Here is a 57,671-nt window from a genome sequence, read left to right on the forward strand (position 1 = left end):
ATTTTTATGACTGTAAAGCGAAAAATTAAAAAAGTTGTCTAAGTGCCGAGATTTCAATCAAATAGACTGTTTAGCACGTATAAGAGATGTTTTTATATTCACCTGACACCATTTTCATCTGAAACTACTTGAAAATGGGAACTAAAACCCATACAACATACACTAAATAATTGTGTACCATTTTGGTCATATCATAAGTCCTGTTGGAGGAAACAATGGATCAACGTTCGATGTATTCAAGTGCATCTCAACCATCGGTATTGCAGACGAACAAGGTTCTACGCAACACCTATATGCTGCTTGCGATGACACTGGCGTTTAGTGCGGTTTGTGCTGGCATAGCAATGGCGGTAGGCATTTCTCCTATGATGTCTCTTGTTATGACTATCGGCGCTTTTATTACGTTATTTGTAGTTCAGAAAAAAGCTGATTCAGCATCTGGTATCTACTGGGTGTTCGCATTCACAGGTTTAATGGGGGCATCACTAGGTTATACGCTTAATTTCTACTTAGGCGTCGCGGGTCCAGGCTTGATCATGGAAGCGCTAGGTGCAACAGCCCTTGTATTCTTCGCGCTGTCTGGCTACGCGTTAACCACTAAGAAAGACTTCTCGTTCATGGGCGGCTTCTTGGTTGTAGGCTTAGTTGTAGTGCTTGTTGCGGCAATTGCGAACTTATTTTTCGCAGTTCCAGCGGTAAGCTTAGCAATCAGTGCAGCGATTGTGTTTATTATGTCAGGTTTCATCTTGTTTGATACAAGTCGTATCATCCACGGTGGCGAAACAAACTACATTCGTGCAACAGTTTCGCTATACTTGAACATATACAACTTGTTCACGTCTATCCTTCACCTTTTAGGTGCGTTTGGTGGCGACGATTAAAACAGCGTTAAAGGTTTAAAGAGAAACACCCCTTAACCGGGGTGTTTTTATTTGTATGGCAGAATATTCAGTACTTATCACATCATCACCGTTTCAAGGCGATACAGCCTTACGCGCTCTCTCCTTTGCACAAGGTGTAATCGATAATGGTGATGTAATAAACAACGTTTTCTTTTACAGCGAAGGTGTATACCACACCAATAACTTAATGCTAAACACGGGTGACGAGCTGTTCATACTTGATAGCTGGAAGACTCTAGCGTCTGAACACAACGTGAAATTACTTGTATGCATTACCGCCGCCGTTAAACGAGGTATTGTGAGTGAGTTAGAGGCGAAAGAAAATGGGCTGTCTCAGGCCAATTTAACCGCGCCTTTCGAGCAAGCAGGCTTGGGTGAGTTCTTCACTGCGCTCCATGATTGCAACAGGTTGGTACAATTCTAATGGCGCAACTACTTATTAGGTTTACGCAAAGCCCTTTTTCCAATGCTAAAAGCCAAGACGGTTTAGATTTTGCGCTTGCTGCAACAAACTATGGGCATGATGTTAAAGTGCTTTTTGAAAACCAAGGTGTACTGCAGCTTGTTAAGGCTGCGTCTACCAAAGGACTTAAAAATCACACCAAACGTTTAGCTAGCATGCCGTTTTTCGATATCGAAGAGTGTTTTGTGTGTAAAGCAAGTGCAGATACCTACGACATTGAACAGGTTCTTGCTAATAACAGTTTAGTTGATGAGTTAGACTGTGAGTGGATAACTCCAGAAGAAAAAGTCACGCTTATCAAAAGCGTTGACCATGTGGTGACATTCTAATGCTTATTACTATTTCAACGCCAAATTTGAGCACTGAATACAAACAGCTTATTGGAGCCTCTTATGAGCAATCGACTTCTACTTATGTTGTATTTGTTGGTGATGGCGTTTATGCCCCTGCATTAAACACCGCGTTTTTTGAGCAGCTAGCCAATACGGTAAAAAGCACGACAAAAGGCACGGCAAAAGAAAAATCAACGCTAAACCTGTCGTTCTTGAGTACAGATGCGGCTACTAGGGGCGCAAATCTTCCCGAACATTTTAATCCAATTTCCCACAAAGAACTTGCTGCAATATCAGCAAAAAATCAGCACTGGATACCCCTTTCATGACACAAGAAACCTATAGCTTCAATTATAAAGGGCAAGCGGTCCCTACAGACAAAGCCGGGTATTTACTCGACTATACCCTTTGGGAAGAAGGTATGGTTGAGTTACTGGCGCAAGAAGAGAACATTGAATTAACCGAAGCCCACTGGGAAGTGGTGCGCTTCGTTCGCGCATTCTATGAAGAGTACGAAACCAGCCCTGCGATTCGTGCTTTGGTGAAAGCCATGGCTAACAAGTTTGGTCCAGAAAAAGGGAATAGCCGTTACCTGCAGCGACTTTTTAAAAAAGGCCCTGCTAAGCAGGCCACCAAACTTTCCGGCTTACCAAAACCTGCGAAATGCTTATAAAGGCGGTCACACATTATATTCAAAGTGCTAGCACTCACTGCTAGCGTTTTTCTCTTTCGCATATTTCTTAAGATTGCTCTTTCGTCACATCGCAGTATCAATTGTTGCGCATCGACAAGGGTTAAACCCACTTCCCCCTCCCCTTCAAGCACTTGTTTAGTTGACGCTCGGTGTGAAGCTTGATTCAAGGAAGCTATTAGAAACATCACGCTATTGTTAAAAGTTTTAGTCTTGGTGTTGATATTGCTACTCCTATCTTACGTTAGCGTTTTTATCTCGAGTTTTAGGCACATTTTTCATACTTGCCATTAGAGAACACCCTAAACGTGAATGTTTTACATAAATGGACATAGGAGGCTGTATGACAGTTCAGAAACACTACGTAATTGTGGCCAACCACGACAACGCCACAGCTTACACCTATACCAACCACGGAAGTGCACTCGTTGAAGTAAAGAAATGGCACAACGAGTTTAGTGGCGCGAGTGACCAAGATATTTATTCGGACAAACCCGGTAGACAATCGGCGCCCGCTTCACAGGTGCCAGGCGTTGATAGTATGAACCGAAAAGATGCCGCTGAACTCGAAGATGAACGATTTGCCAGTGACATTGCTGACTGGCTGGATGGCGAGCGTAAACGAGGTGCGCTAGGCTCAATAGATATTATTAGTGGGCCAGGATTTCTTGGCAAATTGAGAAACGGAATGTCATCTCAGTGTTCGGATGTGGTCGATAAAGAAGTGAAAAAGAATGTTTTAGGTGCGGACGAGGAAACGTTGCTTTCTTACCTTAAATAAAGCGTTATTTAGCACAGAGGTTATCACAGGCGGTTGTTGTCATTGCCGCCTTCTCTTACTCGCTTATAATTAAAAGTTAGCGGTTTCCGCTAGCTTTTAACATATTAACCTCACCGAATGCCTCGGCGCTTTTGAACGTCTTTACTCGCGTGACTTCAAGGTCGGTATAAATGCGAGGGTTATTCAAAATATACTCTACCTCATCATTTAACGAGCCATGTTTGTCAGCGGTTAGCCACGCATTAATAGCGTGACTATCGTGAGGAAGAAAGCAGGGAATAGATTTTTCATGATACTGACTAAAGCCATCTATAGGAGGACGTGTCACCACCGCACATGAAAATAACCCATTACTAAACCGCCGGTATACTGCGCCAATAAGTAAGGCGCCGCTTGTGGGCTTCATTAAATAATGTGCTTTTCCTTTTCCAACCGGGTTAGACTCGCCTATTGCCGTTGCTACGACTATGGACCGCCGTTCACGAATAAACTTTCCCCAATAAGGGCTATCTAAGTTTCGGGCGTTAAATGTTGTTCTGTTACCAACCTCTAACGTGTTGCCAACGGGCTTAGCATCAAACCACCATGTCGCATCTATGGTGCTATCACCAGACACAATTAAATTGGTAATTTGTCGTTCAGGTGCGTTTCCAAATGCGGGATAAAAGTTCATGACATTGGTTGTGGAAGATTCGTTGACGAAAAGCGGAATGGTTTGTGTAAGTCCCACTTCTTCAAGTAGCGCTATAACGTCCGGAGAATCAGTTATACGTTGTATAAATCCGCACATGCCGAGCACCAGCGAAAGTCTGAATTTACTCTAAAGTACAGAAACTTTCAGGGGAATAAAAGAAAAAGAGCCATCACGTATGGTGATGGCTCATAGTTTTTAGCAGTATTTATTCGAAGCGAACAGTAATGCCTGCATTCAATCTACGACCTAGTAGGTCATATAACGGATTGAACGTGTAGCCAGGTGGTACTTTATTGAAAGCGTTTCTTAAGCCCACATAAACATCAACGTTTTCGTTGTAGGTATATTCAATGCTGAAGTCATGAGTCCAAATGCTTCCAACATAGGCTGGTGACACATCTTCCGGAGAATCAGCGCCTGGTGAAACGTCAAATAACGCAGAGCGGTCAATAAAGCGACTCGTGTAGTTGAAATTCCACTCATCAAGACGATAATCAACAATGGTTCTGAACTGATACTCAGGGTCACCTACCTCACCAACTTCTACGTTGATTTCATCTGGGCGGTCTTGGAACGCATACTCTTCAAGTTCGTTCACTTTATTCCCTTGAAGGTTTAAGCGAAGTTCACCTGGTAGACCTAGATCACCCAGTTCAGTGGTATAGCGGATTTGGAATTCAACGCCTGACGTTTTGAGTGCAGAAGCGTTAATGAAACCAGAGCGTACAACTGCAACGTCGTTATTTTCGTCTCGATCAATTTGAGAGCAGAACCCCGCGTCAGGGCCACCCGTTGCATCCACACAATTATCTAGAATATCTTGTGCGCCAACTTCCGTAATCGCATCTTCAATTTCAATGTCATAGAAATCTAGGGTTACAGAGAAGTTTTCCAAGAATTCTGGGGTCCAAACAACACCTACGGTTTTTGATTCACTGCTTTCAGAAAACAGGTCAGGGTTACCGCCAGAAACTGTTTCAATACTTACGTTATCGTTTGCTTCGAAACCAGCAGGGATACCAAGTGCTAGGCAGTTTGCCGCGCGATCAGGATCGTCATTAATGTTATCGGCATCACACGGGTCGTTAATATTTGCGAAACCTGGTGATTGAGGAGAAAATGCTTCATCAACGTTAGGTGCACGAACCGCCTCACCTACGGTACCGCGTATTCGCACATCTTCAATTGGCGCCCACATAAAGCCTACTTGCCATGCATCTGCACTACCCGCATGTGAGTAATCTGCTGTACGATACGCCGCATCAACTGACAGTTCTTTAGCCAGCATAACGTCGCTAAGAAGCGGTAGGCGAAGTTCGACGAAAAACTCACTAACATCATAACCACCAAAAGAGTTTGGTGTGGCAGCGTTGGTGAATACGCCTTGTTGCGTTAATTCATCGGTTGTTGTCTCTACCTCTTCTTCACGGTACTCGTAGCCTAAAGCTATACCTAACGGGCCACCAGGAAGCTCAAACCACTCAGCAGAGTCAAATGCGAGAGTTCCGCCAATCATTTCTTGAGTGATTTCATCTTCGCGTTGTACATCGCCAGCGATGAAGTCTGCAGCAGCTGTACTTGCTTGACCGAAACCAAACGGATTAAACGGGGCACAATTTTCTGGGTTAACCAATGCTGGATCTTCGTAGTCATCCCCCTGAAGCGCAGGCACTTGGCTACGGCACGCTGCTTGCCCGGTTTCCGGATCGATTACCGAATCTAATGCGGCTAGGAAGTTTGAGGGAATTAAATCGTTCAAGGTACGGCGCACGTTCGACACTTCACCACGCGTGTAGTACACGTCGTAATCGAACTCAGTATCGCTTAGCGAGAAATAACCTTCAAAACCACCAATGAAACGAAAGAGTTCACGGTCGTTAGACGCTGTTCGATTACCAATATCAGTAAAGAAGCGTGAAATTTCTGCCACTGATTGACCGCCATTTAGAAGGCGTGAACGTGTAGAGCTGTCCAAAAATGCGTTGTCTTCTACGTCTACAAATACATTACCAAAGCGGAAAGACGGCTGAAATTGCTGTTCAATCTTCTTGTCTACGTGTTTAACGTCGCCATAAAAACGAACATTGTTTGTAATGTCATAGCGAAACGTGCTTGCTAGAGTGACAGTTTCTTGGTCTGGGATGTAGTTGACATAGTCTTCACCAAAGAAAACAGAGTCGTAACGTTGATCGAAACTACCAAACGCAAAACTATTACTTTCCAGGCGACTAACTTGATCCATAGGCGTGCCGTCTGGCATAAACGTGATTCTAGGACCACCACCAAATGGGTTAATAACGCCGAACTGGTTGATCATCTCTGAACCAACGAACGGAACACGTAGTCTATCTGCAATGCCGTCATTCTCTCCCGTATCTAATGGGTTTACAACCGTTCCCCATGCGGCTGCTTGTTGAAGGTCAGGTTCCATAACTTGGTTAATGTTGTTTTTTTCAGCGAAGAAGGTGATATTACCCCTGCCATCTTCTGTTGTGTGGCCGTATAGTGCACTGAAATTATTCGTTCTGTTCCCAACGCCTTCAAGGTCTGTAGTTCCATCGAATCTAAACTCTAGACCCTCATAGTCGTCTCTAAGGATGACGTTGATTACACCTGATACCGCATCTGAACCGTAAATAGCTGACGCACCACCAGTAATAACTTCAATTCGCTCAATCATCGCGGCAGGAATTGAACCTGTGTCTACCGCATTTGAAAATGGTGAGCCTGCCACGTGACGTTTGCCGTTAACAAGCGTAAGCGTTCTGTTTTCACCCAAAGAGCGTAAATCCGGCGAGCTAAGCCCAGCATTAGCGTTACTATTATTGTTGCCGATTAGCGTTGAACCTGCTGCAATTGCAGGAAGTTCAGCAAGAATACTACCTAGATCAGGCGTACCGAAACGCTTAATTTCTTCAGCACTTACTGAAACAATCGGCGCTGGCGTAGAAAGCTCTGCGCGCTTAATACGCGAGCCTGTCACTTTGATTTTTTCAACTGACTCCTCATCTACAGGAGTTTCTTGTGCTAAAACTGGATAGGCAATTGAGCCTACAAGACCAACCAACGCTGCATTTCGCAACGCTGTGGTAATGAGGTTTTTCTTAAACATGTGTGTTCCCTGAAACTTTTTGAGGATATGGAAATTCCAAGACGGATATCTCCCATATCCCCCAAACATTTTTGTTAATTTATGATTCGATTTTTTCTACGTGTAAGTAAGCTGAATATTTCTTTTTATTACGCCTGCCGAACATTAGCCAAAAGTATAAGCCATGTAAAGAAATGTAAATAATGACATTAGTGCATGAAAAGCATGGTATTTTTGCCGAAAACAAATGTTTATTTACAATTTGAAACAACTTAATTCGCGTGAAGATATATTTATAAGCTTTTGAATATATTAAATATATTTAATCTAAGCAGATCTTTTTAGGGCACATCACTAATTCAAAGACGAAAAGTATAGATTTTTATACAGGGTGGAGAATGAAAAAATCCGACACTGAATTGCAATGTCGGATTTTGTATGAGTTATAGCTTATGAAGGCCTCTGTTTTGAGGCGGAGCCCAGTTAATGTGCTCCATAAATAGCTCGCTAAGAAGCCTTAATCACTTCCTGCCCTGCCATATAAGGCACTAGAGCTTTTGGGATCGTAACGCTTCCGTCTGCTTGCTGGTTATTCTCTAAAATGGCAACAAGAGTACGCCCTACGGCCAAACCAGAACCATTCAGTGTGTGTAGCAGTTCGGGTTTATTCGTCTCAGGGTTACGGAATCGCGCCTGCATACGTCGCGCTTGGAAATCCAGCATGTTTGAACAAGAAGATATTTCGCGATAAGTATTTTGTGCTGGTAGCCAAACTTCTAAGTCATAGGTTTTACATGCGCCAAAGCCCATATCACCCGTACATAGCAACACTTTACGGTAAGGTAATTCTAGCTTTTGAAGAATAACTTCGGCGTGTCCTGTAAGTGCTTCTAGCGCGTCAAAGCTCTCTTCCGGCTTAACTAACTGTACAAGTTCTACCTTGTCGAACTGATGCTGACGAATAAGGCCACGGGTATCACGACCGTACGAACCAGCTTCTGAGCGGAAGCAAGGCGTATGTGCTGTCATTTTCACAGGCAGTGTTTTAGCATCTAATATTTCATCGCGTGCAATATTAGTTAGAGGAACTTCCGCCGTTGGAATTAGGCTAAGCCCCTGTCCTTCTTCAGTTGCTGGCTTGGTGTGAAATAGATCCTCACCAAATTTAGGCAGCTGACCTGTACCATAAAGGCTGTCAGCATTAACCAAGTAAGGCACATACATCTCTTGGTAGCCGTGCTCTTGTGTATGGGTATCTAGCATGAACTGAGCAATTGCACGATTTAGGCGAGCAATATCGCCGCGCATCACTACAAAGCGGCTTCCCGTAAGCTTACTTGCGGTGGCGAAATCTAAGCCGTTGTTTAAGCCTTCAGCCACATCAACATGATCTTTAACTTCAAAATCAAACGTACGAGGCTCGCCCCATCGGGAAATTTCCACGTTGTCGTTTTCGTTCTCGCCTTCAGGTACAGACTCATGCGGCAAATTAGGAATGCCTTGCGTAAGGGTGTTAATTTCTTCCAACAGTTCGCTAAGTTCCGCTTTAGCGGCGTCAAGCTCGTCACCAAGCTTACCCACTTCAGCCAATAGCGGTGCAATATCTTCGCCCTGCGCTTTTGCTTTACCAATGGATTTACTTCGTACGTTACGCTCGTTTTGCAGATCCTGTGTTCTGGACTGAAGTGTTTTTCTTTTTTCTTCAAGCGAACTGAAAGCTGCTACATCGAGGTTAAAACCACGGGCAGCTAATCGCTTAGCTGTTTGTTCTATATCGCTTCGCAAACACTTTGGATCTAACATGTGTTTCTAATTATCCTTTCATTAATTGAATGGCCAGCCAACCTGCTATTAAGCAAGCGCCAACGTTAAGAAATACATTTGCCGCGGCTTTAAGCCACAACCCGTTTTCTAATAAAGTTAAGGTTTCAACAGAAAATGTTGAGAATGTAGTAAAGGCACCTAATAAGCCTACACCAATGAGCGCACGGTAAGGAGAGTCGCTTAATTCGTGACGTTCAATAATTCCGTACAGTAACGCGAGTGCAAACGACCCAACCACATTCACCGCTAGTGTACCAAACGGCATGTGTTTTCCAAATAAGGAATCAACACTTGTAGTAACAAAATAACGTAAACAGGCACCAGTTGCCCCGCCAGCGGCAATAAAACAATACAAAGCTAACCCTTGAGGCACGAAAAACTCCCTAGCACGTTCTTTTTATGAACTAATCCATGGTCTTTGAATTAGTGGAGGTGTATCTGTGCAACTTTACCTTTTATTGTTACTTCTCGCATTAAGTGAATCGAGAAATTCACGCTTGGCTTTCAGGGATTTTTCTAAACCTCGCTCATTGGGGTTGTATAAGCGAGTACCAGTAAGGTTCTCAGGAAAGTAAGATTCACCCGCTGCGAAGGCATTTGGCTCGTTGTGCGCATAACGGTAACTATCGCCGTGACCTAGTTCTTTCATCAGCGAGGTAGGCGCATTACGCAAATGCATGGGAACCGGCGCATCTGAGGTCTTGCGCGCCAGTGCTTTGGCTTCGTTAAATGCCATATAAACAGCGTTACTTTTTGCAGCTAACGCGCAATATACCGCAGCCTGTGCAATAGCGCGTTCACCCTCTGCGGGCCCTACACGGTGATACGTGTCCCAGGCATTGATACATAGCTGCATAGCCCTTGGGTCGGCGTTGCCAATATCTTCCGACGCGATAGCTAGAAGACGTCTTCCCACATATAGCGCGTCACCACCGCCATCGAGAATTCTTGCATACCAGTAAAGAGCTGCGTCTGGATCTGAGCCTCTTACGGATTTATGAAACGCTGAAATGAGGTCGTAAAAGGTATCGCCTTTATTATCATAGCTAGCTACTTTCTCGCCTACCGCATGTTCAATATCACTGACGGTAATGTCCCTTGCGCTTGTGAAGTCTGCAGCTAGTTCCAAATACGTGAGAAGACGGCGGGCATCGCCACCGCTCAAATCTATAAGGGCGTTTTTTGCTATTTCTTCAATGCCAAGAGCTCTGTCGCCAAGGCCTTTTTCGCTATCGCTCAGCGCTCTATCGACTAGTTCAGATAACGCGTGTTGTTCAAGTGTTTTTAGCACGTAAACACGGACTCGAGATAAAAGCGCTTTATTTAATTCAAATGAGGGGTTTTCTGTCGTTGCACCAATAAAGGTGACGACACCTGATTCAACAAATGGCAAAAACGCATCTTGCTGGCTCTTATTGAACCTGTGAACTTCATCTACAAAAAGCAACGTTCGCTGATTGTAGCGGGCGTTTTCTTCCGCCGTGTCCATAGCGGCCCTGATGTCTTTCACCCCAGATGTTACGGCTGAAATACGTAAAACAGTTGCATTAGTGTACTGAGCGATAAGCTCCGCAAGAGTAGTTTTTCCTGTACCCGGCGGCCCCCACAAAATCATAGAATGACAGTGACCCGCCTCTAACATTTTACGAAGTGGCTTGCCTTCACCAAGTAAATGGTCTTGTCCGCTGTACTGTTCGATGGAAACTGGGCGCATTCGCGCCGCCAGCGGCGCGAACTCTTGATTAACGTTGGTCATCAACTATGAAGCTATCTGGAATATCAACTGAAAAGGTGTCGGCTGGCACTGGAAAGCGAGTCTCAATATTATTGAACACTAACGTGCTGATTTGCTGTTGTGCATCAAGCATATTAAGCAAAGCGAGCTCATTGTCTTGATTGAAGGTTAAAGTAAGCGTGAGAATTTGACCGCCTTCTTCTTTTGGTGTGATTTGATAACTTTGCAAGGCATTATCGTTATTGATACCACTTGCCAAATTGTTGGTAGATACACCGCTGCTCATTTGGCTGATAGAAAACTTCGACCAGATTGCTTCATCCGTCGATGTAAGCAAAACGATAGGGTTATCCTTAATCGCATTATCTTGAGAAAGCACCGTCACCTGCTCTACAAAGTTATCCACATTCCAAACTGCATCACCATCAGCTACCAACAAAGTTTCATCAGGAAATGTAGTTTCCCAGCGAAGTTTATTGGGACGGGTCATGGTTAGCGTGCCCTGGGCCTCGTGCACCACATTTTGCTGCGCGTCTACCACTGTTTGGTCGAAGCCTGCACGAAACTGTTTCATATTGCTTAATAGGGCTTGCAGCGATGAACTCACCGAGGCACCAACACCTTCTTGAAGCACTTGGCCTGTGGTGTCTACGCTGCTTTTAGTAGTTAATTCTGCCGATGCGCTGGTAGCATTCAGGGTTAGTCCGCCAGCGGCTAATGCGCTTATAAAATAAACCGAAACTGCTTTCTTCATTTATTCAATCCATTCGTTATTCTTTGTGGGGCGGCGGTGCAAGCACCTCACGGTTTCCGTTATGCCCCTGTGCACTTACGACACCACTCATTTCCATTTGTTCAACTAAGCGTGCAGCACGGTTGTAACCAATTCTGAATTTACGTTGTACGCTCGAGACACTCGCCCGACGAGTTTCGGTAACAAACGCTACAGCTTCATCGTAGAATGCATCGAATTCTTGGTCTTCGCCCTCGGGCTGCTCACCTGGCAGTAGCACCTCAGCGGTTGCTTCCCCATTAAGAATTTCATCAATGTATTCCGGCTCACCGCGTTTTTGCCAGTCAGCCACTACCGCGTGTACTTCGTGATCGTCAACAAACGCGCCGTGAACACGGGTTGGTACTGGGCTTCCTGGTGGTAGGTAAAGCATGTCCCCCATACCTAACAAGGTCTCTGCACCCTGTTGGTCAAGTATAGTTCTTGAGTCTATTTTACTGGAAACTTGGAACGCACAGCGGGTTGGAATGTTCGCTTTGATCAAACCAGTAATAACATCTACAGACGGACGCTGGGTAGCTAGAATAAGGTGAATACCGGCAGCACGCGCTTTCTGCGCAATACGCGCAATTAGCTCTTCTACTTTTTTGCCCACAATCATCATCATGTCGGCGAATTCATCGACCACAACCACAATAGCAGGAAGCTTAGCTAAGTCTGGCGCTTCAGCATCCATACTTTCTTCGTTCTTCCAAAGCGGATCTTTTATTGGCGTGCCGTTAGCAATGGCTTCTTCTACTTTCGCGTTATAACCTTTGAGGTTACGCACACCAAGGGCGCTCATTAGACGATAACGACGCTCCATTTCACCTACGCACCAACGAAGCGCATTTGCCGCTTCTTTCATGTCAGTAACCACTTCAGCAAGTAAATGCGGTATACCCTCATAAACCGAAAGCTCAAGCATTTTGGGGTCAATCATGATCATGCGAACGTCTTCAGGCGTGCTCTTATAGAGCAAACTCAAGATCATCACATTCACACCCACAGATTTACCTGACCCTGTAGTACCCGCAACCAAAAGGTGCGGCATCTTGGCTAAATCGACCACGACTGGCTGACCTGATATGTCTGCACCCAACACCATGGTTAATGGCGACTTATTTGACTGAAACGTATCGCAGCTAATCACTTCGCTCAAACGCACCATTTCACGTTTTTTATTTGGCAGTTCTAAACCAATTACTGACTTACCCGGAATAACCTCAACTACACGAACTGAAATAGCTGACATTGCACGGGCTAAGTCTTTCGATAACCCTGTAATTTTGCTCACTTTAACGCCAGGCGCTAGGTCTAGTTCAAAGCGCGTAATTACAGGCCCTGGGTACACACCCACTACCGTGGCTTCAATATTGAAATCAGCTAGCTTTTCTTCAACTAGGCGAGAAATGCCCTCAATCTCTTCCGGCGTAAGCGGGTTTTCATGTTTGTCGGCGCGTTCAAGCAAATCAAACGACGGCATAGGTGGCAAGTCAGGGTCTATTTGCCCTGCTTTAGCTTTAACTGGTTTGGCTCCAAGTGCAGCTGGGGCAAATGCCTGAGCTGCACCTTGAGCATCACCTTGCGTGTGCGTAGGTTGCGTATCAGCAGCCGACGCTGAAGACTGACTACCATCTGCTGAGAGAGCCGTCTTGTTTGTCGACGCTACGGGCTTACTTCCTGTTTCGTAAGGCAGGTCTTCATCAAACTCCTCTAAATCGTCAAAATTGATATGCGGGCTTTGTTGATGCTGCTGGTTATGTTCATATTGAGCGCTTTCACTGGAAGAATGCGTTGGCTCCTCTTGACCGGATTTGCCCAAACCTACTTTATCTTTCAAGCTACCCGTAACCGCTTCGCGCATGCCCGATAGAGAAAAAGCCGACTTCTTGGTTTCACTATTACTGTCAACTGATGCGGTATCATTTTCCTCTTCATCAGTTTCATGATTCAACGTATTCTGAACAGATTCGTCTCTGTTATAGGTATAAAATGGCGGTTCATCTTCGACTTCGTCGATACCGAAGTTAGGTTCACTGCGAGTCGGTCTTGTCTTTTGCGCTTGCTGTGCTTGAACCTGTGGAGGAGACGCCAAGGGCTCTGCCCGCATACTGGTAATATCCAACTCCGCGCCGTCAGAACTTTCTTGGTTGGAAGACTTATTGGCTAACGCCAAACGCGGCATTTCAAGTGCTAACAAACTTTGAGGTGCTGACAGGCTCTTGCGACCCAACCATAGTGTCCCTTCCCCTAATCTATCGATAATGGTAAGCCAGCTAATACCTGTTAATAGAGTAAAGCCGGTACAGAAAAAGCAAAGCAACAATAGGATCGTTCCAGCAGTATTAAAATACGGTATAAGCGCCGAACTAATGACGTCACCGACAAAACCGCCTGCTGAAAAGTTGTAGATATCATCGAAATTAATACTTGCGATACCCGTAGCGCCCAGCGCCATTAACAACCCTCCAATGATCCGTAAACCAATGGTGAGATAATCGAATTCGTCTAGTTCTTTGATGTGTTGAAACAAGAACCAGCCTAAGAAAGCAGAACCGAATGGCAGAAGATAAGCAAGAAAGCCAAATGAAAACAACAGCAAATCTGCAACCCATGCTCCTGTTGCGCCTACCCAGTTGTGTATGTCTAGTTGTAAACCAGCCTGACTCCAACCTGGGTCACCTGGATGAAAAGATACTAGTGCCAGCAATAAGAAGAAGGCGAAAACACAGGCGATAATCATGCCTGCTTCCCACACTCGCTGAACACCTGTTAATCGCGCCATAACCCTAAAAAACCTTAAAATTCTATCGCATGAAGTCGTATAGACAATCGGCATTAGCCTACACGTATCACTTTTGCGCTAAACGCAGCAAAGAGCTTAGCGAACTCTTTGCAATCCCTAGATAATTATTAATTATTTAATTTTCGGTAAGTAGCTGAACATAATAATGAAAATATGAATTGCTCCCCTACCCTACGTTTATTGAACACAACGATTGCTTCGCTGCGCACAAACACTGTATTTTTGCACAGCCTACCACAAAAATACGCTATTGAGCCACGCTTTCATTACTTCAAATTAATGCGCAGCGACGATGTGCTTTTTACTTCTTCCATTACGACGTATGTCCGCGACTCGCTTACGCCCGGTAAACGTAACAAGGTATCACCTAGCAATTTCCGGTAGCTGCCCATATCGGCAACACGCGCCTTTAATAAGAAGTCGAAATCTCCAGACACTAAGTGGCACTCTTGTATATCATCATGTAGTTTTACCGCAGCAGAAAATTCTGCAAAGATATCTACCGATGTTTTCGTTAACGTAATCTCTACAAAGACAAGCATGGCTGCGCCGAGCTTTTCTGGGTCAACGACAGCATGATATCCTTTTATATAGCCCTGTGCCTCCAGCCTCTTCACTCTTTCGAGACAAGGACTAGGGCTTAATCCCACTTCTTTAGCAAGTTCGACGTTCGATATCCGCCCGTTTTTCTGTAACTGTACCAGAATATTCCTGTCTATTCGGTCTAGGTGTTTTGGTGTCTTTACCAGCATATAAAATATCTTAAAAGCATCTCTTTGAAGAATTATATGCTACAAACGCTCGTTATTCAGCAGATAGTTCGTTTTTTTATCACGTATACTCCGCAAATATGTTCACGTGCTTCAAAGCCGAACACTTTCAATCAAAAGTTCAACCAGAGCCACTTAGAAGCTCACTGTAAATTGAGGACTATACATGTTAGTTGGTGTACCAAAAGAAATTAAGAACCACGAATACCGTGTTGGCTTGACGCCAGCAGCTGTAAAAGAGTTTATTAGCCACGGTCATAGCGTTTTAGTAGAAACTAACGCAGGTGACGCAATAGGTTTCACTAACGAAATGTATGTCGAAGCAGGCGCAGCCATTGCGTCAACGGCTGAGCAAGTGTTTGCTGAAGCGGAAATGATTGTAAAAGTAAAAGAGCCTCAGCCTAACGAGTGTAAAATGCTTCGTAAAGGTCAGACCCTTTACACTTACCTACACCTAGCTCCTGATCCTACACAAACTAAGCTGCTTGTTGAGTCGGGTGCTACGTGTATTGCTTATGAAACAGTAACCGATGACCGTGGTGGCCTTCCATTACTTGCACCAATGAGTGAAGTAGCAGGCCGTATGTCTGTTCAAGCAGGTGCGCATTACCTTGAAAAAGCACACGGCGGCAGTGGAACACTTCTTGGTGGCGTTCCAGGCGTTGCGCCAGGCAAAGTATTAGTTATTGGTGGTGGTGTTGTGGGCACTAACGCAGCAAAAATGGCACTAGGCCTTGGTGCTGACGTTACTATTCTTGACCGCTCGCTTCCTCGTCTTCGTCAAATCGATGATATCTTTAACGGTCAAGTTAAAACCGTTTACTCTACCGTTGACGCTATTGAGCACTACTCTTCAAAAGCTGACCTTGTTGTTGGTGCAGTACTTATCCCTGGTGCAGCAGCACCTAAGCTACTTACACGCGAACAAATTAAAGCCATGAAGCCTGGTTCAGTGCTTGTTGACGTTGCTATCGACCAAGGTGGATGTTTTGAAACCTCTAAAGCCACCACGCACCAAGACCCAGTTTACATTGTTGATGACGTGGTTCATTACTGTGTTGCAAACATGCCTGGGGGCGTTGCGCGTACTTCTACAATGGCACTTAACAACGCTACATTGCCATTTGGCTTAGCACTTGCGAACAAAGGCCCAGCGAAAGCTATGCTAGAAGACAAGCACTTGCTTAACGGTCTAAACGTGCACGAGGGTAAAGTAACTTACAAAGCCGTTGTTGACGCTCTAGGTGAAGAACTAGGCTTAACCTATACACCCGCTGAAGTAGCACTTAAAGGCGAATAGGCTTTTTCTTTTAATTTCCTAGTTTTAGGCTACTCTTGTGAATAATTAGCCTTATAAAATGGACTAAAAAAAGCTCGGTATGTGAACATCACATCCGAGCTTTTTTGTATCTGAACCCTTGATAACTGGCTATACAGAAGATTTCTGATGTAGTGCTAACCGTTTATTGATTCGTTTACAGCTTTTAATACAGCAATAGGGTCTTCTGCTTTAGTGATAGGTCGCCCCATAACCAAATAACTCACGCCCGCCTTCATTGCATCAGGTGGCGTCATAACCCGTTTTTGATCCCCCGCATCAGCCCCCACAGGGCGAATACCTGGGGTAACTAGAAGAAATTCGTCTCTGTGTCTTTCACGTAGTGCACTGGCCTCCTGCGCAGAACAGACAATGCCGTCTAATCCGGCTTTTTCTGTTAACGCTGCCAAGCGCAGTACTTGTTGCTCTGGTGTTACGCCGCTTACCACGTCAGCCAGTTGCGCTTCGTCCATACTGGTAAGTACGGTAACCGCAATAAGCTTAGTGTGTGGATTGCTGCTTGTTGCAATCGCCTCTTTAGCCGCTTGCATCATTGGTAAACCGCCTGACGCATGTACATTTACCATCCACACACCAAGCTCTGCCGCTGCTTTACACGCTTTCGCTACAGTGTTTGGAATGTCGTGGAATTTAAGGTCCAAGAAAACGTCAAAGCCTTTAGCTACTAGCGCTTTTACGAATTCCGGTCCAAATAAGGTGAACATCTCCTTGCCCACTTTTAGCTTGCATAAGCTTGAATCTAATTTATCAACAAACGCCAATGCAGTGTCTTTATTGTCATAGTCTAATGCAACAATAACGCGTGGGTCATGCATGTTCTTTTATTCTCCGTCTAGCCCTTTAATAGGTTTTACTACGCCCCACTTTTTACAGCTAGGGCATAACCAATATAATTTTCGACCGGAAAAGCCACAGCTGCCACAGCGATATTTAGGGCGCTGTAACATTTGCTTTTCCACCAATTCTTTAAGTAAGCGTAAGCTATCAGCCGTGGTTTTATCTGAAAGCTGATCTATATAAAGCCCCATGAGGGTTTTAAAACCGCGCATAGTCGGGCGCTTGCGAAGTTGCTCAAGTAAGTATTCAGCCGCCTGTGCCGTTTCACCGCGCTTCATCAGCACATCAACCATGGCTAAATAGGACGTAGCACATTCTTGCCAGTGTGCTTCTAAGTTTTTTTGAAAACTTTCCCAGTCATCTGTCTCTTCGGCAATTTTCTCTAGGCTAGGCACAGCTTCACTGAACCAGTTGATATCGCGTTCGGCCACTTGCGTAAAGTACGCGTTGGCATCAGTAAAGCGTTTTTGGTCAAGCGCTATATCACCTAACATAAGCCACGGCCTAACCGCATGTTCGTCGGCGTTTACCGCTTTTTGTAATAAGGTCAATGCCGCCCCTTGGCTATCGTTTTTCAACTCAACCGATGCCTGTTCACAATAAAAATGGGCTAAACGTTCGCACAGATCATCATTGTCGCCATGACATTGCACCATACGCTCGGCCAATTCGATGGCTCGTTCCCACTCTTTCGTGGTCTGGTAGATACTGAAAAGTTGCTGTTGAGCTACAAGGTAATGTTTATCGCTGTTAAGCAGTTGAAGAAAGGCATTTTCCGCACGCTCTAGAAAGCCTGCTTGCGTATAATCGTGGCCAAGCTCCCGAAGCGCATTTTCTCGCTGTGCGGGCTGGAGTTCGTCACGACTCACTAAATTTTGGTGAACTTTGATCGCGCGGTCAATTTCTCCGCGATGACGGAAAAAACTGCCCATTGCAATATGAGTTTCCACCGTATCGCTGTTTACGTTAATCATTTTAATTAGCGTATCAACAGCTTTATCAGGTTGGTCTGAAAGTAAAAAATTCAGGCCTTTATAATAATGCTTAGATAGGATACTTGACTGTTTTCGCTGCGCTTGACGGACACTATTTCGGCCCATTATCCAACCGTACCCTGCCGCAACAGGTAAAAGGAGAAACAGCAGTTCGAGCATTAGTGTTCTTGTTCCAAACTCTGTATTTTAGATTGCGCAGACATTAACTGAACACGTAACTTTAGCCAACTCATTAACATGATTAAAATGCCGATCCCCACGCCTATTGAAAGTGTGATCGCTATCAATGTCGATAGACGAAGATTCGCCTGAGCAATTAGATAATTAATTGTTACTTGTGCTTCATTTTGAGAGCCAATCACAAATGCGATGGCAAGTAGCACCAAGATGATAAGAAACGCTAGGAGCCCTTTCAACACTCAACCCTTTTTATTGATTTATTTACAAGAATAGCAAAATGCGAAAAGAGATAACACTAAAAGCGTAAGGGAAATTTAAGCTGCGCCTTCACTTTCCAGTTCATGGCGCTGAGGTTTTGCTATGAGGTTGTCTACCACTAAATCATGGTGGAGCGCAGACATATTCGTGATGAAGATGCAGTGAGTGTAACCTGCTTGCATAGTTTCAAGCTTATCGTACATGGCTTTGTCTAGCTTCGATAACTGTGCAAGTCTCTTTTTAGTTAATGGCGTGATTGCACCATGGCAGCGTATTGCCGTAACGTCAGTTGCACTAAGCTGGATTTTTTCTTCATCCAACTGGGTTTTGATTTGCATACGTAGCTTAGAGAACAAAAAGTCGCGTTCTTTTATGTATACAAGACGGCTGTCGCTCTTTCTTACGCAATGGACCACTAAGGCTTGCTCAGAGGTTTCCTTAAACATGGCTTCTAAAATTTGTGACTTGGGCTTAGCCTGACCTTTGTCTGCAAAAAAGCCGTGCAGGGGGATGATATTTTGGGTCCGAGAAAACGGATAAAGATCGTCGGAGGCATCACTTTGGTAAACGGTTTTTAGCCGGTCGAGAGTAAAACGATTCATTACACAAAGTACTGATAACGACGGCATATGTCTTACCGCCAACTCCCAGATGTAACGATGTGTTGAACGCTGAATACGAGCAATATCTCTTACTTTAAAATAGGCGGTATTTTCTTCCACCATGTGGTCGACACTAGAACTCACTTTCGCCTTACGCGTATCTTCTACAAGACACAACCTTACAACGCCCATATCAGCCTGGTAATGTACGACCTTGTATTTTTCGCCTTTAATTTTCAGTTCCGGTACAGATACGCGAATTTCTTTCTGCAGGTCGCTATGGGGCGCAACCGTCAACTTCATACCGCTTGCACTTAAATCGGCAACTCGGGCATCAAGGGAGGTAAGCAAGCCCACTTTAATAGAAGCGGGCTTATCTATAACGTAGCGGGTTTCACTACGCCTATCCAAGTCTTCTTCCATGACATAATCTATTCGCCAATTATTGCCGCTGGCCCTAAGTGTTTTAGATAAGGGTTTAAAATCGCATTTAGCAGAAAGCGTTAAATTTGTGAGATAAGCAGACACGTCCTTACAATATAATACATGCGAGATCTGAGCTAACTGTTCAAATTCCTTACTAGCAATATCGTGAATTGCAAAGGCTTTTTGTTTATCTTCACGGGTGACACTATCAAGTCGACAGTGAGTACAAATGAAGTCACCACCTTTAGCAAGCAGATACACAAGCGCATTAAGTTGTTTGAGCGCAAGGAGTTGCCTATGCGTTGCGGTAATCTGAACGTTGCCATTTTTGGTTTTGATGTTGCCGTGAAATACATAAGCTTCATTGTACTTTCGCAACTCATCAACTAACGTTTCGAATATAGGCTTATCTTGCAGACTTGCCAGTAGCTTGTCCGCATCATTGTGTTCAACATTAGCTTTGGTAAAAAGAGCGATGATAGGTTTGAGCGACTTTTTCTCTGGCGCGAGAAATACCGGCATCCACGGGCTATTTTCGAGTATTCGGTCGCGCTCTAGTTCTTGCATAGCACGTTCTATTTCTAAATCTCGCTGTAGTGGTTGCTTATAGGCAGTAACCGCTACGTAACGTTTAAGTGTTGCTAAGAACCCCTCATCGACGTCATCTAAAAAATTAAACGACGTTTCATATTTCCCTAAATGTTTATTGTATTTTACAGACTCTAATTCAAGGGTAACTTCAGTGGGCTCTTTGGTTAGGCCTTTAACTTCAGGAATGGTAAACGTGATGATGTCGCCGGTGGATGCATTAGGTGGCCTTTTCGTCTCTAAACTAATTCCTTTATGTGACATAGAGCTAATTGAGCAATGGCGACCTTTTTCGAACTCGGGGGAAGTTATAGTAAAGTTAGGCCGGATAGCAATGTCATCGCCAAAATCTATATCTGTAAACGATTGGCTTTCAACGTTAAATGCATCAACTATTTTTTTGAACTGTTCTTTTTTTATTTGATTTTGGTAAAAGTCCGAGTTCATTACAGACTCAAACACACCAACGGTATACCTATCTTGATAAAGCGACGTCTCGTTTTTAAGGATCTGTGCGCCAACTTTATCAAGCCGCATCTGAACACCGAAGTGCTTAAATTTCATTACGGGGAATTGGGCGAAGGCAGAGTTATCAGCAGGAGCGTCAGTTAACGATGTTAACCGAACCACCTCTTCTTTGACGACTTTTCGGACACTACTGGGCAAACGCTTCGAAAACTTGTTAATTCCTTCTAACAACTTATTTTGTTGTTCATAAGGAATTAGCGCGCGAATGAGCGGCTGGTACTGTTTTATTATTGCTTGTTCGTCGCCGGCTGACATTACTTCTATGTATACCGTTTATTATTATCGGAATAATATATAACCCTATTTAAGTCGTGGTCAATAGGTATTAAAAATTAAACAAAAGTATATCAGGATATTCGTGAATTTAAGCTAGGTATTGATTAATGCCAAATATGAAGATGTTTATTATCAAGCACAAAAAAGCCGCTTTTCAGCGGCTTTTAAAAATAAATTATGCGATTGAGGCGTCTACCCTTTCGCGAAGCTCTTTACCAGGCTTGAAGTGCGGTACATACTTACCGTCAAGTTTCACTGTCTCACCCGTTTTTGGGTTTCTACCAACGCGTGGTGCGCGATAGTGAAGAGAGAAACTTCCGAAACCTCTAATTTCAATACGCTCGCCCTTTTGAAGCGTTTGCGCCATTTGCTCTAGAAGTTCCTTAATTGCCAGTTCGAGTTCTTTCGCCGGAATATGACGCGCTTGATCCGCGAGCCGTTCAATTAATTCAGACTTGGTCATGCTTAACCTCATTGTCAATATTATTGTTTAAACAGCTATCGCGAATTGGGTGTGCAGGTGCACACCCCCAAAAGCATTATTCGCCTTTAGCAGCTTTAAATGCTTCTGCCATCGCGTTAGCGAAACCAACATCTTCTTGCTGGTTAACTTTATCGATAGCTTCTTTTTCGTCAGCCTGATCTTTCGCTTTAACAGATAGGTTAACAGTGCGGTTCTTACGGTCAACGCCCATGAACTTCGCTTCGATGCTATCACCAACGCTTGCCGCTTCTGTTGCGTCTTCAACACGCTCTACAGCAAGATCTGCAACGCGGATGTAGCCGTCAACTTCTTCAGCTAGGTTTACAGTAACGCCTTTCGCATCTACTGCTGTTACTGTACCAGTAACGATAGCACCTTTCTTGTTATCTGTCAGATACTTGTTGAAAGGATCTTCTTCGATTTGCTTAACGCCAAGAGAGATACGCTCACGCTCTGGGTCGACTTGTAGTACAACTGCAGAGATTTCGTCGCCTTTCTTGTAGTCGCGAACCGCGTCTTCACCAGACTTGTTCCAGCTGATGTCAGAAAGGTGAACTAGACCGTCGATGCCGCCGTCAAGACCGATGAAGATACCGAAGTCAGTGATTGACTTGATCTTACCAGATACCTTGTCACCTTTTTCGTGTGACTCAGCAAATGTTTCCCAAGGGTTAGCAATGCATTGCTTAAGACCTAGAGAAATACGACGACGCTCTTCGTCAATTTCAAGAACCATTACATCTACAGTGTCACCTAGGTTAACAACTTTAGATGGGTGGATGTTCTTGTTAGTCCAATCCATTTCAGAAACGTGTACAAGACCTTCAACACCGTCTTCGATTTCAACGAAGCAGCCGTAGTCAGTAAGGTTAGTAACCTGACCGTTGATCTTAGTACCTTCTGGGTAACGAGACGCAATTTCTTGCCATGGATCGTTGCCCATTTGCTTCATACCAAGAGAAACACGCTGCTTCTCTTTGTCGAACTTAAGTACTTTAACATTGATTTCGTCACCAACATTCACGATTTCACTTGGGTGCTTAACGCGCTTCCAAGCCATATCAGTGATGTGTAGAAGACCGTCTACGCCACCAAGGTCAACGAACGCACCGTAATCGGTAAGGTTCTTAACGATACCCTTGATTTCATGACCTTCTTCAAGGTTAGCAAGAAGCGTTTCACGCTCTTGGCTGCTTTCTGCTTCGATAACTGCACGACGAGAAACAACAACGTTGTTACGCTTAGCATCTAGCTTGATAACTTTAAATTCAAGCTCTTTGCCTTCAAGGTGCGTAGTGTCACGTACTGGACGTACGTCAACAAGAGAACCAGGTAGAAACGCGCGTACGCTGTTAACTTCAACAGTGAAACCGCCTTTAACCTTACCGTTGATAACGCCTTTAATTGTAACTTTATCTTCGTAAGCTTTTTCCAGCTCAACCCACGCTTCGTGACGCTTCGCTTTTTCGCGAGAAAGAATAGTTTCACCGAAACCATCTTCAACTGCATCTAGTGCTACGTCTACTTCGTCACCGATAGCGATTTCTAGTTCGCCTTCAGCGTTTTTGAATTGGTCAGCTGGGATAGCACTTTCTGATTTCAAGCCTGCATCAACAAGAACGATGTCTTTGTCGATAGAAACAACAGTACCTTTTACAATTGAACCAGGACGTGTTTCTAGTTCTTGTAAGCTTTCTTCAAAAAGTTGTGCAAAATTTTCAGTCATAAGTCTCAAATAACTTTTAAGTTGATATCCACGCTTCTTATCCGGATAACGCGGGGTTATTAAAATTAGTCGCCACTTCCTGTAGCAACACTGCTTTGGATGCGATCAGCTCTCGTCATTAAAGGCGTGAGGAAATAATATCCATCGCTTTTTCAAAGACTTGGTCAATATCCAAGTCCGTTGAATCTATAATTACTGCATCTTGTGCCGGTACCAAAGGAGCCACTGCACGTTGTGTATCGCGCTCGTCTCTTGCCTTGATATCGGTTAAAAGGCGCGCAATATTAACATCCATGCCCTTCGCTTTCAACTGGCTATAGCGTCGCTCAGCACGGGCTTCTGCGCTTGCTGTAAGGAAAATCTTTACAGGCGCATCAGGAAATACCACAGTCCCCATGTCGCGACCGTCAGCAACAAGACCAGGATCTTGTTGGAAAGCGCGCTGTCTGCGAAGTAGTGCTTCGCGAACCCGGGGTAATGCCGCAACTTTTGACGCCACGGCGCCAACTTCTTCGGTGCGAATATCGTCAGTAACGTCTTCGCCTTCCAAAATAATGCGAGTGGTATCGCCATTCGTCTCGAAACTAACATCAAGACCGGTTGCTAGAGGAACAACACATTCTTCATCATCACACGGAAGGTCGTGGTGTAGTGCAGCAACTGCTAATACGCGGTAAATTGCGCCGCTATCTAGAAAGTGCCACCCTAATTTTTTTGCCAGCAAGCTACTCAATGTACCTTTGCCAGCACCACTAGGACCGTCAACCGTGACTACGGGTGTGGAATGCATACCTGCTCCATCATTTAAATTACTAAAAATCGCGCGCAATTATACGCTTTAGTGAGAGATAAGCAATGCCGCCTCTTAGTGGCGGCATTGGACATTAGAATAAATCGCTTAGAATAATTGGGCTACAGAGGCTATAGCGCTTTCGCCTACCGCGATTTTTTAAGAGACATTTACCAAACTTTACGCACTATACAGCGTTTTAAAGCGAGTAAAGTAGTCAGGGAAGGTTTTGCGCGTACAACCCGGGTCGTTTATTGTTACCGGCGTATCGCTTAGTGCAACAAGCGAGAAACACATGGCAATACGATGGTCGTTATACGTGTCTATTTCAGCGTGCTTCAACGAATCAGTTGGCCACACTTTTATGTAGTCGTGCCCTTCTTCCACCTTCGCACCCAACTTTTGAAGCTCAGTGGCCATAGCCGCAAGACGGTCTGTTTCCTTCACGCGCCAATTATAAATATTGGTCATCGTAGTTGGACCTTCAGCAAATAACGCTGTTGTGGCAATGGTCATAGCCGCATCTGGAATATGGTTCATATCCATATTCACACCTTTAAGCGGCGCACCGGTTATTTCAACATACTCATCGTTCCAAACCACCTTTGCGCCCATCGCCTCAAGCACATCAGCAAAACGAATGTCACCTTGAATGCTGTTTTGGCCAATTCCGGTTACGCGTACCGTTCCACCTTTAATGGCACCGGCTGCAAGGAAGTAAGATGCTGACGATGCATCGCCTTCAACCATAAATTTACCCGGCGCAATGTACTTGGCGTCACCAGAAACCGTAAATGTTTGGTAGTTGTCGTTTTCTACAGTAACGCCAAACTTTTCCATGGTATCTAACGTGATATCGATATAGGGTTTAGAGACCAACTCACCTTTTATACGAATAGTCACATCACCTGAAAATAATGGCGCAGCCATTAAAAGCGCAGTCAAGAATTGGCTAGATACACTGCCGTCTACCGACATTTCGCCACCGCTTAATGTCTTACCCTTAATTTGAAGCGGCGGGTAGCCTTCGTTTTTAAGGTAGGTGACGACAGCATCAGCTTCTAAAAGCGCATCGACTAAGTCGCCAATTGGGCGCTCTTCCATACGCGGCTCACCAGTAAGTACGGTGTCAACGTTACTTGCAGCAAGTGCTGCGCATAAAGGACGCATTGCGGTACCGGCGTTACCTAGGAACAGCTCTAGTGGTTCAGCTACGTTAAACGCCCCACCGTTACCTTGTACAACACATTGGGTTTTGTCTTCGCTTAAGCGATAGCTGATGCCTAACTTTGTTAGTGCATTAAGCATATGCTCAATGTCTTCGCTATCTAACAAGTTTGTTAGTTCAGTTTCGCCTTCAGCTAACGCGGCAAGCAGTAGCGCTCGGTTAGACAGACTTTTTGAGCCAGGTACATTGACCTCTCCCGATACTTTTGCAATCGGGTCTAATGTTAACTGCTCCATTTTATCCATTCACTCTTTCAAATTCGCGCATAAATTCAACTAGCGCAACAATGCCCTCTACTGGCATTGCATTGTAAATACTGGCACGCATGCCCCCTACTGAACGATGCCCTTTAAGTGCAAGTAACCCTGCTTCTTGTGACTGCTTAAGGAACAGCCCATCAAGTTCGGTATTGGCTAAATGAAACGGCACGTTCATTTTTGAACGGTTGTCAGGGTGAACTTTACTTGAATAAAAGTCAGAACTGTCGATGGCTGAATATAATAACGCTGCCTTTTCAGCATTGCGTTTAGCCATAGCGTCAACGCCGCCCATATCTTTAAGCCATTCAAATACAAGCCCCGCTAAGTACCACGAGAACGTTGGCGGTGTGTTGTACATAGAGTCAGACTTTGCCGCTAATGCATAATCAAAAATTGACGGCGTTTCTTTACGTGCTTTGCCAACCAGGTCTTCGCGAACAATTACAACTGATAAGCCGCTTGGGCCGATATTCTTTTGTGCACCAGCGTATATTACGCCATGCTTTGCTACATCTAACGGCTGAGACAATATTGTCGAAGACATATCAGAAACCAGTGGCACCTTGCCCGACTCTGGTAGCCAATCGAAAGCAATTCCGTCAACGGTTTCATTTGGACAGAAATGGTAATACGCGGCTGACTGGTCTATGTCGCTCAACTGAGGTGACGCAATATAATGAAGGCCATCTTTTTCAGATACTTCACCCACCACTTTGGCATGGTTGTATTTGTTTGCTTCGTCAACGGCACCTTTAGACCAAGAACCGCTGACTAAGTGAAGACTGGTATCGTTAGCGTTGGATAAGTTGAGCGGTACAGCGGCAAATTGCCCACGCCCACCACCGTGCGTGAACAGCACATGGTAGTTGGAAGGAATGGACAATAAATCTCGCAAATCTTGCTCAGCTTTTGCCGCTATTTCAATGAAGTCTTTACCACGATGGCTCACTTCCATTACAGAACAGCCTAAATCGCGCCAATTTGTAAATTCTGATTGTGCTTTTTCCATGACTTCCTTTGGAAGCATGGCTGGGCCAGCACTAAAATTAAAAACCTCTTTCATCGCGTTTTTCAACACCTGTAGATAATTACCGTTTAACTCGCTTTGTTTTGAACGTTTTGCGGGTCTATTAGGTAAACAAGCGGCTAAAGCCGCTTGTTTGAAAGAACACTGATAATGCGCAAGTATGAATACCTGCGCGCTATCCCTACTCTTCTGTCGTTGAGCCGTCACCGTCTTCTGCGGTGTTCTCTTGCTCTTGAACAGCAGTTTCTGCTTGTTCTGGCGCATCGTCTGAAATGATTAGGTTACCGTCTTCGTCGAATTCTTGTAACTCTTCCACTTCTTCAATGCGTTGTAACCCTACAACGTGCTCACCTTCTACTGTACGTATTAAGCGAACGCCTTGTGTGTTACGGCCTACTACTGACACTTCGCCTACACGGGTACGAACCAGTGTACCTTGGTCACTAATAAGCATAATTTCGTTGGTTTCGTCTACCTGAACCGCACCAACCACTTTACCGTTACGCTCAGACACCTTAATTGACACAACACCTTGCGTCGCACGGCTCTTCGCAGGGTAATCTTCAAGCGGAGTACGCTTACCGAAACCATTCTCTGTAGCTGTCAGAATTGGGCCGTCGCCTTTTGGAACAATAAGTGATACCACTTTTTGTCCATCTTGAAGACGAATACCGCGAACACCTGTTGCCGTTCTTCCCATTGGACGAAGTGCCAGAAGCTCTTCACCCGTCTCTGGGTCACGCTTAACTTCACCGGTTTCGCTGTCGCGAAGCTTCTCGTTGAAGCGAACCACTTTACCTGCATCAGAGAACAACATAATGTCGTCATCACCGTGGGTAATATCAACACCAATTAGCTCATCACCTTCATTTAGGTTAACAGCGATAATACCGCTTGAACGAGGGCGAGAGTATAGGCTTAGGTCAGTCTTTTTAACTGTACCGTTTGCCGTTGCCATCAGTACAAACTTGCCTTCTTCAAATTCTTTAATAGGAAGAATAGCAGTAATACGTTCGTTTTCTTCAAGCGGTAGGATGTTAACAATTGGGCGTCCGCGCGCATTACGGCTAGCAAACGGCAATTGATACACTTTCAACCAATATAAGCGACCACGAGTAGAGAAACACAAAATGTGATCGTGGGTATTCGCTACCAGTAACCTTTCAATGAAATCTTCGTCTTTCATCTTGGTTGCTGATTTACCACGGCCACCACGACGCTGTGCTTCGTAATCTGTAAGTTTTTGATATTTCACATACCCTTCGCGAGAAAGCGTTACAACAACGTCTTCTTGCTCAATAAGATCTTCAATATCGATATCGTGACTTGCTGCCGTAATTTCAGTACGACGCTCATCACCAAATTCATCACGCACTTTTTCAAGTTCTTCTTGAATCACTTCCATCAAGCGCTCCGGGCTATTTAGGATGTGAAGAAGTTCTGCGATGATCTCTAGAAGTTGCTTATATTCTTCTAGAATTTTTTCGTGCTCAAGGCCCGTTAGCTTGTGTAAGCGAAGGTCAAGAATAGCCTGCGCTTGCTGTTCTGTCAGGTAGTACTTGCCGTCGCGAATACCAAATTCTGGCATTAACCAGTCAGGGCGTGCAGCGTCATCGCCTGCGCGCTCAAGCATTTGCGCTACGTCGCCTAAGTCCCAACCTTGTGCTACAAGCGATTTCTTGGCGTCTGCTGGGCTTTGCGATGCTTTAATCAACTCGATAATTGGGTCGATATTCGCAAGCGCGATTGCCAAACCTTCAAGGATATGAGCACGGTCACGGGCTTTACGTAATTCAAAAACAGTACGACGTGTTACTACTTCACGGCGGTGAAGAATAAAACACTCTAACGTTTCTTTAAGGTTGAATACCTTAGGCTGACCGTTATCAAGCGCAACCATGTTAATACCGAACACCGTTTGAAGCTGGGTATTAGCATATAGATGGTTAAGCAAAACTTCGGCAGATTCGTTGCGTTTAACTTCAATAACAATGCGCATACCGTCTTTATCAGACTCGTCGCGCAGTGCAGAAACGCCTTCGATACGCTTTTCTTTTACCAGTTCAGCAATCTTTTCAATAAGACGCGCTTTGTTAACCTGATAAGGGATCTCGTTTACAACAATGGTTTCTTTACCGTTGCTGTCAGTTTCAATTTCCGCTTTAGCACGAAGATAAATTTTACCGCGACCTGTGCGATACGCATCTTCAATTCCCTTGCGCCCGCTGATCATGGCAGCTGTTGGGAAATCTGGACCTGGGATGTAAGTCATCAAGTCATCGATGGTAATAGACGGATCTTGAATTAATGCTACGCAGCCATTGATTACTTCGGTGAGGTTATGTGGCGGAATATTCGTCGCCATACCAACTGCAATACCCGATGAACCATTAACAAGAAGGTTAGGAACCTTCGTTGGCAACACTTCAGGAATATGCTCTGTACCATCGTAGTTAGGTACGAAATCAACGGTTTCTTTATCTAAATCGGCGAGTAATTCGTGCGCAATTTTTGCCATGCGAACTTCGGTATAACGCATCGCAGCAGCTGAGTCGCCGTCTACCGATCCGAAGTTACCTTGACCGTCTACCAGCATATAGCGAAGTGAGAACGGTTGCGCCATACGAACAATAGTGTCGTAAACTGCAGAGTCACCATGAGGGTGATATTTACCAATTACGTCACCTACCACACGGGCAGATTTTTTGTATGGCTTGTTAAAGTCGTTTTTCAGTTCGTTCATTGCGAACAGCACACGACGGTGCACTGGCTTCAAGCCATCTCTTACGTCAGGCAAGGCTCGCCCGACAATAACGCTCATCGCGTAATCAAGGTAAGAGTTCTTTAACTCTTCCTCAATATTAACGGGGAGGATTTCTTTAGCGTTATCAGACATAAACTGCTTAATCCCTTTATCTTGGTTTGTTCTGCGTTATCCAGCGCTTAGTTTCACATCATTGTGAAAACAAGGCATGGGAGCGCACTGTTATTATTATGTGGGTCATAATCGTGCTTTGAGTGTACCACTTGATGACAGAATTATGTAGCGCTTAATTACGCTTATTAATCAACTAAAAGGCAAGCGATTACTTTTCGTTCACCCCTTCTTATAATTTGCCTATTTCTGTTTAAAAACAGTGAAACACAACCTGAATTTACGATATCTTAAAAAGAGATAGATTAAGGATTGTTATACTCATGACGAACGTCGATCAACAAGAAATCAATAAGTTCTCTGAACTCGCTTCTCGCTGGTGGGATCCAGAGGGTGAATTTAAACCATTGCACCTTATTAACCCGCTTCGTTTGGACTTCATCAATCAACACAGCGAAGGTCTGTTTGATAAAAAAGTCATCGATATTGGCTGTGGCGGCGGCATACTAGCGGAATCAATGGCGCGTGCGGGTGCCATGGTAACCGGCTTGGATATGGCTGAAGCTTCGTTAGAAGTAGCGAAACTTCACGGCTTGGAATCTGGTGTGAAAGTGGATTATGTCTGCTCTACAGCTGAAGCATTCGCCGAGGCAAACGCGCATCAGTTCGATGTAGTGACCTGTATGGAAATGTTAGAGCATGTGCCCGACCCTGCTTCTGTTGTATTAGCGTGTGCAAAATTAGTAAAGCCTGGTGGCCACGTTTTCTTTTCTACGCTTAACAGAAACTTAAAGTCTTATCTAATGGGGATTGTTGGCGCGGAATATATTCTCAAATTGGTTCCAAAAGGTACCCACGATCACAGTAAGTTCATCAAACCATCAGAACTTCTGAAAATGACGGATCAAGCAGGTCTACTACCACGAGATATGACGGGTTTGCACATGGACCCAATTTCGCAGGGCTTTTATCTTTCGTCTAATAATGTCGACGTAAACTACTTACTATATACAGTAGCGCAAAGTTAATTTAACACTATATATTGGGCTGCGGCGATATTTTAAACACCATATATCGTGTTTATATAAAAACTGAATTCTAAGAATAAATTAATTTTTACGATTAAGATTTTATTTAAAACGCTTGCATTCCGGATATTTTACGCTTGTAGAACGCTAAAAAGTTAGTTGTTACTAACATAAATTTCATGCCAGATTGAGTGCTTGAAATACCACCAGATATTGGGTTGCAATCAAGTCAAAACCTCACTATCTTGTGTTTAATTCAGCACGCGATCCCAACATTGATTTTCGGGATCAAATAGATCTGCAGACCATCTTTGGTGATGTCATTTTGGCCTGCAACGTTAACCTCGCTGAAAATACAAAGCAGTAAAGAATAAAAAAAGCAGTCTCTACTTTATACTCTCAGTATTGGTCTAGGCAGCTTTAGTGTGTGTAGTTATCTGGCGTGAGCCAACTTCGATAACATCGCCCACAACATAAAATTAAAAACGAAAATGGGCTCAAGATAGCCCACGCTTCAAGCGCTAACAGAAAAACGGCCAGTAACATGAACAACAACTTATTCGTCACCAAACGCAACGGTGAAAAAGAGTCCATCGACTTAGAGAAAATTCACAAAGTCGTGACATGGGCAGCGAAAGGACTTAAAAACGTTTCTGTTTCACAAGTTGAAATCAAGGCACAGATTCAGTTCTATGATGGTATTAATACCAGTGAGATCCACGAAACCCTGATCAAATCAGCGGCAGATTTGATCTCTACCGATGCGCCAGATTATCAATACCTAGCAGCACGCTTGGCAATTTTCCATCTTCGCAAAAAAGCCTACGGCCAGTTTGAGCCGCCAGCGCTACTTGAGCATGTAGGAAAGATGGTTGACATGGGCAAGTATGACAAGCACCTTCTTGAAGACTACACGCCTGAAGAATTTGCTGAGATGGACACATATATTGACCATTGGCGCGACATGAACTTCAGCTATGCCGCAGTTAAGCAGCTTGAAGGCAAGTACTTGGTCCAAAACCGTGTTACTGGCGAAATTTACGAAAGTGCACAGTTCCTATATATCTTAGTAGCTGCATGCCTTTTCGCAAATTATGACAAAGCGACGCGTATGGACTATATTCGCCGCTTCTACGATGCTGCGTCAACATTCAAGCTTTCACTACCTACGCCAATCATGGCCGGTGTGCGTACGCCTACTCGCCAGTTTAGCTCATGTGTACTTATCGAGACCGGCGACAGCTTAGATTCAATCAATGCAACGGCAAGTGCCATTGTTAAATACGTAAGCCAGCGTGCGGGTATCGGTGTAAACGCAGGCCGTATTCGCGCGCTAGGCAGCCCTATTCGCGGCGGTGAAGCATTCCATACGGGTTGTATTCCATTCTACAAATACTTCCAAACAGCCGTTAAAAGCTGTTCACAAGGTGGTGTTCGTGGTGGCGCAGCTACGCTGTTTTACCCTATTTGGCATATGGAAGTTGAATCACTGTTAGTGCTTAAGAACAACCGTGGTGTTGAAGAAAACCGTGTACGTCACCTAGACTACGGTGTTCAGTTTAACAAACTGATGTACCAGCGCATGATGAAAGATGGCTATATCTCACTGTTTAGCCCGTCTGACGTACCTGGTCTTTACGATGCATTCTTTGCAGATCAAGAGAAGTTCGAAGAGCTATACGTTAAATACGAAAACGACGACAGCATCCGTAAAAAGCAAATTAAAGCGATGGAGCTATTCAGCTTGTTCATGCAAGAGCGTGCAAGCACAGGTCGTATTTACCTACAAAACGTTGACCATTGTAATACGCACAGCCCGTTTAACCCAGAAGTTGCGCCTGTTCGTCAAAGCAACCTGTGCCTTGAAATCGCGCTACCTACAAAACCTCTGCAGCACGTTAACGACGAAAATGGTGAAATTGCACTTTGTACGCTGTCAGCGTTTAACTTAGGTGCGATTAAGTCACTGGACGAATTTGAAGAGCTATCTGACCTTGCAGTACGTGCACTAGATAACCTGCTTGATTACCAAGACTATCCTGTTCCTGCTGCGTATAACGCAACAATGGGACGTCGTACGCTGGGTGTTGGTGTTATCAACTTTGCATACTACCTTGCTAAAAATGGCGTTAAATATTCTGATCACAGCGCGAACGGTCTAGTTCACCGCACGTTCGAAGCAATGCAGTACTATCTACTTAAAGCGTCGAACAATCTTGCGAAAGAAAAAGGTGCGTGTCCTAAGTTTAACGAAACCACTTATTCTCAAGGCATCATGCCAATTGACAGCTATAAGAAAGATCTTGATAGCGTATGTAATGAACCACTTCATTACGACTGGGATGCACTTCGTGAAGAAATCAAAACTCACGGTTTGCGTAACTCTACGCTGTCAGCATTAATGCCGTCAGAGACGTCTTCGCAGATTTCTAACGCGACAAACGGCATTGAGCCACCGCGTGGTTTTATCAGCATTAAATCGAGCAAAGATGGTGTTCTTAAGCAAGTTGTACCTGAGTACGAAACGCTAAGAGATCAATACGAGCTACTTTGGGATATTCCTTCAAACGATGGTTACCTACAACTTGTTGGTATCATGCAGAAGTTTATCGACCAAACTATCTCAGCGAATACCAACTACGATCCAAGCCGTTACGAAGGTAACAAGGTGCCAATGAAGCTTCTGCTTAAGGACCTTCTTACTACGTATAAGCTAGGTGTTAAAACGCTCTATTATCATAATACTCGTGATGGTGCATCAGACACCTCAGCGCTAGACGCTAAAGCAAACGAGCCTATGCCACGTCAAGAAGAAGTCGTGGTAGAGGAAGATGATGATTGTGCAGGCGGCGCGTGTAAAATTTAAAGCACGTCGCTCTGTTAAAATGGCAGATGCGTAAAAGGAATTTTTTGCATTTGCCATTACTATTTCGCAGCAAGAACACAAACAATAATACGCGTTAATCATTAAGTTTTTAGTTAGGCCATCATGAAATACACTACGTTTAATCAGCAAAGTACTAATCCATTGATCGAGCCGATGTTTTTCGGTAACCCCGTAAACGTTGCACGCTACGACCAGCAAAAGCATGCCATATTCGAAAAGCTTATTGAGAAGCAAATTAGCTTTTTTTGGCGCCCTGAGGAGGTTGACGTTTCTCGCGACCGTGTTGATTTCCAAAAATTGACCGATCCAGAAAAGCACATCTTTATTTCAAACCTTAAGTACCAAACTCTGTTAGATTCGGTACAAGGCCGTAGCCCGAACATTGCGTTCTTGCCTATTATCTCGCTACCGGAATTAGAGACGTGGGTTGAAACATGGTCTTTCTTCGAGACTATTCACTCACGTTCATACACGCACATTTTGCGCAATCTGTTCTCTGATCCAAGCGAGATATTCGAAGATATCGTTGTAAACGATGAAATTAAGCGCCGTGCGGCTGACATTTCTAAATACTATGACGACCTTATTTTCGCGACTCAGCTTTGGCAGACTCAGGGTGAAGGTATTCATACCGTCAATGGCACTGCATACACCGTTAACATGTACGAGCTTAAGAAGAAGCTTTATCTGTGTATGAACTCGGTAAATGCACTAGAAGCGATTCGTTTTTATGTATCTTTTGCCTGTACGTTTGCCTTTGCAGAACGTAAGTTGATGGAAGGTAACTCTAAGATTATTCGTTTGATTGCTCGAGATGAAAATCTGCATTTGTCATCAACACAGCACATTCTAAACTTGTGGGCTAAGGGTAAAGATGACCCAGAAATGGCGCAGATTGCAGAAGAATGCAAAGACGAAGCCCGCGCGATCTTCATGAACGCCGTTGAGCAAGAAAAGCAATGGGCTGATTACCTGTTCCAAAACGGCTCTATGATTGGTTTAAACAAAGAAATTCTTTGCCAATACGTTGAGTACATTGCGAATCAACGTATGTCAGCGATTGGTCTAGATACGCCATTCGAGATAAGCAGTAACCCGCTACCATGGATGAACAACTACTTAAATTCAGACAATGTGCAAGTGGCGCCACAAGAATCTGAAATAAGTTCTTATCTTGTTGGGCAGATAGATTCTGCTGTGAGCGAAGACGATTTTGCTGATTTTGAGCTGTAAACCCACAGCTTAATGAGCAGTAACGATAAATCACTCCGCATCGACGTTGTCGATGTGGGGGCGATTATTGCCCCCTCTGACACCACTATCTTAACCGCCCTTGAATCAGCAGGCGTCAATATTCACTACCACTGTCGTGAAGGGTTTTGTGGTGCGTGCCGTACAAAACTGATTGAAGGTGAAGTCGAATACACCACCGATCCCCTCGCCTTTATTGATGACGATGAGATTCTTCCATGTTGCTGCGTGGCTAAATGTCCGCTAAAAATAAAAGTCCCCTTATAACCTTTTCATTCATCGCTCTGAACAACACTCTCACAGCAATTATGTGAATTGAAGTAATCCACTTCGATACTTAGACGTAGCAACCTACGACTAATCAAACGTAAGGATAATGTTATGAGTGAAGTTTCTGGAAAAGTAGTAATCATTACTGGTGCAAGTAGCGGGCTTGGAGAAGCGACAGCGAAAATGCTCGCAGGCAAAGGCGCGAAATTAGTTTTAGGCGCTCGCCGTGAGGACCGTCTTAAAAAACTTGTAGATGAGATTGAATCTTCAGGCGGCCACGCAACATATAAGACGGTAGATGTCACGAAAAAGGAAGAAGTGAAAGCGCTTGCTAAAGCCGCGATAGATACCTATGGTCGTATTGACGTACTCGTCAATAATGCTGGCCTTATGCCCCTAGCCCCTCTCGACGAGATGAAGGTTGATGAGTGGGATCAGATGATAGATGTAAACATTAAAGGCGTTATGTATGGCGTAGCAGCGGTTCTAGGACACATGCGTAAACAACAAAGCGGGCATATTATCAATCTTTCCTCTGTTGCAGGTCATGTGGTTTTCCCAGGTGCTACAGTTTATTGCGCTACTAAATTCGCTGTTAAGGCAATAAGTGAAGGCATTCGCAGGGAGTCAAACGGTCAAATTCGCTCTACTAATATTTCACCAGGTGCAGTTGCAACAGAGCTTACTGACCACATATCTCATAAAGACTCGAAGCAAATGGCAGACGATATGTATGACGATGCTATCGATGCAGGTGCTATTGCACGTGCAGTGACGTTTGCCATAGAGCAACCTGGCGACGTAGACATAAACGAAATGATCATTAGACCTACCAATCAGGAACTCTAGTACTGATTATTTTTTGCGTATAAGAATGGATCAACCATTTACTATAAAGCCTGCTAAATGCAGGCTTTAAAAGCTTCAAGAACTCAAAGGACTTTTTCGATGGCATACAGTTCTTCATCAATGACCTGTAAGCGCGATGCAACAACGGCTCTAGCGTCACTTATGCCTTTGTTATAAAACGATGCGCCTATTTCCTTACTGATAAAATCGAGAAGAAATTCTCCGTCAAATTGACCAAGTTCCACATTTAACTCATCATCAAAATACCGTTGCAGTTTAGCAACTAACGCGTCTTTTTCTTCACGCGTAAATACAATTTCGCTCATTATCGTCCTTCTCTTATAATGTCCAAAGTATTAGGTTCTTTGCTAATGCCAAGGGATAGCTTTCCATAACCTCGGCTATGAAGACGGTTCAACATTATCACACCAAGGGCTTGTTTATCTTTGGTCCACCACTTTTGCTTTTAACAAAAAGCCTTTAATCGCAGAACAGCCTTTCTGCCTAGTGCGTAAACTAATATTACTGTAGTTAAGTTTAAGCTGCTCTAATTACTAAACTTTGTATAGTTTCATGGTAGTAGGCTATAGCTTGGTACAGTTTTCGCTTACTTTAATTAGAAAGTTTTATCGTTACTGGTTTTACAATAACTCGTATTTTAAAAGATGGGCCTGATAGCTCTAAAGCTAGAGGCGCTAACGAAAAGCTATACTAGGATATCTTGTATAACAATTTCAAAATGGTTTAGCGCTTTTATGAAATTTGTGAGGTTAATAATGAAAATTTTACCCGTTATCGGTGTATCGTTCGCGATTGCGATCTGCAGCCTACCTGCTAGCGCCACCCCCAATAACCCCCACAAAGGTAAATCGTTGCCACCGGGCATAGAGAAAAAATATGAGCGGACGGGGGAATTACCGCCAGGTTGGGAAAAAAAGCTAGCTGTTGGTGAGCGATTGGACCGTGATGTTTATGACCATTCCAGCGTCATTGTACCATTGGGAAAAGACGGGGTAGTAACGGTTCGTATCGAGAACAAAGTGGTACGCCTTGTACAAGCGACAAGGGAAATTATAGAGATTTTAGACTAGCCATACCCTTAACTTGGAAAGGGCTCTGTTAGAAGAGCCCTTTGCTCATTCTTATTTATGCCCTACTATCAACATTTGAAAATTGACTTAACCTACCTCACTAGTAATATCTTGTATTAACCACATTCGTTATAACGTGTCAGTAATTGATAAAGCCCCACGGGGCCGCGCCTTGGATAAACACTAATTAAACTCCTTATTTAAAGACCTCTAAAAATAATAACGGTGTCTCAGTTTTTTAATGGACATACCAAACGCAAAAATAAAATCAGGAACAAAAGATGGCAGCTAACGCACTGTTTAAGCCTTATTCACAAGGTAACCTATCGTTAACCAACCGAATCGTAATGGCACCTATGACTCGCCAGTTTTCCCCAAAGGGAATTCCCACGCCTGATGTAGCCGCTTATTACAAGCGACGCGCACAGGGTGGTACAGGTTTAATAATCACCGAAGGTACTACCATAAACGACAAAGTCGCTACGATGGATGCGAATATTCCTCAATTTCACGGCGGCGAGGCGTTAGCCGGTTGGAAAAATGTGGTAGACGAAGTTCATAGCGTAGGCGGAAAAATCATGCCTCAACTGTGGCACGTCGGTATGGCACGGGTCGCAGACAAAGCGCCCTACCCTGACCTGCCAAGTGCAGGGCCTTCGGGTTTATTTAAACCCGGAAAACAGGGCACTGAACCTATGACCGTTGAACACATCGAATCTGTGATTTCTGCCTTTGCTCAAGCTGCTGCAGATGCAAAGACTGTCGGCATGGACGGGATTGAGATTCACGGAGCGCATGGATATCTAATCGACCAGTTTTTCTGGGAAGGCACTAATCAGCGTACCGATAGCTGGGGTGGAAGTATGGAGAAGCGCAGTCGGTTTGCAGTAGAAATAATCAAAGCTATTCGCGCTGCAACTGGACCCGATTACCCTATCGTGCTTCGCTACTCACAATGGAAGCAACAAGACTATACCGCTCGCTTAGCACACACGCCTCAAGAGCTAGAGCAGTTTCTACTTCCACTAAGCGAAGCTGGCGTAGATGTTTTTCATTGTTCTCAACGTCGTTATTGGGAAAATGAGTTTGAAGGGGACGAGCTTAACCTTGCTGGTTGGACGAAAAAAATAACAGGCAAACCCACTATCACAGTAGGGTCTGTTGGGCTAAATGACGACTTTTTCGGCGCATTTAAAGGACAAGATTCAAGCACTCGCTCGGTCGATGATTTACTTGAACGATTAGAGGCAGACGAGTTTGACCTAGTTGCAGTTGGAAGGGCTCTTCTACAGGATCCAAACTGGGCCAACAAAATTAAAGAAAACCGAATCGACGAGTTAAACCAGTACTCTGGAAAGGCGCTAGCCACGCTTTCTTAAGTTCAAGTAAATATCAATTTAAATGCTCGATAAAACTAGCGCGCAACGCGCTAGTTTTCTTTCAAATAAGCGTCAAAGTCAGAGAGTTGCATTGGTCTCGCAATTAAGTAGCCCTGCGCATAGTCACATCCCATTGCGCTTAATATATTAAACTGCTCTTCTGTTTCTACACCCTCAGCAACAACGCTAATGCCCAGTTTTTTAGCCATAACAATTATCGCTTCGCATAACACTTTGTCGTTGCTAACATCAGTCATAGCGTTGACGAAACTCTTGTCTATTTTTATGTAATCAGTCGGAAATTTTTTAAGATAAGAGATAGAAGAAAAACCAGTACCAAAATCATCTAAGGCTATATCAATCCCCGCCTGCCTGAATTGAAACAGCTTTTTAGATACTTCAGCGTCGGCCTCCATGAGTAAGTTTTCAGTAACTTCAAGTAATATAGAGCGAGCACTGAGCCCTCTCTCTAATAACAAAGTTAACCATTCAGTGATATTAGATTCCTGATTAAAATATTGACTAGGCGACGTGTTAATACTTATCTGAACAAACTTGCTATGCTCGCGTCGCCATTGTTTTATTCGTCTAGTGACTTCATCGAAAACCCAGTTGCTTATTTCTATAATAAGCCCTGACTCTTCAGCTAAAGGAATAAAATCATCGGGTGCTATGCGACCTTTTATGGGGTGCTGCCACCGAAGCAGAGCTTCAGCTTTCACCTCTTTTGAGTCGTTGAAACAGACGATGGGCTGGTACTCAAGAAACAGTTCGTTGTTTTTTACTGCATAACGCAGGTCATTCAATAACGATATTCTTCTAATTGCTGCTTTTTGCATGTCGTGCGTAAAATAGTGGTAACTATTTTTACCCTGAGCTTTTGCACCATACATGGCTTGGTCAGCATTTTTTAATAGATCTTTTACGTCATTCGCATCCTCGGGATATAAAGTAATACCCATGCTCGCGCTTGTGTGAATGCGCTCAAACTCTAACGTATAAGGCTTAATTATTTCACTCAGAACTTTCTGTACAACATTTTCTATCGAACTTAAGCCACAAATACCGTTTAAAATAATGACAAATTCGTCGCCACCTAACCTTGATACCGTGTCATCAGCGCGTAAACAGCGTTTTATACGCATAGCACACTCTACCAATAGCTTGTCGCCGACATCGTGCCCTAATGCGTCATTTACATCCTTAAAATTGTCTAAGTCTAAAAACACAACAGCGACTTTTTCATTCTCTCGATCGGCAGTTTTCATCGCCAATTGAAGGTGACCGAGCATCAAGTTTCGGTTGGGTAAGCCTGTCAAAGAATCGAAGTTGGCCTGTCTCCATATGACTCTATTCGCCAACTCCCGCTCTATAGCGATGCTGGCGATATGGGCAAATTGCCTAATTAACACTCTTTCTTCTGCAGTGGGTATCGCCTTTTCGCGATGATAAATGGCGAAAGTACCGATGACTTCGCCATTCGCTCCTTGTATAGGCTGAGACCAACATGCAGCTACACCTGCCGATGCTGCCAGCCCCTTCCATGCAGACCAATATGGATGTGTACTTATATCCTCGACAATAGTAGGTTCATTGGTTGCCGCGGTATTTCCGCACGAGCCAACACCTTCACCAATGTCTACTCCGTCAATGGCGTCATTATAAAAGTCGGGTAACGATGGCGCAGCACCCTTTTTGAGCCTTCCGTTCTCAAGCAACAAAACACTGCAAATTTGCTCTTTGTATTCGGCTTCAATCGCATAAACAATGTCATGCAGAACAGTATGTAAAGATTCTGCATTGACCACTTTTTCCAAAATTGCACTTCGCACACGCGTTATTTTTTGCGTTTGTTCTAGTTTAAATTGGTACTCTTCCAACTGTTCGGAGAGGTCGTTATATTCTTTTTTATTTAGCTCACTCTCGACTAGCTCCCCGAATCCTTGCAATTGTTCGATTTGAGATTGACTTAACTGCTTGGGCTCATTATCAAGGACACACAAAGTACCAACCGCATGGCCTTCAAATATAAGCCTTACACCAGCATAAAACCGAAAGTGTGGCTCGCCCACAACATGCGAATTTTCTCTGAAACGCTTGTCTTCCAATGTATTTGAAATAACGAGAGGCTGTGACTGCTCTATGGTATGCGTGCACAGTGCTTCGCGTATAGGTGTTTCTGTAATAGCAATGTTCGCCGATGATTTAAACCATTGACGGTGCTCATCAACAAATGAAATAAATGCAAACTTACAGTTAAAAACACGGCACACCAAATGAGTTAAGCGGTCAAAACGCGCCTCGACTGGCGTGTCGACGATAGCAAGCCGCTTTAACGCACTTAGTCGTTCATGTTCATTGGTAATTTTACGAAAATAACTCACCATATGTTCCTAACAACGCATTACATTCGGCGCAATCAGATATCAGCAGTTAACAAAAAAATTTTATGCCAACGCTATATTATTCCTTTTGCCTTGTTTAGCTATATCCAGTAAGCAACCAACGAAAAGATAGCGACAGTGAAAAATGGGATGATATGAGTTAAATGCAGTACTCGACCGCAGTCTTAACTGGTAGGTTTGTCATCTTGCATGCCATCGCTTGGCAGTCTACTTAGCTAATCACGGTAGCATTCTTTCACCCCACAAACATTAGCCTTTAGTCTATATATTCACAGAGGTTCCTCGCCTTCCCCTAAAAACGGATATTCAGCAGAATTTATATTTCCAGTATTATTAAGCCGTCAACGGTAACTGAACACTAGGTTCCAATTATTTTTTAATAACTAAGTAAATACCGCCAAGGGTGGCAATTGACGCGATTATGACTTGTAAATTAAGTTGTTCTTCTAGTACCGCCCACCCCATCATCGTTGCGATAACAGGCACGCTCAACTGCACGGTCGCTGCACTTGTTGACTTGATAAGCGGCAGTACGCTATACCAGATAGCGTACCCGCATCCAGAGGCTAAAATTCCAGACGCTAAGGCATAGTAAATGCCAGCCTTGTTTAAAACTAAATACTCATCACTGAGTAGTAGCACGGCACCCATCATTAAAATACAAAGCAACGAAGCATAAATAAAGTTGCCTGAAGTAGATAAAAGCGCGGATGCACTTTTTTTACCTAGTAATGAGTATATGCCCCAAGATATACCAGCAATAACCATTACTGCTCCCGATAATAAAGATGGTGCAGATGCACTTGGTAACAAGAGAATAATTAAACCTGTGAAAGCAAAAGCGAAACCAAACCACTGACGTATTCTGAAGCGTTCACCACCCATTAAGCCAACTGATATCATCGTTAATTGAACCGCGCCAAACAGCAATAGTGCGCCCGTACCCGTAGACATGGATATGTAAGCGAAGGAAAAGCTAATGGCATAAACAAACAATGAAAGGCCACCAAACACACTCGCATTACGTTTAACGTCCTGCCATAAATTTTCAGTATAATGACGCTGTGGTTGTTTTCGTCTTGAAAAAAAAGATAAAAGCAAAAGAGCAACTGCACCACTCATTATGCGTAAGGAAGTAAAGCTTACAGGGTCTATCGTTGAATTTGAAAATGCCATACGACACAGAAGCGAATTGGCAGCAAACGCAAACATTGCAATAGCCACTAGTGAAAGAGTTTTAAGCAAGCGCTTCTCCCTAGCATTTAATTGGACTCAGGAAAATATGACCGTGTGATTTGTCATAAATAGACTGAGTAAAAGTGTTCTTTTTAGATAAATCGAGAGTGACTAAATAATAAGGTAACACAGCAATTAACCTTGTAGCATTGTATAAACGAAAAAGAGGACCGCATGGTCCTCTTTCAATTAGTCATAAAATGCTGATAACACTACAGCGACAAACCTAAACGCTCAGCAACTTCAATGTAAGTTTCTACAACAGAGCCAAGGCCTTGTCTGAAGCGATCTTTATCCATCTTTTTACGGGTTTCTTTGTCCCATAGACGACAGCCGTCAGGTGTAAATTCATCGCCTAGTACAATATTGCCGTCTTTATCAACACCAAATTCAAGTTTGTAGTCGACAAGCAACATACCGGCTTCGTCAAACAATGCTTTCAGTACGCCGTTTACTTTGAAGGTAAGTGCCTTCATTTCAGCTATTTGTGCTTCTGTTGCCCAACCAAATGATAAGATGTGATAGTCGTTAACCATTGGATCATGAAGCGCATCGTTTTTAAGGAAAAACTCGAAAATAGGTGGGTTCAGCTCTTTGCCTTCCTCCACACCTAGTCTGCGGACCAAAGACCCAGCAGATAAGTTTCTCACCACGCACTCGACAGGGATCATGTCTAGCTTTTTAACCAAAGACTCGGTATCAGAAACCAGCGCTTCAACTTGTGTTGCAATGCCCGCTTCTTCAAGCTTTGTCATTATAAAGTGATTAAACTTGTTGTTTACTTCACCCTTGCGATCAAGCTGCTCAATTTTTTCACCGTCGAACGCTGAAGTATCGTTTCTAAAGTGAAGAATCAGTTTATCGCTGTCATCAGTGTAATAAACAGTTTTTGCTTTACCGCGGTAAAGCTCGTCGCGTTTTTCCATTCTCAGTCTCAGTTATATATCAAGGTTATCTTCTGACATGACCTCAGCAAATGCACTGTAAAGGTCGGAAACCTGATTTGCTTCAAACGGTACACTTTCATTATTCATGAAGGTTACTGATGTGCGATCTGCACCCGCTTTAGCAACTTTCAAACGATAATCACCTTTTTTAAGTAACGCTTTATCGCTTGAGAATAAACCATCCCACCAACTACCTTGATCTCCGTTATAGGTGACAAATAGTAGGCCGTTTGACTTATCTAAATCTTTGACGTCGAATCCAAGCTTGCGAAGAACCAAAAGCATCCTTGGCCACGCCACATCATACTGGGCTTCAACCATATATGCCGCATCACCGTCAGCATTAAAGCCCATTTCAGTTTTAATACCCTGGCGGATTTTCGCAATTCTTCGCGTCTCAGCTAACTGAATTTGGTATTCGTAATGACCAATTACCTGGTTTAACACGTCAACTTCTTCACGGCGCTCTTCCATTGAAGATACCTCGGCAACGACATCATTACCTAGCGTCTGCATGTAATCTTTTAAATCAACCGTAAGTGCAGCGCTTCGGCCGTGAGGTTTAACATCCAGACTAAATTCAAAACGACGGCCTATTTCACTCTCTTCGTCAGTAAAACTATACCAAGGGCCATCTATTTCTTTCGTAATGACCATCCAATCCGTGATCAACACTCTATCTTCAGGACTGAAGCTATCCACACCAATGCCCTGCTCATCCAAGAAACTCAATAGCGAATTCCAAATGGCTTGGCTTAGAGGCTGGCTGTCGTCAACTTGGTCAAACCAAATAGTCGCTGTACTCTTACCCTCTTCAACATGTGAACCTGAAACTAGCGGGAGCACCAGTGCTGGCGAGCGCACCACTAGTTTTTTTCCTACAAGAGATGGGTCTGCTTCTTGACCTAATTCAGGTACAGCAAAATCTCTTGAAAAAGTAGGTGCATCTAATTCAGTCGGTACTTCTAAGGTTTTCTGTTCTTTAGTTTTTAAGTACTCGTAGCTACCTGACGCGGTCTTTCTATCTATTTGGCTTGAACAACCTGCAAGTGCAACCATCGCTACTGAACTTGCTATAGCCAGCGTTCTTTTCATCTGTGTTCCTTATTAACCAGAAATCAATGCGTATTTTTTTAGTAGTTCTTCGATACGTTTTTGGCTTGATAGTTCCGGTAAAACCATAGGTAATCGCATAACAGCACTTTCCATCATGCCCATTTTGTATAATGCCCACTTAGGCATAACAGGATTTGGCTCAATGAAGAGGTCACTGTGCAATAACTTTATTGTCTCGTCGATGGCTCGACAGTTATCGAAATCTTTATTTAGGGCCGCTTCGCACATTTGCGCAATGGCCTTAGGTACGATGTTAGCAGTAACAGAAATAACACCGTGCCCACCTTCACACATAAATTCAGCACTTGTTCCATCGTCACCACTTAATAGGACGAAATCGTCTGAAACAAGTGGCTGAGTGGCCTTCAAACGACCAATATTGCCCGTTGCGTCTTTTAAGCCAACGATATTCTTGTGTGTTGCGAGTTCTGCAACGGTTTCAGGCAGCATATCCGCTACGGTACGGCCCGGGACGTTATAAAGAATAACGGGAAGGTCACTGGCGTCAGCAATGGCATTAAAATGCGCTACCATTCCTCTTTGCTGTGGCTTGTTATAATAAGGTACAACGCTTAAGAAACCGTCGATACCGGTAGAACCTAACTGTTCGGTAAGAAAGATGGCCTCGTCAGTAGAGTTAGCCCCACTTCCTGCGATAACTGGAATAGCGCCCGATGCCATAGCTACTGTTTCTTTGACCACATTTATATGTTCATCAAACGGTAGCGTTGCGGACTCACCCGTAGTTCCAACAGACACAATACCATGTGTGCCCTGCTCAACATGAAACTTAACAAGTTTCTCTAAAGACTTGTAATCAATGTCGCCGTTTTCGAGCATCGGCGTGACGAGTGCTACGTAACTACCAGTAAACATAATCTCTCCGCAAAATGTGAGCGCACATGGTAAATATGTAAGTGCTTAAACACAAGTAATAGCGCATGTAAAATGACAAGAATTTGACAATATCTTATTCAAACACAAGAAAAAGGCACTGACTTCTAAAAAAACTCTGTGCTAACATCCCGACATTATTAACATTGAAGTGAAGTAGATGTCGAAACACCAACTTATCGTCACCATTCTAGGCACAGACAAGAGTGGCATTCTAAGCGAAATTGCAACGACAGTATCAGAAGCTCAGTGCAATATTCTTGATAGTAGACAGGCTATCTACGGCAAAGAGTTCTCGTTGACAATGATCATAGAAGGAACACAAAGTGCCGTAACGAAAGCAGAGTGTATTCTACCACCTTTATTCCAACGACTTGATTTGTTGTCTATGATGAAGCGCACAAGTCATCATGAAAAACAGAATCTTGCGCACCTCTTCAATGTAGAATTTAGCGGCGAAGATGCAGCGGGCCTCATTAAAGCAGTGACAGGCTTTTTTGCTAACCGACATGCTATGATAAGTGCGTTTCGTCAACGTACGTTTAAAGACAAAGCCACCGGAAAAGACAGCATGCGATGCAAGTTTGTTGTGTCGCTTCCTTCAGATGAAAATGTTGATGCCTTAGAATCTGATCTAATGTCCCTGTTCGATTCGTTAAATGTGACAGGTAAAGTAATAGACAAACACAAAAAGGATCCCAATGAAAACGTTACAAGCTGGTGATAAAGCTCCAGAATTTTCACTGCAAAATCAAGACAACGAGACCGTTTCTTTAACTGATTTTTCCGGCAAAAAAGTACTGGTTTACTTTTACCCTAAAGCCATGACGCCAGGCTGCACAGTACAAGCACAAGGCCTGCGCGATGTTAATGATGAACTAGCAGCAAAAAATGTGGTTGTGCTGGGTGTAAGCCCAGATGCCGTGAAGCGTTTGCCCAAATTTATTGAAAAAGAAAATCTGAACTTCACCCTTCTTTCTGACGAAGATCACGCGGTAGCTGATGCGTTCGGTGTGTGGGGCCCTAAAAAGTTCATGGGTAAAGAATACGACGGCATTCACCGCCAGACTTTCTTAATAGACGAGAACGGTGTAATTGAGCATGTTTTCAATAAGTTCAAAACAAAAGAACACCACACAGTCGTTCTGGATTACCTGAACAGCTAAACTCAAGCAATAACGAAAAAGCCCGGATAATGCGCAGTTATCCGGGCTTTTTTGTACTTAGCATTCGTTACTTTGCCTCTTCGGGAATAGCAACTGGATTACTTGACCATGCAGTAACCACGGCTTTTACTAGAGTGGCGAGTGGTATGGCGAAAAAAACGCCCCAAAAGCCCCAAAGACCGCCAAACACCAAAACAGCAACAATGATATAAAGCGGGTGAAGACTTACCGCCTCAGAGAACAATAACGGAACCAGTAAATTACCATCTAATGCTTGGATAATGCCGTAAGCTATCATTAGATACCAAAACTCTGGCGATATACCCCACTGAAACATTGCAACAATTGCGACGGGTATAGTGACCACTGCAGCACCGATATATGGAATAAGTACAGAAAACCCGACTAAAACCCCAAGTAAAATGGCGTAACGTAAATCCATAAGCACGAAGGTTACACAACTCACTACACCAACTATAATGATTTCAATCACTTTGCCGCGAATATAATTAGCGATTTGAGAATTCATTTCGTGGCCCACTTGGGTAATTAAGCGGCGTTCTTTTGGCAATAAACGAGAAATGCTGTCTAGAAAGAAAAGCTTGTCTTTCAACATAAAAAATACCATTAAGGGCACCAGCACCATATAAACTAGCAGTGCGGCTAAATTGGCGATATTACTGAACGAAGCAGAAATTAGGGTTTCTCCCACTTCTACTAACTTGTCATTTAGCCCCTCCATCATTTGATGGATTTGATACACCTGTACGTAATCTGGATACTTATCTGGCAACGTCAATATCCACTCTTGAGCTTTTTGCCAAATCAACGGCGTTTCCTGAATCAGGTTTACACTCTGCTTGGAGATAATGGGAACCAGACCAATCAAGGTTAGAATAGTGATGGTGATAAATCCGAGCATAACGACGCCGCATGCCAAGATGCGACTAACACCAACATTCACTAAGCGACTTACCGGCCAGTCAAGCAAATAAGCTATAACCGCTGCAACCAGCACAGGCATAATTAGTTCGCCCCACAGCAGCAATACTGTTGTGGTTAGAAGAATCAAAATCAGCAGCATCGCTGCATCTGGATCGGAAAATTTGCGTCGGTACCATCGACCAAAAACGCTAATCATAGAAACGCCTAGAAATAACTAAGAATAGGACACGCATCATAGTTGATAGCGCAGGCAATTAGCAATAAGTAGTAGTTAAGAATCTTTCAAAATCAAACTGGTATGATGTTTTTACAGTATAAGCAATAGTGTGTAGAGTGGTGTTGCAACACTAATTAAAAAACTGGACGCGCTTGTGTGTCGCATTGTTACAAACGTCGTGTCATAAACGAAATGGCGTAAGCGATATTGTCTTGTGTATTCGAAAATAATGCATATAAGAAACAAATAAAATTTGAAACTGTTTAGCAACTTAGCGCTCTAAGGATTAAGCAGTATTAACCGTATACAATGATTGTAGGTTCATGAGAAAAAAGTTTTCAGCATCTTTGGTTGCCCTTTCCTTCATGCTCACATCGAGCTTAACGGCTGTTGCACAAGATGCCAATTACAGCAATAAGAATGCCCTACCCGAAATAGGGGTGGTGGCCTCGGACGCCATTTCTTTAGATAAGGAAATGATCGTCGGTGATGCAGTAATGCGTCAAATGCGTGGTCAGAGTCCCATTATCTCTGACCCGGTACTTGATGAGTATCTCCAAGATGTTGGAAATCGACTCGTTGTTCACGCTGACAACGCAAAGTTTCCATTCGAATTTTTTTGGGTTAATAACGATGCTATCAACGCTTTCGCGTTTTTCGGCGGACATATTGGTGTTCACACTGGGTTAATGCGCCGAGCGGAGAGCGAGAGCGAATTGGCTTCGGTACTTGCCCATGAAATATCTCACGTTACACAGCGTCATATTGCGCGACGGATGCAGGCGCAGCAGCGCTCTTCGCCATTGGCATTGGCGTCTCTAATCGGTGGTGTACTCATTGCAATGGCTAACCCAGAAGCGGGTATTGCGGCCATGCAGGCAGGTTCAGCAGCCTCAGCACAGATGCAAATCGACTACACCCGCTCAAATGAACAAGAAGCGGACAGAATAGGCATTGCTATGCTAGCGAGAGCCGGTTTTGATCCCAATGCTGCAGCATCGTTTTTCTCAACAATGGCAGAAGAATACCGTATGGTTTCTCGTCCGCCAGCACGACTACTTACTCACCCCTTAACCGAGACACGTATTGCTGACGCGCGAAGCCGCGCCAGTGATTATCCAAGACGCTATTTGCCAATCAAGAAACAATTCGAGTTAGCAAAAGCGCGTATAAAGTCACGCTACTCCTTTGAAGCCGACTACGCGATAGAATATTTCGAAGCGGCGGTAGCGCAAGACGTACAGCGCAGCAAAGAAGCGTCACTCTACGGCTTAGCATTGGCATACATGCGAGCTGAAAAAATCGAAAAAGCCAAGACAATCATGGATCAGCTCATTGCCGCTGATAAAGGGAACCTTTTTTATCTCGATGCAATGACGGATATTTATATATCTTTGGGTCAACCATTAAAGGCCGTGGAGCTGCTATCACCTCATATTACCCATAACCCTAGAAACCAAGTGCTAGCACTCAACCAGGCAAACGCCTTGATAAGCGCACAAAAATACGATGACGCCATATCGTTATTAAAAGACTTTTTATTGGTGAGAAAGGATTACCAGATTGCGCATCAGCTTATGAGCGAGGCTTATCAGAAGTCCAAAAAGTTTTCGCAAATGCATCAAAGTAAAGCCGAAGTCTACGCACTTTACGGCGCTTACAATCGTGCGGTGGATGAACTTCAATATGCGTACAACTTTGCAGGCGACGACCACCTGGAAAAACAAAGGATTAGGGCACGTATAAAACAATTTCGAGACCAAGAAGAACGCTTAGAGCGTTTATAAAGCATTTAGCTAACGTGGTGTTACAGTATTTAGCGCTTTACCACATAGCTCTACTTGCTTTACTCAGCGCCTTTTAATTCAATAAGGCGCTGTCGCAAGCCGGCTGCTGTTATCTCGCCCATTAACGTATCTTTTACCTTTCCGTCGGGACCCACTATGTAAGTGGCTGGCAGATAGGGTGGTTTTGCCATTGGCAAGACAGTGTCGGGAGTACTTACAATAACAGGCACCTTAATGCTAAATTTTTCAGTCATTTGGATTAATTCTGACTGAGTTTTAGGGTCGTAGTTAATGGCAAATAGTTGTGTGTTGTCGGGCGGCGACTGATGAAAAGACGCCAATTCGGGCATTTCTCTGAGACAAGGCGCACACCACGGCGCAAAGTAATTGATTACCACCCACTTCCCTTGAAGATCATGCCAGCGGTATGCTTCCCCATCTAGCGTTTCAAAGTCGTTCTGAAGATTTTTGTAAGTGAAGGCGCCAGCCGCAACGGCAGCAACAACAAGCAAAATAAGAAGGAGCGGTTTAGCTTTACCCACATTGCTTAATAATGGTGAGAACGACATGTAGACCCCTGATGTCTTATGTTTAATCCATAGTGCCAGATTCTTATGCCCTTCTCTAATAGATTTTTATTGGAAACCTTATATATGTTTAGACGTAGTGAAAAAGGATTAATACTCAAATTATCAAGCGTTACGGGTAAACCGCTTGATATTCGAGGGTAAAAACGCAATAGTTCGCGCCACAAGAAATAATCAGTAAAGGGCCTTTTATGTCAGACATCACTATTATTCACAATCCACGCTGCTCTAAGAGCAGACAAACACTTGCATTGCTTGAAGAAAAAGGTGCGACACCGTCTGTTGTAGAATATTTGAAAAACCCTCTAAACGCTGAAGAACTCGAATCGATATTTAAAAAACTTAACGTTGGATCGGTTAGAGAGATGATGCGTACTAAAGAGACAGAATATAAAGAAGCCAATCTGGGGGATACCGTTGTATCTGACGACGCCTTGTTTAAAGCCATGGCTGAAACGCCAAAGCTTATTGAACGCCCAATTGTAATAAAAGGCGATCAAGCACGTATTGGTCGTCCACCAGAAGCGATACTGGAAATACTGTAGTGCAACCTGTTCTTGTACTTTATTACAGCCGTCATGGCAGTACAAAGCGTCTGGCAGATGCTATAGCCCAAGGCATATCATCACAAGATGTACCCGTTATAGTACGCACTGTTAAAAGCATTAACGGTGCATGCAGCAACGAAGCACAATCATCGAATGACGCGATAAAAACAGCGCCAGAGGTCACGCTGCAAGAGCTCGAACAATGCAGCGCCCTAGCGTTGGGTAGCCCTACCCGCTTTGGCAATATGGCGGCGCCGGTAAAGCACTTCTTAGACTCAACGAGTAGCCAATGGCTGAAAGGCGCATTAATCGATAAGCCTGCCTGCGTATTTACATCATCTTCATCGATGCATGGTGGGCAAGAGTCAACGTTACTTTCAATGATGGTTCCACTTATTCATCACGGGATGATTATTTGCGGATTACCGTACAGTGAGCCTGAATTGCACAACACTACCATGGGCGGAAGTCCATACGGTGTCACACACGTAGCGCACCACAGTTTGAATGCACCCGAACAGCTAAGCGCAGATGAGAAAGCGCTGTGCTTTGCGCAAGGCAAACGGCTGGCGATGTTTGCTAAGAAGTTGGCAACATCGTTTGAATAACACAGTACTAAACATGCGTTATTACGGAATTAACATAAACATTAAAACCTGATTTTTCGGAGAATAAACATGGGACAAGATACGCGTTTTTTTCGCTATCTAGCACTAATAAGCCACACCGGGTTGATAGTATGGATAACCCTTTGGCAATTTACATTTACTAAAGCGCATACTTACTCACCCTTATTTATTGCTTTATTTTATGTTTTACCTTTATTGTTACCCTATTGGGGTGTTTTAAAAGCCAAGCCATACACTCACGCTTGGGCAAACTTTGTTGTTCTATTCTACCTAATCCACGGCTGTACTGTCGCATATGCAGTACCTGATGAACGCTGGTATGCGGTAGTGGAGATAATCTTGTGCACCGGAATGTTTGTAGGCTGTAGTGCATTTGCCCGAAAACGTGGTCGCGAATTAGGGCTAGGCCTTAAAAAGCTAAAAGAAGAAATGCAGGAAGAAAAAGCGCGTTTCGAACAAAGCAAGCAATAGATTACAGCGTTAAACCCACCGGTAAGATAAAAAAATGCCAGCGTTTAAAATACAAAGCAAAGTGCATTAAAAAATAATTATTAAGGGGTTGAGATGGCACGCCGTTTAACTGAGTTCTCATCAATATTTATTTCTGTAATTTTACTTACAGCGTGTGGAGGTTCAGGGTCAAACGACAGTTCAGCGCCTGCTTCGCCCGCCCCGACGCCAACAATCAGTATTTCAGGTTCTACTACTGCGGTTGTTGGCGATGCGGTCGACTTCGTTGTTACCGCCCCAAATGGCATGACAGTCGCCGGTATAAATTGGCAAGTTTCAGGCATGGAAACGAAGCCGCTCAATGCCCATACCCAAGCTATTGGTTTTGATGCTACTTCTTCTGGCAGCTTCGATATTTCCGTAAATGTGAGCCTGGAAAACGGCGCAACACTGTCTGATACGTTGACAATGCAAGTAAACGAAAACATGGCACCATTGGCTGCGTTACGGTTAGGTCATGAAGCCTCAGAAGGTGGTAAAGTTTCTCTACGTGTCGACACGGTTAATGCGCAAGGCTTAAATATTACTGATATAGAGTGGCGCCAGCGCTCAGGTGTTACGGTTAATAACTTCAATTACGATGAGGGCGATTACTCACATTCAATCTACTTCCAAGCCCCTAGTGTCAATAGCGACGCTGTCATAGAAATCGAAAGTATAGTTACACTCTCAAACGGTGACGTAGTCTCTGACGTGGCCCAAGTATTGGTCAAAAACATTGACGTTAATCGTAATGGCTATTTCGTTGATGACGAAACAAGCATTCCAGAAACCGTCAGTGCGCATATGCAGCCCTATCGTTTGAACAGCCCCTATGCTTCTGCGTTGAACGATTGCGTATACAACAACCAGGTATCAAGCAGTTGTAGTTTCTCCAAACTACCTTTAATTGGTCAAGTGACAGAAAACCCCACTATTGACGATATTTTAGATAGAACATATGTGTCACACCCTTGGATGGGCGATGCACTTAAAGCATTCTTAGAGACATCGGCCACCCGTGACGACATGTTACAACTGCTACGGGCAACGAATGCTATTGTTATATCCTACGACATTCGCCCTTCTTTTTATTGGGTTGCCACAGGTGCTATATATCTAGACGCCAACAGTTTCTGGCGCACGCCGCAAGAGCGGGATACGTTGAACACTCGGCCTGACTACAGAAGCGGCTTTGGTAGTGATTTGGATTTCACAACGTCGTGGAGGTATGTAAAAGATGGCGCCTACTATTTCCCAATTATCAGCACTTCAAATGTCGCAGAGCGACAATCGCGAAGCACGCAAGATATTGAAGCCGCGCTGAGCTATTTGCTATATCACGAACTGGCTCACGCCAACGATTTTTTTGTTCATACAGAATGGCGGCAGCTAAGTGGCAATGCGAGTCCACTTTCTTCTTATGACGATACTTCACCTATTTCGACCGGGCTAACGTCTTCTTTACCCTTAACGTCTTCGCAGCTACATGCACTTGCAGAAGTGATGTATGGCGGAACATCGGCATCGAGTGCGCAGAAAAATTACACAGCGTTGCAGATTGCTAATTGGTTTGAAGAAGACGCTGCGGTGACTTTCTACGCATACTTTACAGAGCGAGAAGACCTTGCCACTTTGTTTGAACGATTCATGATGCTTTATCGGCTCGAGGCGGAGGCTGATGTTGGTGTATTCACTCGAGAGACGCTGGAAGATGGTACTTTTATACCCACCTGGGCACAGCGAAATCGCGTGAGCGAAGATGACGTAGCCATGCGCGTAGATTATGTAGTGAGTAGAATTCTCCCAGAACTTAATGTTCCAGCTATTCAAGCGTTATTGCCCACCCCCTATTTACTTCCTAACAATGTAACGTGGCGAGAGTCAGCATCGAGTACCAATCCCAATGAGCAGCCTAGCACAAATAGCGCTTTGGTGATAAGTAGTGACCCACAGCCGGACCTTGTTAACAAGAATGTAATGACGTTGGCTGAAGAGTTCGAAGCTGCTTCTGTTAGTCATAACAAGAAGAAGATTAACTAGAGGTTATAAAGAAAATGCGAACCGCGCTATACTAGGCAGCGTCGCAACTTAACGTTACGCTCGCGTTGATTAACTTAGGTTAAGTTTGCGCTTCGACTAATCTAGGTTGAGCTCGCGCTTTGACTAATTTAGGTTAAGCTCGCGCTTAACCATGCCCACCGATAGGCGTTTTTGTTCTTGTAGTGAACGCGTGTCTAGGCGAGCCAACAGAGACATAAGGCTTTTTAGATCCCGTTCGCTATGATGTAGCAAAAACTGTAGCGCTTGATTTGAAAGTTTTAAACCACGTTCAGCCGCGCGCAGACGCACCGCTTCTTCACGGCCGCTATCATCAAGTTGATCAACGTGATAAACAACCCCCCATGCCAAGCGTGAGCGCAAGTCAGGCAGCACAAAAGCAGGATTTGATGGGCCGAGTTGACTGGTGCACATAACTATTGCCTGCTTGGTTTCGATTACGCGGTTTAATAAATCGAACAACGCTTCTTCCCAAAGCATATCGCCAGCAATTGCATGTATATTATCTAACGCAATAAGCGATAAATTCTCTAAACCCTCGAAAATGTCCAAAGACCAGGCTTTGTGGTCATTAAGGTTAAGATAGAGATGATTAACTGATTTGCCCGCTAATTGGTGACAGGTGGCAAACAACAAATGGCTTTTACCTACCGCAGTACTACCCAACAGGGTTAGCAATGGAAGCTGCAGCGAAGCCAGCGGCCCTAATTCGTGAGCAGCTCGCCAAAGCGGCAGCGCACCTGCAATTTGCTCAAGAACTGATACGACTTCTTCGTTGCCTGCTGTAACGAAACTATCGAAGTTTTCGTCAACAGGTAACGTTACGGGCAATGGCAACTGCATCCTAGATTAATTACTCCAATAGAAACTGTGTCCTTGAACGGTTTGTCCATAAGCGTCAGTCACAGGGCGAAGTTTGTTTTCCAATTTAATACTGTTGAGTAAATCATCAACTGTTCCTACTAGTGTAAGAGAATACGTTGCTACGGTTCCCGACTGTTCTACCAAGGTTGCGTTTTCTATCACACTTAAACTGTTCAAATAATCCGTGGCACTTGCATAACTACCAATAGAGCCGATGTTGGCAATTGAAACCTTAATCACTTCGCGTTCAGATACATCAATGCCGACAATGGCATAAAGAGAAGATAGATAATTGGAATATGCGTCCACTAACTGATTACCAAGCACTTTTGGTGAATCACCATATATGCTGCCGTAGCTTACTTTTCCACCACCAACAAAAACCCAATCTAGCGCATAATCACCTTCATCCGCACGCTTAGCGTAATTGGCAAATTCATTCATGGTGAAAGGTGCTGTAGTGTTATCTACTTGCTCATGCCCCATTAAAGGTGCCTCTTCAGCGTGCCCTAAAGTTTGGCGAGTCTCGGTATTATCATCGCCGATGAAGTCTTCACTACTATCCACTAACCGGTTGCTTTCTGCTGTGCCCTGATTGTGGGCGTTTTGAAGTTCGCCTTGATGCCTGGCCTTAGCTTCGTCAGTAAGTACGGTGTCTAATGACTCTACGGTACCAGAGGGTACAAGGTTTTCAGGTAATTCAGGGATCGTACTTGAATCATTGCGATACACCCTGGCACCAATAATATTGTCAACACTATACCGTATTGATGCTTTACGGAGCGGTTCAACAAAACGGCCCCACACATCATAGGTAGAGATATTAACGCTATCGGTTAAGTCCATCAAAGGCAGACTGAGAGGCACGCCCCGCTCCTTTGCAGTTTGTTTTAGCGCAAGTTGTAGATCGCTATTCAATGACTCATCAAGGATAACGCGGGTTTCGTTTTCGTCTTCATTCACTATCCAAACGATAGTCTCGGGACGCCTGTCTCCCCAAAGGGGCAGTAGTTCTCGCTGTAATATTTCATTGAGCTTTGCTTGGTCGAATTCAGCGACGTAATAGGTTTGGTTGTTATCAAACTCAAAACGATATGAGCGAAGCAAAGATTGGGGAGAGGTCAAGGCAGCTTTAACACCGGGGTTGTCAAGCACATTCATACTCCCCGACATTTTTATAAACACTTGCTTTAAAGCCTTTTTAAGTGCCACTTGCTGAGTGCGCTGAGTTTGATCTTCAACTTGTATTTGCGCTTCATTTACAACAACCCGCTGAGCCGCATGTGTAAAGGCACTAAAGCTAATCAATGCTAAAACTGAGGTACGCCAAATACCCTTTAACCATTTTCTCTTATGATATGTCTCATTGGTGTTACGCATTACTGCCGTCGACATTGACACTCCATACCTTCTTAAAATCAATTCCTTACCTACCCAATAATGAGCTTAGCCGATTTCAAAATACGTTTGAAATCGCTCTACCATTCGCGTTGATTGCTCCGCTTTCCAACGCAAGACATTTTACTAAGCAAGATATTCACCAAACGGTAGCCATCTATTGTCTTTTATATTGGGTTTAATTTCACCTTTAAAATAAAAAAGATCAAAAAGCGTATAAAATAGACGTCACAAATTGGACTTGTGCCGACTTGCTGGTAGAATCCGCGGTTTTCTACCTCTTAGTTTCAGGGCCCAACCGTGAGCGAAAATAAAACCTCTTTAAGTTACAAAGATGCAGGCGTAGATATCGATGCAGGTAATCAACTTGTTGAACGCATAAAATCTGTCACCAAAAAGACCCATAGACCAGAAGTAAAAGGTAATTTGGGTGGTTTTGGTGCTCTTTGCGAACTTCCTACCAAATACAAAAAGCCGCTACTTGTTTCAGGTACTGACGGCGTGGGTACAAAACTAAGGGTTGCTATGGATGCTAACCGTCATGACGGTGTTGGTATCGACCTGGTAGCAATGTGTGTAAATGACTTAATCGTACAAGGCGCGGAACCTTTATTTTTCCTAGATTATTATGCCACTGGTAAGCTAGACGTTGATGTAGCCGCATCGGTTGTTACCGGCATTGGCGCAGGCTGTGAGCAAGCAGGTTGTGCACTAATTGGTGGTGAAACAGCCGAAATGCCTGGAATGTATCACGATGGTGACTACGATATTGCAGGCTTCTGCGTAGGCGTGGTTGAAGCTGATAAGGTCATTGACGGCACTAACGTTAAACCAGGTCAAAAACTAATTGCACTGGGTTCATCAGGCCCTCACTCAAACGGTTACTCATTAGTTAGGAAGATCATTGAGGTTAGTGGTGAAGATGTAAACGCCGACCTTAACGGTAAGCCTATTATCGACCAACTTCTTGAGCCAACTCGCATATATGTTAAATCAGTATTGGCATTGCTTGAAGAAGTTCAAGTCAGCGCAATTTCTCACATCACGGGCGGTGGTTTCTGGGAGAACATCCCTCGCGTGCTCCCTGAAGATGCGAAAGTGGTTATTGATGAAAGCACGTGGGAATGGCCTGCTATTTTTTCATGGTTGCAAGAAAACGGTAACGTCACTCAACACGAAATGTACCGTACCTTTAACTGTGGTGTTGGCCTTGTTATCGTAGTAGATGAAAACGACACAGACGCAGCGCTTAATATCCTCAAGCAACACGGCGAAAATGCATGGGTAATCGGTGACATCGCTGCAAAAGACGGTGAAGAGCAAGTAGAGATTAACGCGTGAGTAACAGTGTAACTAAACTATGCGTACTTATTTCAGGTAATGGCAGTAATTTACAGGCCATTATTGATGAAATAAAAGCCGGTCGTCTTAACGCTCAAATCAGCGGTGTAATTAGCAATCGTCCTAATGCTTATGGCCTTGAACGCGCTAAAGAAGCAGGTATCGACGCTGTGTGTCTTGATCACACAGGTTTCGATACTCGAGAATCTTATGACGAAGCACTTAAAGCACAAATTGATGCTTTCGGCGCAGACTGTGTGGTTCTTGCTGGCTTTATGCGTATCTTAACTCCTGAGTTTGTCGAAAGCTTTGCTGGAAAATTAGTGAACATTCATCCATCTTTGTTGCCTAAATACAAAGGTTTGAATACGCATCAGCGAGCAATCGACAATGGAGACAGAGAGCACGGTGTAAGCGTGCACTTTGTTACACCTGAACTTGATGGCGGCCCGGTTATCATTCAAAGTCGTGTGCCTGTGTTTGATGAAGATACGGCTAGCGACTTGGCTGAGCGTGTTCAGGAACAGGAACGTCGCATCTACCCTGTCGTACTGTCATGGTTTAGTGCAGGACGACTATCGATGCGAAACAATAAGGCAGTTTTAGATGAGCAAGAATTACCAGAATCTGGTTATGCAAGCGACTAAGCCTTTTGCTTTAGGCGCACTGTTAGCAGCATCGCTTTCAGTAGCCGCGCAAGCAAACCCTAGTACAGAAAATACTGATAGTGCAGAGCTACCGCTTCAGCCCTACAAGGCAACGTATACCGCATACAAATGGGGTGACGACGTAGGCGAAGCGAGCATTGAGCTCTCGAAATTAGGTGACCAACAGTATTCTCTAATTTACACGTCAAAAGTATCTAAGTTTTTCTTGTCTGACAAACGCAGTGAACATTCTATTTTTACTGTTAATGATAATACCGTCGTACCCTCTGAGTACTACTATAATCGTTCTGGCACAGGACCTGATAAAGAGCTTAAGGTAACGTTTAGTCATCAGG

General features: G+C 44.0%; 52 protein-coding genes (1 of these 52 running past the window's edge). 24 read left to right on the forward strand and 28 right to left on the reverse strand.

Going from position 1 to position 57,671, the window contains the following annotated elements; all coding sequences use genetic code 11:
• Positions 1-215 precede the first annotated feature (215 nt).
• From AC27KT_RS12150 to AC27KT_RS12175, 6 genes are all read left to right on the forward strand, one after another.
• Positions 216-881, forward strand: a complete 666-nt coding sequence (locus AC27KT_RS12150) for a Bax inhibitor-1/YccA family protein (protein WP_487130289.1) — start codon at positions 216-218, stop codon at positions 879-881.
• Positions 882-936: 55 nt separating this feature from the next.
• Positions 937-1,326, forward strand: coding sequence for a sulfurtransferase complex subunit TusD (gene tusD, locus AC27KT_RS12155; protein ID WP_487130291.1), 390 nt, complete (start codon positions 937-939; stop codon positions 1,324-1,326).
• Positions 1,326-1,694, forward strand: a complete 369-nt coding sequence (locus AC27KT_RS12160; RefSeq protein ID WP_487130293.1) for a DsrE family protein — start codon at positions 1,326-1,328, stop codon at positions 1,692-1,694. The genes tusD and AC27KT_RS12160 overlap by 1 nt, the downstream gene beginning before the upstream one ends.
• Positions 1,694-2,026, forward strand: coding sequence for a hypothetical protein (locus tag AC27KT_RS12165; protein WP_487130295.1), 333 nt, complete (start codon positions 1,694-1,696; stop codon positions 2,024-2,026). The genes AC27KT_RS12160 and AC27KT_RS12165 overlap by 1 nt, the downstream gene beginning before the upstream one ends.
• Positions 2,023-2,370, forward strand: a complete 348-nt coding sequence (locus AC27KT_RS12170) for a TusE/DsrC/DsvC family sulfur relay protein (RefSeq protein WP_487130297.1) — start codon at positions 2,023-2,025, stop codon at positions 2,368-2,370. The genes AC27KT_RS12165 and AC27KT_RS12170 overlap by 4 nt, the downstream gene beginning before the upstream one ends.
• Before the next feature lie 361 nt (positions 2,371-2,731).
• Complete coding sequence (locus AC27KT_RS12175; protein WP_487130299.1) at positions 2,732-3,169, forward strand: host attachment protein; 438 nt, start codon at positions 2,732-2,734, stop codon at positions 3,167-3,169.
• Between the two features lie 76 nt (positions 3,170-3,245).
• Here the strand turns inward: AC27KT_RS12175 and AC27KT_RS12180 are convergent, their stop codons facing one another.
• The 8 genes from AC27KT_RS12180 to lrp all read right to left on the reverse strand — a co-directional run bounded on the left by AC27KT_RS12180 (position 3,246) and on the right by lrp (position 14,846).
• Positions 3,246-3,959, reverse strand: a complete 714-nt coding sequence (locus tag AC27KT_RS12180; protein ID WP_487130301.1) for an SOS response-associated peptidase family protein — start codon at positions 3,957-3,959, stop codon at positions 3,246-3,248.
• Positions 3,960-4,068: 109 nt separating this feature from the next.
• Positions 4,069-6,975, reverse strand: coding sequence for a TonB-dependent receptor plug domain-containing protein (locus AC27KT_RS12185; RefSeq protein ID WP_487130303.1), 2,907 nt, complete (start codon positions 6,973-6,975; stop codon positions 4,069-4,071).
• A 486-nt stretch (positions 6,976-7,461) separates the two neighbouring features.
• On the reverse strand, positions 7,462-8,757 hold the full coding sequence (serS, locus tag AC27KT_RS12190; RefSeq protein WP_487130305.1) for a serine--tRNA ligase: 1,296 nt from the start codon (positions 8,755-8,757) through the stop codon (positions 7,462-7,464).
• Between the two features lie 10 nt (positions 8,758-8,767).
• Positions 8,768-9,151: a fluoride efflux transporter CrcB gene (gene crcB, locus AC27KT_RS12195; protein WP_487130307.1), complete on the reverse strand. Its 384-nt coding sequence runs from the start codon at positions 9,149-9,151 to the stop codon at positions 8,768-8,770.
• A 75-nt stretch (positions 9,152-9,226) separates the two neighbouring features.
• Positions 9,227-10,534, reverse strand: coding sequence for a replication-associated recombination protein A (locus AC27KT_RS12200; protein WP_487130309.1), 1,308 nt, complete (start codon positions 10,532-10,534; stop codon positions 9,227-9,229).
• Positions 10,521-11,267: an outer membrane lipoprotein periplasmic chaperone LolA gene (gene lolA, locus AC27KT_RS12205; RefSeq protein WP_487130311.1), complete on the reverse strand. Its 747-nt coding sequence runs from the start codon at positions 11,265-11,267 to the stop codon at positions 10,521-10,523. The genes AC27KT_RS12200 and lolA overlap by 14 nt, the downstream gene beginning before the upstream one ends.
• A gap of 16 nt (positions 11,268-11,283) precedes the next feature.
• The gene (locus AC27KT_RS12210; RefSeq protein ID WP_487130313.1) at positions 11,284-14,073 is read right to left on the reverse strand and encodes a DNA translocase FtsK; all 2,790 of its coding nucleotides are present in this window, start codon (positions 14,071-14,073) and stop codon (positions 11,284-11,286) included.
• A 287-nt stretch (positions 14,074-14,360) separates the two neighbouring features.
• Positions 14,361-14,846 carry a leucine-responsive transcriptional regulator Lrp gene (lrp, locus tag AC27KT_RS12215; RefSeq protein WP_014949635.1) on the reverse strand — a complete coding sequence of 162 codons (486 nt, stop codon included), beginning with the start codon at positions 14,844-14,846 and terminating at the stop codon, positions 14,361-14,363.
• Positions 14,847-15,030: 184 nt separating this feature from the next.
• Between lrp and ald the strand changes: the two genes are divergently transcribed.
• A complete protein-coding gene (ald, locus tag AC27KT_RS12220) occupies positions 15,031-16,164 on the forward strand; it encodes an alanine dehydrogenase (protein WP_487130316.1) in 1,134 nt (377 codons plus the stop codon).
• Between the two features lie 155 nt (positions 16,165-16,319).
• Here the strand turns inward: ald and pyrF are convergent, their stop codons facing one another.
• The 10 genes from pyrF to gyrA form a co-directional block, all read right to left on the reverse strand.
• Positions 16,320-17,018 (reverse strand): orotidine-5'-phosphate decarboxylase, encoded by a 699-nt coding sequence (pyrF, locus tag AC27KT_RS12225; RefSeq protein ID WP_487130318.1) that lies wholly within the window; start codon positions 17,016-17,018, stop codon positions 16,320-16,322.
• A gap of 6 nt (positions 17,019-17,024) precedes the next feature.
• Positions 17,025-18,194, reverse strand: coding sequence for a lipopolysaccharide assembly protein LapB (gene lapB, locus AC27KT_RS12230; RefSeq protein ID WP_014949638.1), 1,170 nt, complete (start codon positions 18,192-18,194; stop codon positions 17,025-17,027).
• Complete coding sequence (locus AC27KT_RS12235; RefSeq protein ID WP_487130680.1) at positions 18,194-18,451, reverse strand: LapA family protein; 258 nt, start codon at positions 18,449-18,451, stop codon at positions 18,194-18,196. The genes lapB and AC27KT_RS12235 overlap by 1 nt, the downstream gene beginning before the upstream one ends.
• Before the next feature lie 78 nt (positions 18,452-18,529).
• Positions 18,530-20,872 carry a PilZ domain-containing protein gene (locus AC27KT_RS12240; RefSeq protein WP_487130320.1) on the reverse strand — a complete coding sequence of 781 codons (2,343 nt, stop codon included), beginning with the start codon at positions 20,870-20,872 and terminating at the stop codon, positions 18,530-18,532.
• Positions 20,873-21,068: 196 nt separating this feature from the next.
• On the reverse strand, positions 21,069-21,356 hold the full coding sequence (gene ihfB / locus AC27KT_RS12245) for an integration host factor subunit beta (protein WP_014949641.1): 288 nt from the start codon (positions 21,354-21,356) through the stop codon (positions 21,069-21,071).
• A gap of 76 nt (positions 21,357-21,432) precedes the next feature.
• Positions 21,433-23,103, reverse strand: a complete 1,671-nt coding sequence (rpsA, locus tag AC27KT_RS12250; RefSeq protein ID WP_487130323.1) for a 30S ribosomal protein S1 — start codon at positions 23,101-23,103, stop codon at positions 21,433-21,435.
• Positions 23,104-23,221: 118 nt separating this feature from the next.
• Positions 23,222-23,893, reverse strand: a complete 672-nt coding sequence (gene cmk / locus AC27KT_RS12255) for a (d)CMP kinase (RefSeq protein WP_014976668.1) — start codon at positions 23,891-23,893, stop codon at positions 23,222-23,224.
• 180 nt (positions 23,894-24,073) lie between these two features.
• Positions 24,074-25,357 carry a 3-phosphoshikimate 1-carboxyvinyltransferase gene (aroA, locus tag AC27KT_RS12260; protein WP_487130682.1) on the reverse strand — a complete coding sequence of 428 codons (1,284 nt, stop codon included), beginning with the start codon at positions 25,355-25,357 and terminating at the stop codon, positions 24,074-24,076.
• Between the two features lies 1 nt (position 25,358).
• Positions 25,359-26,444: a 3-phosphoserine/phosphohydroxythreonine transaminase gene (gene serC / locus AC27KT_RS12265; RefSeq protein ID WP_487130684.1), complete on the reverse strand. Its 1,086-nt coding sequence runs from the start codon at positions 26,442-26,444 to the stop codon at positions 25,359-25,361.
• Positions 26,445-26,589: 145 nt separating this feature from the next.
• Positions 26,590-29,304, reverse strand: coding sequence for a DNA topoisomerase (ATP-hydrolyzing) subunit A (gene gyrA, locus AC27KT_RS12270; RefSeq protein WP_487130325.1), 2,715 nt, complete (start codon positions 29,302-29,304; stop codon positions 26,590-26,592).
• A 302-nt stretch (positions 29,305-29,606) separates the two neighbouring features.
• Between gyrA and ubiG the strand changes: the two genes are divergently transcribed.
• From ubiG to AC27KT_RS12295, 5 genes are all read left to right on the forward strand, one after another.
• Entirely contained in the window at positions 29,607-30,311 is a 705-nt protein-coding gene (gene ubiG / locus AC27KT_RS12275) for a bifunctional 2-polyprenyl-6-hydroxyphenol methylase/3-demethylubiquinol 3-O-methyltransferase UbiG (RefSeq protein ID WP_487130327.1), read from the forward strand.
• Positions 30,312-30,855: 544 nt separating this feature from the next.
• On the forward strand, positions 30,856-33,177 hold the full coding sequence (gene nrdA / locus AC27KT_RS12280) for a class 1a ribonucleoside-diphosphate reductase subunit alpha (protein ID WP_487130329.1): 2,322 nt from the start codon (positions 30,856-30,858) through the stop codon (positions 33,175-33,177).
• A gap of 123 nt (positions 33,178-33,300) precedes the next feature.
• Positions 33,301-34,431 carry a class Ia ribonucleoside-diphosphate reductase subunit beta gene (gene nrdB / locus AC27KT_RS12285; protein ID WP_136781688.1) on the forward strand — a complete coding sequence of 377 codons (1,131 nt, stop codon included), beginning with the start codon at positions 33,301-33,303 and terminating at the stop codon, positions 34,429-34,431.
• A 12-nt stretch (positions 34,432-34,443) separates the two neighbouring features.
• Entirely contained in the window at positions 34,444-34,716 is a 273-nt protein-coding gene (gene yfaE / locus AC27KT_RS12290; RefSeq protein WP_487130331.1) for a class I ribonucleotide reductase maintenance protein YfaE, read from the forward strand.
• A gap of 114 nt (positions 34,717-34,830) precedes the next feature.
• Positions 34,831-35,568 carry an SDR family oxidoreductase gene (locus AC27KT_RS12295; protein ID WP_487130333.1) on the forward strand — a complete coding sequence of 246 codons (738 nt, stop codon included), beginning with the start codon at positions 34,831-34,833 and terminating at the stop codon, positions 35,566-35,568.
• A gap of 83 nt (positions 35,569-35,651) precedes the next feature.
• Here AC27KT_RS12295 and AC27KT_RS12300 read toward each other — a convergent pair whose 3' ends face one another.
• Positions 35,652-35,894, reverse strand: coding sequence for a DUF2164 domain-containing protein (locus AC27KT_RS12300; protein ID WP_487130335.1), 243 nt, complete (start codon positions 35,892-35,894; stop codon positions 35,652-35,654).
• Positions 35,895-36,323: 429 nt separating this feature from the next.
• On the opposite strand from AC27KT_RS12300, the gene AC27KT_RS12305 reads away from it, so the two are divergent.
• Together AC27KT_RS12305 and AC27KT_RS12310 are read left to right on the forward strand one after the other, a co-directional pair.
• Entirely contained in the window at positions 36,324-36,659 is a 336-nt protein-coding gene (locus AC27KT_RS12305) for a hypothetical protein (RefSeq protein WP_487130337.1), read from the forward strand.
• Between the two features lie 281 nt (positions 36,660-36,940).
• Positions 36,941-38,038 carry an NADH:flavin oxidoreductase gene (locus AC27KT_RS12310; protein WP_487130339.1) on the forward strand — a complete coding sequence of 366 codons (1,098 nt, stop codon included), beginning with the start codon at positions 36,941-36,943 and terminating at the stop codon, positions 38,036-38,038.
• A 50-nt stretch (positions 38,039-38,088) separates the two neighbouring features.
• Here the strand turns inward: AC27KT_RS12310 and AC27KT_RS12315 are convergent, their stop codons facing one another.
• The 5 genes from AC27KT_RS12315 to dapA all read right to left on the reverse strand — a co-directional run bounded on the left by AC27KT_RS12315 (position 38,089) and on the right by dapA (position 44,618).
• Positions 38,089-40,422 (reverse strand): sensor domain-containing phosphodiesterase, encoded by a 2,334-nt coding sequence (locus AC27KT_RS12315; protein WP_487130341.1) that lies wholly within the window; start codon positions 40,420-40,422, stop codon positions 38,089-38,091.
• Positions 40,423-40,812: 390 nt separating this feature from the next.
• Positions 40,813-41,688 (reverse strand): DMT family transporter, encoded by an 876-nt coding sequence (locus AC27KT_RS12320; RefSeq protein WP_487130343.1) that lies wholly within the window; start codon positions 41,686-41,688, stop codon positions 40,813-40,815.
• A 203-nt stretch (positions 41,689-41,891) separates the two neighbouring features.
• Positions 41,892-42,605 carry a phosphoribosylaminoimidazolesuccinocarboxamide synthase gene (purC, locus tag AC27KT_RS12325; protein WP_487130345.1) on the reverse strand — a complete coding sequence of 238 codons (714 nt, stop codon included), beginning with the start codon at positions 42,603-42,605 and terminating at the stop codon, positions 41,892-41,894.
• Between the two features lie 12 nt (positions 42,606-42,617).
• Positions 42,618-43,721 carry an NlpB/DapX family lipoprotein gene (gene bamC, locus AC27KT_RS12330; protein WP_487130347.1) on the reverse strand — a complete coding sequence of 368 codons (1,104 nt, stop codon included), beginning with the start codon at positions 43,719-43,721 and terminating at the stop codon, positions 42,618-42,620.
• Positions 43,722-43,733: 12 nt separating this feature from the next.
• Positions 43,734-44,618 (reverse strand): 4-hydroxy-tetrahydrodipicolinate synthase, encoded by an 885-nt coding sequence (gene dapA / locus AC27KT_RS12335; protein WP_487130349.1) that lies wholly within the window; start codon positions 44,616-44,618, stop codon positions 43,734-43,736.
• Positions 44,619-44,796: 178 nt separating this feature from the next.
• Between dapA and AC27KT_RS12340 the strand changes: the two genes are divergently transcribed.
• A complete protein-coding gene (locus AC27KT_RS12340) occupies positions 44,797-45,360 on the forward strand; it encodes a glycine cleavage system transcriptional repressor (protein ID WP_487130351.1) in 564 nt (187 codons plus the stop codon).
• Positions 45,338-45,802, forward strand: coding sequence for a thioredoxin-dependent thiol peroxidase (gene bcp, locus AC27KT_RS12345; protein ID WP_487130353.1), 465 nt, complete (start codon positions 45,338-45,340; stop codon positions 45,800-45,802). Before AC27KT_RS12340 ends, bcp begins: the two co-directional genes overlap by 23 nt.
• 67 nt (positions 45,803-45,869) lie before the next feature.
• On the opposite strand, the gene AC27KT_RS12350 is transcribed toward bcp, so the two are convergent.
• The gene (locus AC27KT_RS12350) at positions 45,870-46,943 is read right to left on the reverse strand and encodes an AI-2E family transporter (protein ID WP_487130355.1); all 1,074 of its coding nucleotides are present in this window, start codon (positions 46,941-46,943) and stop codon (positions 45,870-45,872) included.
• Between the two features lie 344 nt (positions 46,944-47,287).
• Here AC27KT_RS12350 and bepA point away from each other — a divergent pair, with 344 nt between their 5' ends.
• Positions 47,288-48,751 (forward strand): beta-barrel assembly-enhancing protease, encoded by a 1,464-nt coding sequence (bepA, locus tag AC27KT_RS12355; RefSeq protein WP_487130357.1) that lies wholly within the window; start codon positions 47,288-47,290, stop codon positions 48,749-48,751.
• Positions 48,752-48,810: 59 nt separating this feature from the next.
• Here bepA and AC27KT_RS12360 read toward each other — a convergent pair whose 3' ends face one another.
• Entirely contained in the window at positions 48,811-49,320 is a 510-nt protein-coding gene (locus AC27KT_RS12360; RefSeq protein ID WP_487130359.1) for a TlpA family protein disulfide reductase, read from the reverse strand.
• A 209-nt stretch (positions 49,321-49,529) separates the two neighbouring features.
• On the opposite strand from AC27KT_RS12360, the gene arsC reads away from it, so the two are divergent.
• From arsC to AC27KT_RS12380, 4 genes are all read left to right on the forward strand, one after another.
• The gene (arsC, locus tag AC27KT_RS12365) at positions 49,530-49,883 is read left to right on the forward strand and encodes an arsenate reductase (glutaredoxin) (RefSeq protein WP_487130361.1); all 354 of its coding nucleotides are present in this window, start codon (positions 49,530-49,532) and stop codon (positions 49,881-49,883) included.
• Positions 49,883-50,494, forward strand: a complete 612-nt coding sequence (wrbA, locus tag AC27KT_RS12370; RefSeq protein ID WP_487130363.1) for an NAD(P)H:quinone oxidoreductase — start codon at positions 49,883-49,885, stop codon at positions 50,492-50,494. The genes arsC and wrbA overlap by 1 nt, the downstream gene beginning before the upstream one ends.
• A gap of 69 nt (positions 50,495-50,563) precedes the next feature.
• Positions 50,564-50,986, forward strand: coding sequence for a DUF2069 domain-containing protein (locus tag AC27KT_RS12375; protein ID WP_487130365.1), 423 nt, complete (start codon positions 50,564-50,566; stop codon positions 50,984-50,986).
• A gap of 93 nt (positions 50,987-51,079) precedes the next feature.
• The gene (locus tag AC27KT_RS12380; protein WP_487130367.1) at positions 51,080-53,047 is read left to right on the forward strand and encodes a hypothetical protein; all 1,968 of its coding nucleotides are present in this window, start codon (positions 51,080-51,082) and stop codon (positions 53,045-53,047) included.
• Between the two features lie 123 nt (positions 53,048-53,170).
• Here AC27KT_RS12380 and hda read toward each other — a convergent pair whose 3' ends face one another.
• On the reverse strand, positions 53,171-53,908 hold the full coding sequence (gene hda / locus AC27KT_RS12385) for a DnaA regulatory inactivator Hda (RefSeq protein ID WP_487130369.1): 738 nt from the start codon (positions 53,906-53,908) through the stop codon (positions 53,171-53,173).
• 6 nt (positions 53,909-53,914) lie between these two features.
• Positions 53,915-55,324 (reverse strand): DUF2066 domain-containing protein, encoded by a 1,410-nt coding sequence (locus AC27KT_RS12390; protein WP_487130371.1) that lies wholly within the window; start codon positions 55,322-55,324, stop codon positions 53,915-53,917.
• 303 nt (positions 55,325-55,627) lie between these two features.
• Between AC27KT_RS12390 and purM the strand changes: the two genes are divergently transcribed.
• The 3 genes in view from purM to AC27KT_RS12405 are tightly spaced (each overlapping or abutting the next) and all read left to right on the forward strand, a layout consistent with a single transcriptional unit that may run on beyond the window.
• Positions 55,628-56,668 carry a phosphoribosylformylglycinamidine cyclo-ligase gene (gene purM, locus AC27KT_RS12395; protein WP_487130373.1) on the forward strand — a complete coding sequence of 347 codons (1,041 nt, stop codon included), beginning with the start codon at positions 55,628-55,630 and terminating at the stop codon, positions 56,666-56,668.
• Positions 56,665-57,315, forward strand: a complete 651-nt coding sequence (gene purN, locus AC27KT_RS12400) for a phosphoribosylglycinamide formyltransferase (protein ID WP_487130375.1) — start codon at positions 56,665-56,667, stop codon at positions 57,313-57,315. The genes purM and purN overlap by 4 nt, the downstream gene beginning before the upstream one ends.
• A protein-coding gene (locus AC27KT_RS12405) for a DUF3108 domain-containing protein (protein ID WP_487130377.1) crosses the window boundary here: on the forward strand, positions 57,275-57,671 show its 5' portion. The gene runs 365 nt beyond the window's last position; only the first 397 of its 762 coding nucleotides appear in the window; the start codon lies at positions 57,275-57,277; its stop codon lies off the right edge, out of view. The genes purN and AC27KT_RS12405 overlap by 41 nt, the downstream gene beginning before the upstream one ends.

Source organism: Alteromonas sp. 5NW40-0090 (assembly GCF_057552975.1).

What these genes read in the sequence shown, in the direction of transcription:
- ald (WP_487130316.1), top strand. Translation starts at nt 15,031, where the DNA reads ATGTTAGTTGGTGTACCAAAAGAAATTAAGAACCACGAATACCGTGTT.
- AC27KT_RS12175 (WP_487130299.1), top strand. Translation starts at nt 2,732, where the DNA reads ATGACAGTTCAGAAACACTACGTAATTGTGGCCAACCACGACAACGCC.
- purC (WP_487130345.1), bottom strand. Translation starts at nt 42,605, where the DNA reads ATGGAAAAACGCGACGAGCTTTACCGCGGTAAAGCAAAAACTGTTTAT.
- AC27KT_RS12160 (WP_487130293.1), top strand. Translation starts at nt 1,326, where the DNA reads ATGGCGCAACTACTTATTAGGTTTACGCAAAGCCCTTTTTCCAATGCT.
- AC27KT_RS12295 (WP_487130333.1), top strand. Translation starts at nt 34,831, where the DNA reads ATGAGTGAAGTTTCTGGAAAAGTAGTAATCATTACTGGTGCAAGTAGC.
- AC27KT_RS12390 (WP_487130371.1), bottom strand. Translation starts at nt 55,324, where the DNA reads ATGTCGACGGCAGTAATGCGTAACACCAATGAGACATATCATAAGAGA.
- pyrF (WP_487130318.1), bottom strand. Translation starts at nt 17,018, where the DNA reads ATGCATGACCCACGCGTTATTGTTGCATTAGACTATGACAATAAAGAC.
- AC27KT_RS12305 (WP_487130337.1), top strand. Translation starts at nt 36,324, where the DNA reads ATGAAATTTGTGAGGTTAATAATGAAAATTTTACCCGTTATCGGTGTA.
- ubiG (WP_487130327.1), top strand. Translation starts at nt 29,607, where the DNA reads ATGACGAACGTCGATCAACAAGAAATCAATAAGTTCTCTGAACTCGCT.
- AC27KT_RS12310 (WP_487130339.1), top strand. Translation starts at nt 36,941, where the DNA reads ATGGCAGCTAACGCACTGTTTAAGCCTTATTCACAAGGTAACCTATCG.
- tusD (WP_487130291.1), top strand. Translation starts at nt 937, where the DNA reads ATGGCAGAATATTCAGTACTTATCACATCATCACCGTTTCAAGGCGAT.
- gyrA (WP_487130325.1), bottom strand. Translation starts at nt 29,304, where the DNA reads ATGTCTGATAACGCTAAAGAAATCCTCCCCGTTAATATTGAGGAAGAG.
- AC27KT_RS12375 (WP_487130365.1), top strand. Translation starts at nt 50,564, where the DNA reads ATGGGACAAGATACGCGTTTTTTTCGCTATCTAGCACTAATAAGCCAC.
- ihfB (WP_014949641.1), bottom strand. Translation starts at nt 21,356, where the DNA reads ATGACCAAGTCTGAATTAATTGAACGGCTCGCGGATCAAGCGCGTCAT.
- AC27KT_RS12360 (WP_487130359.1), bottom strand. Translation starts at nt 49,320, where the DNA reads ATGTCGTTCTCACCATTATTAAGCAATGTGGGTAAAGCTAAACCGCTC.
- yfaE (WP_487130331.1), top strand. Translation starts at nt 34,444, where the DNA reads ATGAGCAGTAACGATAAATCACTCCGCATCGACGTTGTCGATGTGGGG.
- AC27KT_RS12380 (WP_487130367.1), top strand. Translation starts at nt 51,080, where the DNA reads ATGGCACGCCGTTTAACTGAGTTCTCATCAATATTTATTTCTGTAATT.
- rpsA (WP_487130323.1), bottom strand. Translation starts at nt 23,103, where the DNA reads ATGACTGAAAATTTTGCACAACTTTTTGAAGAAAGCTTACAAGAACTA.
- lolA (WP_487130311.1), bottom strand. Translation starts at nt 11,267, where the DNA reads ATGAAGAAAGCAGTTTCGGTTTATTTTATAAGCGCATTAGCCGCTGGC.
- AC27KT_RS12350 (WP_487130355.1), bottom strand. Translation starts at nt 46,943, where the DNA reads ATGATTAGCGTTTTTGGTCGATGGTACCGACGCAAATTTTCCGATCCA.
- AC27KT_RS12300 (WP_487130335.1), bottom strand. Translation starts at nt 35,894, where the DNA reads ATGAGCGAAATTGTATTTACGCGTGAAGAAAAAGACGCGTTAGTTGCT.
- nrdB (WP_136781688.1), top strand. Translation starts at nt 33,301, where the DNA reads ATGAAATACACTACGTTTAATCAGCAAAGTACTAATCCATTGATCGAG.
- AC27KT_RS12340 (WP_487130351.1), top strand. Translation starts at nt 44,797, where the DNA reads ATGTCGAAACACCAACTTATCGTCACCATTCTAGGCACAGACAAGAGT.
- AC27KT_RS12165 (WP_487130295.1), top strand. Translation starts at nt 1,694, where the DNA reads ATGCTTATTACTATTTCAACGCCAAATTTGAGCACTGAATACAAACAG.
- arsC (WP_487130361.1), top strand. Translation starts at nt 49,530, where the DNA reads ATGTCAGACATCACTATTATTCACAATCCACGCTGCTCTAAGAGCAGA.
- AC27KT_RS12150 (WP_487130289.1), top strand. Translation starts at nt 216, where the DNA reads ATGGATCAACGTTCGATGTATTCAAGTGCATCTCAACCATCGGTATTG.
- AC27KT_RS12210 (WP_487130313.1), bottom strand. Translation starts at nt 14,073, where the DNA reads ATGGCGCGATTAACAGGTGTTCAGCGAGTGTGGGAAGCAGGCATGATT.
- AC27KT_RS12170 (WP_487130297.1), top strand. Translation starts at nt 2,023, where the DNA reads ATGACACAAGAAACCTATAGCTTCAATTATAAAGGGCAAGCGGTCCCT.
- AC27KT_RS12180 (WP_487130301.1), bottom strand. Translation starts at nt 3,959, where the DNA reads ATGTGCGGATTTATACAACGTATAACTGATTCTCCGGACGTTATAGCG.
- AC27KT_RS12200 (WP_487130309.1), bottom strand. Translation starts at nt 10,534, where the DNA reads ATGACCAACGTTAATCAAGAGTTCGCGCCGCTGGCGGCGCGAATGCGC.
- bcp (WP_487130353.1), top strand. Translation starts at nt 45,338, where the DNA reads ATGAAAACGTTACAAGCTGGTGATAAAGCTCCAGAATTTTCACTGCAA.
- AC27KT_RS12240 (WP_487130320.1), bottom strand. Translation starts at nt 20,872, where the DNA reads ATGTCAGCCGGCGACGAACAAGCAATAATAAAACAGTACCAGCCGCTC.
- nrdA (WP_487130329.1), top strand. Translation starts at nt 30,856, where the DNA reads ATGAACAACAACTTATTCGTCACCAAACGCAACGGTGAAAAAGAGTCC.
- hda (WP_487130369.1), bottom strand. Translation starts at nt 53,908, where the DNA reads ATGCAGTTGCCATTGCCCGTAACGTTACCTGTTGACGAAAACTTCGAT.
- cmk (WP_014976668.1), bottom strand. Translation starts at nt 23,893, where the DNA reads ATGCATTCCACACCCGTAGTCACGGTTGACGGTCCTAGTGGTGCTGGC.
- aroA (WP_487130682.1), bottom strand. Translation starts at nt 25,357, where the DNA reads ATGGAGCAGTTAACATTAGACCCGATTGCAAAAGTATCGGGAGAGGTC.
- dapA (WP_487130349.1), bottom strand. Translation starts at nt 44,618, where the DNA reads ATGTTTACTGGTAGTTACGTAGCACTCGTCACGCCGATGCTCGAAAAC.
- serS (WP_487130305.1), bottom strand. Translation starts at nt 8,757, where the DNA reads ATGTTAGATCCAAAGTGTTTGCGAAGCGATATAGAACAAACAGCTAAG.
- lrp (WP_014949635.1), bottom strand. Translation starts at nt 14,846, where the DNA reads ATGCTGGTAAAGACACCAAAACACCTAGACCGAATAGACAGGAATATT.
- serC (WP_487130684.1), bottom strand. Translation starts at nt 26,444, where the DNA reads ATGAAAGAGGTTTTTAATTTTAGTGCTGGCCCAGCCATGCTTCCAAAG.
- bamC (WP_487130347.1), bottom strand. Translation starts at nt 43,721, where the DNA reads ATGAAAAGAACGCTGGCTATAGCAAGTTCAGTAGCGATGGTTGCACTT.
- bepA (WP_487130357.1), top strand. Translation starts at nt 47,288, where the DNA reads ATGAGAAAAAAGTTTTCAGCATCTTTGGTTGCCCTTTCCTTCATGCTC.
- AC27KT_RS12185 (WP_487130303.1), bottom strand. Translation starts at nt 6,975, where the DNA reads ATGTTTAAGAAAAACCTCATTACCACAGCGTTGCGAAATGCAGCGTTG.
- lapB (WP_014949638.1), bottom strand. Translation starts at nt 18,194, where the DNA reads ATGCTCGAACTGCTGTTTCTCCTTTTACCTGTTGCGGCAGGGTACGGT.